General features: G+C 72.9%; 48 protein-coding genes, 2 rRNA genes and 3 pseudogenes (1 of these 53 running past the window's edge). 16 read left to right on the top strand and 37 right to left on the bottom strand.

Features of this window, described 5'->3' with window-relative positions; translation table 11 throughout:
* Window positions 1–1,495, bottom strand: partial view of an MFS transporter gene (locus CW362_RS23515; RefSeq protein ID WP_103551502.1) — the 5' portion only. The gene continues 326 nt to the left of window position 1, outside the view; 1,495 of the gene's 1,821 nt are visible here — the first part of the coding sequence; the start codon lies at window positions 1,493–1,495; its stop codon lies off the left edge, out of view.
* Window positions 1,496–1,752: 257 nt separating this feature from the next.
* On the opposite strand from CW362_RS23515, the gene CW362_RS23510 reads away from it, so the two are divergent.
* Window positions 1,753–2,931 carry a glycosyltransferase family 39 protein gene (locus CW362_RS23510; RefSeq protein ID WP_103551501.1) on the top strand — a complete coding sequence of 393 codons (1,179 nt, stop codon included), beginning with the start codon at window positions 1,753–1,755 and terminating at the stop codon, window positions 2,929–2,931.
* A gap of 251 nt (window positions 2,932–3,182) precedes the next feature.
* The gene (locus CW362_RS23505; protein ID WP_103551500.1) at window positions 3,183–4,217 is read left to right on the top strand and encodes a phosphatase PAP2 family protein; all 1,035 of its coding nucleotides are present in this window, start codon (window positions 3,183–3,185) and stop codon (window positions 4,215–4,217) included.
* A 92-nt stretch (window positions 4,218–4,309) separates the two neighbouring features.
* Here CW362_RS23505 and CW362_RS23500 read toward each other — a convergent pair whose 3' ends face one another.
* From CW362_RS23500 to CW362_RS23485, 4 genes are all read right to left on the bottom strand, one after another.
* Window positions 4,310–4,525, bottom strand: a complete 216-nt coding sequence (locus tag CW362_RS23500) for an I78 family peptidase inhibitor (protein WP_103551499.1) — start codon at window positions 4,523–4,525, stop codon at window positions 4,310–4,312.
* Between the two features lie 363 nt (window positions 4,526–4,888).
* The gene (locus CW362_RS23495; protein ID WP_103551498.1) at window positions 4,889–5,905 is read right to left on the bottom strand and encodes a helix-turn-helix transcriptional regulator; all 1,017 of its coding nucleotides are present in this window, start codon (window positions 5,903–5,905) and stop codon (window positions 4,889–4,891) included.
* Between the two features lie 76 nt (window positions 5,906–5,981).
* A complete protein-coding gene (locus CW362_RS23490) occupies window positions 5,982–7,262 on the bottom strand; it encodes an ABC transporter substrate-binding protein (RefSeq protein ID WP_103551497.1) in 1,281 nt (426 codons plus the stop codon).
* Window positions 7,263–7,268: 6 nt separating this feature from the next.
* Window positions 7,269–7,835, bottom strand: a complete 567-nt coding sequence (locus tag CW362_RS23485; RefSeq protein WP_103551514.1) for an MTB12 C-terminal domain-containing protein — start codon at window positions 7,833–7,835, stop codon at window positions 7,269–7,271.
* 122 nt (window positions 7,836–7,957) lie between these two features.
* Between CW362_RS23485 and CW362_RS23480 the strand changes: the two are divergent.
* The 3 genes and pseudogenes from CW362_RS23480 to CW362_RS23470 all read left to right on the top strand — a co-directional run.
* Window positions 7,958–8,428, top strand: a pseudogene (locus tag CW362_RS23480) (hypothetical protein); the annotation flags it as partial.
* A gap of 137 nt (window positions 8,429–8,565) precedes the next feature.
* A complete protein-coding gene (locus CW362_RS23475; protein ID WP_103551496.1) occupies window positions 8,566–11,436 on the top strand; it encodes an ABC transporter permease subunit in 2,871 nt (956 codons plus the stop codon).
* Window positions 11,433–12,197: an ABC transporter ATP-binding protein gene (locus CW362_RS23470; protein WP_103551495.1), complete on the top strand. Its 765-nt coding sequence runs from the start codon at window positions 11,433–11,435 to the stop codon at window positions 12,195–12,197. The genes CW362_RS23475 and CW362_RS23470 overlap by 4 nt, the downstream gene beginning before the upstream one ends.
* A 229-nt stretch (window positions 12,198–12,426) precedes the next feature.
* Here CW362_RS23470 and CW362_RS45325 read toward each other — a convergent pair.
* Window positions 12,427–12,774: pseudogene (locus CW362_RS45325) on the bottom strand (transglycosylase family protein); the annotation flags it as partial.
* A 128-nt stretch (window positions 12,775–12,902) separates the two neighbouring features.
* Entirely contained in the window at window positions 12,903–13,616 is a 714-nt protein-coding gene (locus tag CW362_RS23460) for a LysM peptidoglycan-binding domain-containing protein (RefSeq protein WP_103551494.1), read from the bottom strand.
* 534 nt (window positions 13,617–14,150) lie between these two features.
* On the opposite strand from CW362_RS23460, the gene CW362_RS23455 reads away from it, so the two are divergent.
* Together CW362_RS23455 and CW362_RS23450 are read left to right on the top strand one after the other, a co-directional pair.
* Window positions 14,151–14,924, top strand: coding sequence for a hypothetical protein (locus CW362_RS23455; protein WP_103551493.1), 774 nt, complete (start codon window positions 14,151–14,153; stop codon window positions 14,922–14,924).
* Between the two features lie 358 nt (window positions 14,925–15,282).
* Window positions 15,283–15,624 carry a hypothetical protein gene (locus tag CW362_RS23450; protein ID WP_103551492.1) on the top strand — a complete coding sequence of 114 codons (342 nt, stop codon included), beginning with the start codon at window positions 15,283–15,285 and terminating at the stop codon, window positions 15,622–15,624.
* A gap of 77 nt (window positions 15,625–15,701) precedes the next feature.
* On the opposite strand, the gene der is transcribed toward CW362_RS23450, so the two are convergent.
* The 5 genes from der to aroH form a co-directional block, all read right to left on the bottom strand.
* A complete protein-coding gene (der, locus tag CW362_RS23445; RefSeq protein ID WP_103551491.1) occupies window positions 15,702–17,180 on the bottom strand; it encodes a ribosome biogenesis GTPase Der in 1,479 nt (492 codons plus the stop codon).
* Window positions 17,181–17,257: 77 nt separating this feature from the next.
* Window positions 17,258–17,875, bottom strand: coding sequence for a lysophospholipid acyltransferase family protein (locus CW362_RS23440; RefSeq protein ID WP_103551513.1), 618 nt, complete (start codon window positions 17,873–17,875; stop codon window positions 17,258–17,260).
* Window positions 17,876–17,928: 53 nt separating this feature from the next.
* Window positions 17,929–18,624 (bottom strand): (d)CMP kinase, encoded by a 696-nt coding sequence (gene cmk, locus CW362_RS23435; RefSeq protein WP_103551490.1) that lies wholly within the window; start codon window positions 18,622–18,624, stop codon window positions 17,929–17,931.
* A gap of 171 nt (window positions 18,625–18,795) precedes the next feature.
* Window positions 18,796–19,881, bottom strand: coding sequence for a prephenate dehydrogenase (locus CW362_RS23430; protein ID WP_103551489.1), 1,086 nt, complete (start codon window positions 19,879–19,881; stop codon window positions 18,796–18,798).
* Window positions 19,878–20,240: a chorismate mutase gene (gene aroH / locus CW362_RS23425; RefSeq protein ID WP_037628600.1), complete on the bottom strand. Its 363-nt coding sequence runs from the start codon at window positions 20,238–20,240 to the stop codon at window positions 19,878–19,880. Before aroH ends, CW362_RS23430 begins: the two co-directional genes overlap by 4 nt.
* A 257-nt stretch (window positions 20,241–20,497) precedes the next feature.
* On the opposite strand from aroH, the gene CW362_RS23420 reads away from it, so the two are divergent.
* From CW362_RS23420 to CW362_RS23405, 4 genes are all read left to right on the top strand, one after another.
* Window positions 20,498–21,175 carry a hypothetical protein gene (locus CW362_RS23420; RefSeq protein WP_103551488.1) on the top strand — a complete coding sequence of 226 codons (678 nt, stop codon included), beginning with the start codon at window positions 20,498–20,500 and terminating at the stop codon, window positions 21,173–21,175.
* Window positions 21,176–21,199: 24 nt separating this feature from the next.
* The gene (locus tag CW362_RS23415; RefSeq protein WP_103551487.1) at window positions 21,200–21,784 is read left to right on the top strand and encodes a DUF6529 family protein; all 585 of its coding nucleotides are present in this window, start codon (window positions 21,200–21,202) and stop codon (window positions 21,782–21,784) included.
* Window positions 21,781–22,191, top strand: coding sequence for a Rieske (2Fe-2S) protein (locus CW362_RS23410; protein WP_103551486.1), 411 nt, complete (start codon window positions 21,781–21,783; stop codon window positions 22,189–22,191). Before CW362_RS23415 ends, CW362_RS23410 begins: the two co-directional genes overlap by 4 nt.
* Before the next feature lie 165 nt (window positions 22,192–22,356).
* The gene (locus CW362_RS23405; RefSeq protein WP_240657986.1) at window positions 22,357–23,010 is read left to right on the top strand and encodes a nucleotidyltransferase domain-containing protein; all 654 of its coding nucleotides are present in this window, start codon (window positions 22,357–22,359) and stop codon (window positions 23,008–23,010) included.
* Window positions 23,011–23,042: 32 nt separating this feature from the next.
* Here CW362_RS23405 and CW362_RS23400 read toward each other — a convergent pair whose 3' ends face one another.
* The 12 genes from CW362_RS23400 to CW362_RS23345 all read right to left on the bottom strand — a co-directional run bounded on the left by CW362_RS23400 (window position 23,043) and on the right by CW362_RS23345 (window position 37,039).
* Window positions 23,043–23,813, bottom strand: a complete 771-nt coding sequence (locus tag CW362_RS23400) for a nucleotidyltransferase domain-containing protein (protein ID WP_103551484.1) — start codon at window positions 23,811–23,813, stop codon at window positions 23,043–23,045.
* Between the two features lie 3 nt (window positions 23,814–23,816).
* Complete coding sequence (locus CW362_RS23395; RefSeq protein ID WP_103551483.1) at window positions 23,817–24,839, bottom strand: ADP-ribosylglycohydrolase family protein; 1,023 nt, start codon at window positions 24,837–24,839, stop codon at window positions 23,817–23,819.
* Between the two features lie 11 nt (window positions 24,840–24,850).
* On the bottom strand, window positions 24,851–25,594 hold the full coding sequence (locus CW362_RS23390; RefSeq protein ID WP_103551482.1) for an NUDIX hydrolase: 744 nt from the start codon (window positions 25,592–25,594) through the stop codon (window positions 24,851–24,853).
* A 170-nt stretch (window positions 25,595–25,764) separates the two neighbouring features.
* Entirely contained in the window at window positions 25,765–26,952 is a 1,188-nt protein-coding gene (locus CW362_RS23385; protein WP_103551481.1) for a pseudouridine synthase, read from the bottom strand.
* Window positions 26,952–27,608, bottom strand: coding sequence for an SMC-Scp complex subunit ScpB (scpB, locus tag CW362_RS23380; RefSeq protein ID WP_103551480.1), 657 nt, complete (start codon window positions 27,606–27,608; stop codon window positions 26,952–26,954). Before scpB ends, CW362_RS23385 begins: the two co-directional genes overlap by 1 nt.
* The gene (locus CW362_RS23375; protein WP_103551479.1) at window positions 27,605–28,915 is read right to left on the bottom strand and encodes a segregation and condensation protein A; all 1,311 of its coding nucleotides are present in this window, start codon (window positions 28,913–28,915) and stop codon (window positions 27,605–27,607) included. Before CW362_RS23375 ends, scpB begins: the two co-directional genes overlap by 4 nt.
* A gap of 18 nt (window positions 28,916–28,933) precedes the next feature.
* Window positions 28,934–29,512 (bottom strand): hypothetical protein, encoded by a 579-nt coding sequence (locus tag CW362_RS23370; protein WP_103551478.1) that lies wholly within the window; start codon window positions 29,510–29,512, stop codon window positions 28,934–28,936.
* On the bottom strand, window positions 29,497–30,624 hold the full coding sequence (locus CW362_RS23365) for a ParA family protein (RefSeq protein ID WP_103551477.1): 1,128 nt from the start codon (window positions 30,622–30,624) through the stop codon (window positions 29,497–29,499). The genes CW362_RS23370 and CW362_RS23365 overlap by 16 nt, the downstream gene beginning before the upstream one ends.
* A gap of 425 nt (window positions 30,625–31,049) precedes the next feature.
* Complete coding sequence (gene ald / locus CW362_RS23360) at window positions 31,050–32,174, bottom strand: alanine dehydrogenase (protein WP_206301029.1); 1,125 nt, start codon at window positions 32,172–32,174, stop codon at window positions 31,050–31,052.
* Between the two features lie 162 nt (window positions 32,175–32,336).
* A complete protein-coding gene (locus tag CW362_RS23355; protein WP_103551476.1) occupies window positions 32,337–34,418 on the bottom strand; it encodes a tetratricopeptide repeat protein in 2,082 nt (693 codons plus the stop codon).
* Window positions 34,419–34,634: 216 nt separating this feature from the next.
* Entirely contained in the window at window positions 34,635–35,261 is a 627-nt protein-coding gene (locus tag CW362_RS23350; protein ID WP_103551475.1) for an NUDIX domain-containing protein, read from the bottom strand.
* A 110-nt stretch (window positions 35,262–35,371) separates the two neighbouring features.
* A complete protein-coding gene (locus tag CW362_RS23345) occupies window positions 35,372–37,039 on the bottom strand; it encodes a CTP synthase (protein ID WP_103551474.1) in 1,668 nt (555 codons plus the stop codon).
* 545 nt (window positions 37,040–37,584) lie between these two features.
* Between CW362_RS23345 and CW362_RS23340 the strand changes: the two genes are divergently transcribed.
* From CW362_RS23340 to CW362_RS23330, 3 genes are all read left to right on the top strand, one after another.
* Window positions 37,585–39,387, top strand: a complete 1,803-nt coding sequence (locus CW362_RS23340) for a glycoside hydrolase family 15 protein (protein ID WP_162684188.1) — start codon at window positions 37,585–37,587, stop codon at window positions 39,385–39,387.
* 106 nt (window positions 39,388–39,493) lie between these two features.
* Window positions 39,494–40,888, top strand: coding sequence for an FAD-binding oxidoreductase (locus tag CW362_RS23335; RefSeq protein WP_103551472.1), 1,395 nt, complete (start codon window positions 39,494–39,496; stop codon window positions 40,886–40,888).
* 97 nt (window positions 40,889–40,985) lie between these two features.
* Window positions 40,986–42,614, top strand: coding sequence for a PucR family transcriptional regulator (locus tag CW362_RS23330; protein ID WP_103551471.1), 1,629 nt, complete (start codon window positions 40,986–40,988; stop codon window positions 42,612–42,614).
* A 20-nt stretch (window positions 42,615–42,634) separates the two neighbouring features.
* Here the strand turns inward: CW362_RS23330 and CW362_RS23325 are convergent, their stop codons facing one another.
* The 5 genes from CW362_RS23325 to CW362_RS23305 form a co-directional block, all read right to left on the bottom strand.
* Window positions 42,635–43,771, bottom strand: a complete 1,137-nt coding sequence (locus tag CW362_RS23325) for a glycosyltransferase family 4 protein (protein ID WP_103551470.1) — start codon at window positions 43,769–43,771, stop codon at window positions 42,635–42,637.
* 639 nt (window positions 43,772–44,410) lie between these two features.
* Entirely contained in the window at window positions 44,411–46,153 is a 1,743-nt protein-coding gene (recN, locus tag CW362_RS23320; protein WP_206301028.1) for a DNA repair protein RecN, read from the bottom strand.
* A 163-nt stretch (window positions 46,154–46,316) separates the two neighbouring features.
* Window positions 46,317–47,222 carry an NAD kinase gene (locus CW362_RS23315; RefSeq protein WP_103551469.1) on the bottom strand — a complete coding sequence of 302 codons (906 nt, stop codon included), beginning with the start codon at window positions 47,220–47,222 and terminating at the stop codon, window positions 46,317–46,319.
* On the bottom strand, window positions 47,219–48,034 hold the full coding sequence (locus tag CW362_RS23310) for a TlyA family RNA methyltransferase (protein WP_103551468.1): 816 nt from the start codon (window positions 48,032–48,034) through the stop codon (window positions 47,219–47,221). The genes CW362_RS23315 and CW362_RS23310 overlap by 4 nt, the downstream gene beginning before the upstream one ends.
* Window positions 48,035–48,109: 75 nt before the next feature.
* Complete coding sequence (locus CW362_RS23305) at window positions 48,110–48,427, bottom strand: hypothetical protein (RefSeq protein WP_240657982.1); 318 nt, start codon at window positions 48,425–48,427, stop codon at window positions 48,110–48,112.
* A 42-nt stretch (window positions 48,428–48,469) separates the two neighbouring features.
* Here CW362_RS23305 and CW362_RS23300 point away from each other — a divergent pair, with 42 nt between their 5' ends.
* Window positions 48,470–48,817: an SCP2 sterol-binding domain-containing protein gene (locus CW362_RS23300; protein WP_103551467.1), complete on the top strand. Its 348-nt coding sequence runs from the start codon at window positions 48,470–48,472 to the stop codon at window positions 48,815–48,817.
* A 33-nt stretch (window positions 48,818–48,850) separates the two neighbouring features.
* On the opposite strand, the gene CW362_RS23295 is transcribed toward CW362_RS23300, so the two are convergent.
* The 4 genes from CW362_RS23295 to CW362_RS23280 all read right to left on the bottom strand — a co-directional run bounded on the left by CW362_RS23295 (window position 48,851) and on the right by CW362_RS23280 (window position 53,218).
* Window positions 48,851–49,786 carry an ABC transporter ATP-binding protein gene (locus tag CW362_RS23295; protein WP_420856876.1) on the bottom strand — a complete coding sequence of 312 codons (936 nt, stop codon included), beginning with the start codon at window positions 49,784–49,786 and terminating at the stop codon, window positions 48,851–48,853.
* Window positions 49,783–50,856 carry a FecCD family ABC transporter permease gene (locus CW362_RS23290; protein ID WP_206301032.1) on the bottom strand — a complete coding sequence of 358 codons (1,074 nt, stop codon included), beginning with the start codon at window positions 50,854–50,856 and terminating at the stop codon, window positions 49,783–49,785. Before CW362_RS23290 ends, CW362_RS23295 begins: the two co-directional genes overlap by 4 nt.
* Window positions 50,857–50,876: 20 nt before the next feature.
* A complete protein-coding gene (locus CW362_RS23285; RefSeq protein ID WP_103551465.1) occupies window positions 50,877–51,920 on the bottom strand; it encodes a FecCD family ABC transporter permease in 1,044 nt (347 codons plus the stop codon).
* 269 nt (window positions 51,921–52,189) lie between these two features.
* Entirely contained in the window at window positions 52,190–53,218 is a 1,029-nt protein-coding gene (locus tag CW362_RS23280) for an HAD hydrolase-like protein (RefSeq protein ID WP_103551464.1), read from the bottom strand.
* Between the two features lie 72 nt (window positions 53,219–53,290).
* On the opposite strand from CW362_RS23280, the gene CW362_RS23275 reads away from it, so the two are divergent.
* Window positions 53,291–54,583 (top strand): DUF1015 domain-containing protein, encoded by a 1,293-nt coding sequence (locus CW362_RS23275; protein ID WP_103551463.1) that lies wholly within the window; start codon window positions 53,291–53,293, stop codon window positions 54,581–54,583.
* Window positions 54,584–54,671: 88 nt separating this feature from the next.
* On the opposite strand, the gene CW362_RS23270 is transcribed toward CW362_RS23275, so the two are convergent.
* The 4 genes and pseudogenes from CW362_RS23270 to CW362_RS23255 form a co-directional block, all read right to left on the bottom strand.
* Window positions 54,672–55,559: a hypothetical protein gene (locus tag CW362_RS23270; protein WP_240657984.1), complete on the bottom strand. Its 888-nt coding sequence runs from the start codon at window positions 55,557–55,559 to the stop codon at window positions 54,672–54,674.
* Window positions 55,560–56,012: 453 nt separating this feature from the next.
* A pseudogene (locus tag CW362_RS45865) lies at window positions 56,013–56,555 on the bottom strand (hypothetical protein); the annotation flags it as partial.
* A 545-nt stretch (window positions 56,556–57,100) separates the two neighbouring features.
* Window positions 57,101–57,217, bottom strand: a 5S ribosomal RNA gene (gene rrf / locus CW362_RS23260).
* Window positions 57,218–57,354: 137 nt separating this feature from the next.
* Window positions 57,355–57,452: ribosomal RNA gene (locus tag CW362_RS23255) — 23S ribosomal RNA — on the bottom strand; the annotation flags it as partial.

Raw genomic sequence — 57,452 nt, 5'->3', positions numbered from 1 at the left:
CCAGCAGCAACAGGCCCGCGCTCACCAGCAGCGTCACGTGCAGCCCGTGCACGAAGGAGTCCCGGGCGGCGTGCCGCAGGGCGCCGCCGGACGCGCCTCCGAGCCGGTCGGCGATCTGGTAGGCCTCGCCCAGCGAGTGCCCCGCTGCCGCCGAGTCGGCCGCCGGGACCCCGGGGACGGACGACAGTCCGGGCGCGTACGCCGCGTTCATCACGCTCCCCAGCAGCGCGATCCCGATCCCCGCGCCCAGCTGGTACGAGGTCTCGCCGATCGCCGCCGCGCCGCCCGACTGCGCCTGCGGCGCCTCGCTCAGCATCGACTCGTACGCCCCGAAGAGCGTGGTCTCCAGACCGAAGCCGAGCAGCACGAAGCCGAAGAGCAGCAGTCCGGCCTTGTCGTTGCCGCCCATCGCGGTCAGCGTGACCACGGCGGCCGCGGTGAGGCAGAACCCGAAGCAGACCATCGCGCGCGGCCCGAACCTGCGCAGCAGCTTCGCCCCCGCGAGACCGGCGGCCATCGCCGCGACGGTCAGCGGCAGCAGCCGCAGCCCGGTCTGCAACGGTGACAGGCCGAGCACGAGTTGCAGGTACTGCGCGGCGATCAGTTCGAGGCCCACCAGGGCGAGCATGGCGAGGACGATGCACCCCACCGACGTGCTGAAGGCCGGACGCGCGAACATGCGCAGGTCGACCAGGGGGTGCGCGCGCCGCCGCTGCCGCCGTACGAAGGCGGTCATCAGCACCGCGCCGACGAGCAGGGAGCCGAGGGTGAGGGGACCGAGGGGCGCCTCGCCGCCGCCGAGGCGTTTCACACCGAGGACGAGCCCGAACAGGCCCGCGGCGGCCATGAGCGCCCCGGCCACGTCCCAGGGACCGTCGCGGTCGCCGTGGGACTCGGGCAGCAGCAGCCGTCCGACCGGCAGGCTGACGAGCATCAGCGGGATGTTGACGAGGAAGACCGACCCCCACCAGAAGTGCTCGAGGAGGAAGCCGCCCAGCAGCGGGCCGACCGCCGCGCCGACCGCGGCGACGGCGCTCCAGATGCCGATGGCGAGCGCCCGCTCGCGCCGGTCGGGGAAGACGTCGCGCAGGATCGACAGCGTGGCGGGCATGATCATCGCGCCGCCGACGCCGAGCAGGGCGCGGGCGCCTATCAGGAGCTGCGCGTTCCCGGAGAAGGCCGCGATGCCGGAGGCGACGCCGAAGAGGGCGTAGCCGAGGAGGAGGACTCTCCGGCGGCCGATCCGGTCGCCGAGCGTGCCGAAGAGGATGAGGAGCGAGGCGCAGACGAGCGGATAGACGTCGACGATCCAGAGCAGCTCTATCGCGCCGGGCCTCAGGTCCTCGGTGACCGCGGGCACCGCGACATGGAGCACGGTGGCGTCGAGGGCGACCAGCAGCAGGCTGACGCACAGGACGACGAGGACGACCCAGCGGTTGGCACCGGCTCCGGCCTCCCGACGGCATCGCGCAGCGGCCGTGGTCGTCCCGGACATGTACGTACCTCCAGAGGTTCCCTCGCGTTCTGCGGATCCGCAGGGTGGGGACTCCCTGGGGCTGCGGCCCGGAGAGCGGAATCCCGGGCCCACGCAACAAAGGCGAGTGAGCCGCCAGCGTACGCGAGTTCTCGCCCGTGACACGTGGCGGACCTCTCACGTTCGCTGACCAGGCATGTGGCGTACGCCACGCCGCCCACACGCCGACACGCCGTACACGGCCCTTCCGGTTCCACGGTCTGCCGATAATCGGGCCCGTGACCGATCCGGAGAGTCCCGCCGCGACGCGCCCCGAGGGCTCCCTGCGCCGAGCCGCACCCGCCCTCCTCGGGTACGCGGCGGTGCGCGCCCTGGGCCTCGCCGCCCTCGGCGCGTGGAGCGCGGCGGACGGCGGGAGCGCCCGCCGGCTGCTGTCGGAGCGCTGGGACTCGCTCTGGTACACCAGGGTCGCCGAGCTCGGCTACGGCTACGAGGTCCGCCTCCCGAACGGCGACGTGCACACGAACCTCGCGTTCTTCCCGCTGCTGCCCTGGCTGGAGCGGATCGTCCACGCGGTGACGCCCCTGTCGTACCCGGACGCCGGTCTGCTGGTCACCGCGGTGGCCTCGCTCGCCGCGGCCTGGGGGATCTTCGCGGTCGCCGACCGTGTCCACGGCCGCCGGACCGGGGTGTGCGCGGTACTGGCGTGGGCGGTGCTGCCCGTCGGCGTCGTGCAGTCGATAGCGTACAGCGAGTCACTGTTCACGGCGCTCGCCGCATGGTCGCTGTACGCGGTGCTGACCGACCGCTGGCCGACCGCGGGGCTGCTCGCCGCGTTCGCCGGACTGACCCGGCCGGTGGGGGTCGCGGTGGTCGCGGCCCTGTGGGCCGCGGCGATTACCTCGTTCGTGGGAGAACACCGGAACACCGGAAGCACGCCCCGGACGGACGGCGCGCGTACGGAGCGGCGCGCCCTCGCCATGATCGTCGCGCCGCTCGGCGCCGTCGGTTACGTGCTGTGGGTCGGGCATCGCACGGGAGGGGGGCCGCTCGGCTATCTCGACGTCCAGGCGGGCTGGCGCAACGGTTTCGACGGCGGTCACACCTTCGTGCGGTTCGTGGCCGAGAAGTTCACCTCACTCCCGTCCGCCCCGGCCGGTGCGGCCCTGGCCGCCGGGGTCGTGCTGGTCCTGTGGCTCTACGCGGCATGCGTACGCCAGGGGCAGCCGCTCGCGCTCCTGGTCTACACGGGGATCGTCGTCGCGCTCGCCCTGTGCGCGTCGGGCTACTTCGGCTCGAAGCCCCGCCTGCTGCTGCCGGCCTTCCCTCTCCTGTTCCCCCTCGCCGGAGCCCTGGCCCGGCTGCGCACCTCCGGGTCGGCGCTGGTCGTCGGGGGCGCCGCGGTGGCCTCGGCGGCGTACGGGGCCCTCTGGCTGAACGGTTCCGGACCCCCCTGACCGGTCCGGCGCCGTCCCGCACCGGGCCGGTGAGCGGACGGAGAATTCCACGCCATCACCCGGTGAACGAATATAAAAGTGCCATAAACTCGAAGCCTCTCGGTGACCAATGGAATTGAAGGCTCCGCAGTGCAGGGATTAGCGATCCATTGGAAATAAACATGATCCTGAGAGGAATCCCACATCACATCGTCATCACAAACCGAGTGAATCGGCCTGGGACGCAGCTCACTCGCTGTAACGTCGATTGAGTGCGTACCGAACGAAACCTCACCCGTCTGGACCGGGTCTTCGCCCGGCTGGACCGTGAGCCGGAACGACCGGCCCACATCGATGTGCCGAAGATGAGTCGGCACAGGGTTGTCCTCTTCGCGGCGACCCTGGCCTTCTATCTGGCGATCGTGTGGGCCGTGGCGATCACGTCCTGGCTGGTCCGGTTCGACTGGCAGGTCATGTTCTTCCGGCCCTACCAGCAGTGGCCCGAGATCCACGCGTTCCTGGACTACTACGTGGTGCTCGGCCAGCGCGGCCCCACCGCGGTGATGGTCGCCGCGTGGCTGGGCTGGCGCTCCTGGCGCCAGCACACGCTGCGCCCGCTGCTCACCCTGGGCGCGTCCCTGCTGCTGCTCAACATCACGGTCGGCGCCGCGAAGCTCGGCATGGGCCGTCTCGGCCCGCACTACGCCATCACCATCGGCTCGAACGAGATGGGCCTGGGCGGCGACATATTCCCCTCGGGTCACACCGCCAACGCCGTTGTGACCTGGGGCATCCTGGCCTATCTGGCGTCGACCCCGAGAGCCAGGCGCTGGCTCTCGGCGCTGTCCGCCGTGACCTCGCTCGGCGTCGGCCTCACCACCGTGTACCTGGGCACGCACTGGCTCAGCGACGTCCTGCTGGGCTGGGCCGCCGGCCTGCTGATCCTGCTGGCGCTGCCCTGGTGCGAGCCGCTCATCGCCCGCTCCGAGGCCGGGATCTTCTCGCTCCGCGACCTGTGGCGCGCCCGCCGCGGCCGTGCGACGACCGCACCGCTCCCCGCGCCGGTCATGTCCCCGCTGACGGCCTCGGTGGCCGGCGAGCCGCCGACCCGCGAGACCGTCACGCCCCGTCCGTCCAGATCCCCCGTCCACCTGACTCCGGGCCCGCACACCGCCCGCTCGGAGCGCACCCCGGTGACACCGGTGGGCAGCCGCCGACCACCGCACCCGGACCGTCCGGCACACCTGGACCGTCCGGGACGCACGGCGGCCGCCGCCGCGAAGGCCCGCCCGCTGACGGGCGGCTGAGAACCGCGGGGCCGGTACGCACAACCCTTCCCCGCGCCGCGAAGGCCCCCGGCTCCTCGAGCCGGGGGCCTTCACACGTCGCGCGGCGGAACTCAGCCCTTCCAGCAGCGCGTCACCGTGCCGTCCGTGACCTCGAAGTTCAGCCGCCCCACCAGGTACTCCATGGTGACGATCGCGCCGGGCGGCAGCGACCGCACCGTCGGCCAGCCGCGCTCCCGCGCACGCTCCTGCGCGCTGCTCACCTCCAGCCCGACATAACTCTCCGGACTGTCCTGCGGCTCTGCGTGAGAGGGGGGAATGGGTGCCATGCCGCCACGTTAGGCGGCGCGCCCCGGCGGTGGAAGGCCGATCGGCGGCCGAGCGGCGTCTGTCCCCCGCCGGTCACGCTTCTGTCACAGGATCACGACATGTGTTTCGCCGAACTCCATCACTCCCGCGAGGGACTCCTTCCGCGTTCCGCACGCCTTCGAACGTAATTCGGAGTCGGCGTCCGGACGCGGCGAATAGACCTGTGAAATGTGCGGAGCGGAGCGTCGGCGCACGCTCGGTGACGCTTTTGCATTCCGGCCCCTCCGATTCCGTCCCGCACCCCGGAAGCTGACGCCGCATAGGAAATACACGCTTCGAGCACAGAACCCCCGCACGGGCGCCGTCGGCACCCGGGACTTCCGCTACGGCACCCGGACCGTGCCCGGCACCCCCTCGGGCCCCGGCCTCTCGGACCCCTGTCTCTCCAGCGCCCGGGACAGCCGGTCCCGGGCCGTCCTGATCACGTCGCCGAGCCCGGCGGGCTCCAGGATCTCGAACTCGAAGCCCAGCATCAGCACGTGGACGACCATGACGTCGAGGCTCGCCGCCCCGGTGCGCAGGAGACAGCTGTCGTCGCCCGAGGCCTCCAGGGTCCCGTCATGGGGCGAGAGCCGCGCGGCGGCCTCCTCCAGCGGCACCAGCAGCCGGACGACGGCGTTCGTGGCGTACGCGCCGGTGGAGACGCCCCGGGAGACGTACTCGGCCAGGTTCTCGGCGGGTGGCGTACGGGGCGTGAAGCGCGGTCCGTGCGGCGGCCGGGGCGTGATGCGGTCGGCTCGGAACGTGCGCCAGTCCCCGCGGTCGACGTCCCAGGCGACCAGGTACCAGCGGCGCTCGGTGCACACCAGCCGGTACGGCTCGACGGTCCGGCGCGTGGTGGAGCCCCCGTGGTCGCGGTACTCGAAACGCAGCCGCTCGCTGTCGCGGCACGCGTTGGCCAGCTCGGTGAGGACGGTGGGGTCGACGGCGGAGGTCTGCCGGCCGCGCAGCATCGGCACGGTGAAGGCGTTGAGCGCGCCGACCCTGCGCCGCAGCCGGTTCGGCAGGACCTGCTCCAGTTTGGCGAGGGCACGTACGGAGGAGTCGCCGATGCCCTCGATGCCCTGCCCGGCCGCCGTGCGCAGTCCCACGGCCACCGCGACGGCCTCGTCGTCGTCCAGGAGCAGCGGCGGCAGCTCGGCCCCCGCGCCGAGCTGGTAACCGCCGCCCGTGCCCGGGCTGGCGTTGACGGGATAGCCCAGCTCGCGCAGCCGCTCCACGTCGCGGCGGATCGTGCGCGCGGTGACGCCCAGCCGCCCGGCGAGGTCCGCGCCCGACCATTCGCGGTGGGCCTGCAACAGCGAGAGCAGGCGCAGCAGTCGTGCGGAGGTCTCCAACATGCCGCCGAGTCTGCCAGCCCTTGCGGACAGTTACTGTCCGCGAGGGAACGGGATCACGCCGGTCTCTTCGCGCTCCTCACGGGCGGTAGGCGATCTGCGGCACGTCGAAGCAGTTCGTGTTCATGTCGCCCTGGGTGACCCAGCCCCTGCCGTCGCGCCAGCGGGCCACCGACAGGCAGGTCCGGCGCGTCTTCGGCGGCTCGGCCAGCCGCTCGTAGGTGACGGGGATCAGCAGCCCGCCCGCGGTGTAGGACTCGCCCCGGTTCATGAACGCGTCGACGCAGGCCCGGGTGACGCCCGACGGGGGGCAGGACTTCGCCGCGTCCGTGAACCACCGTGCCGCGGCCCATCCCTCCAGCTGCCACTGCGAGTGGACCGGCAGCTGTCCGGTCGCGTCGCGGAACTCCCGGACGGCCGGGTCGCCGACGTCCTCGTAGTTGCGGCTCGCCCCCGTGGCCCACAGCGCGTTGCGGCAGCGCGGTGCGTCCTTGTAGTCCTCGGGCACGGTGGACGTCCAGTTCTGGACGTTGGTCACCTTGGCGGTGACCCGGGCGCCGACGTCGTCCATGGCCTTGCAGAGCTGGGCGTTGCCGTGGGTGTCGAGGGCGTCGAAGACCAGGTCGGCGCCCTGCGCCTTCAGATCGGCCGCGGCCGCGCGGAAGTCGGGCAGCGCGAAGTCGACCTGTTCCGGGACGACCCGGTAGCCCTCGGCCTCGAGCCCCTGGACGACGAGGCGGGCGTAGGCGGCGGAGGCGGACTGGTTGTAGGAGACGACGGCGGCCGTCCGGGCGCCCTGGACCCGCTTGAAGTAGCGGTACACCTCGGTGCCTCCGTACAGCTCGCCGTTCCAGCCGGGCGTGCCGTCGCGCGGCGCGAGGCTGCCGTAGATCCCGTACAGGTGCGGATAGGTGTCGTACGCGGCCCCGATGGGCTGGCCACCGATGTCGGGCACGCCCGCGCGGGACACCTGGGGGGCGCCCGCGTAGTCGAGGGCGGTGGTGGCGACGAGGGCGACGACCTCGTCCTCGTCGACGAGCCGGTGCACGCACTCGTTGTTGCCGACGCCGCTGCCTCCGTCGTCGCACGTCCGCACCTCGACCCGCCGTCCGCCGATGCCGCCCCCGGCGTCGAGCCGGTCGAAGAAGGCCTTCGCCCCGTCACGCGGTCCGGTGAAGGCGGAGCCGCCGACGGGGCTGGTGGCGCTGCTGATGACGCCGACGCGGATCGGCGCCGCGGACTGCGGGGGCGTGGGCGTGGCGCGGCCCTCGAAGTCGCTCTCGGGGAGCCGGCTGCCGCAGGCCGTGCCGATCAGGAGCAGCAGGCCCGCGACGGCGGCGCCGGCCGCTGTGCGCCGCACCGCCGGTCAGCAGCCCGGGACGGGGCTCGCCGAGGCGTTGCCGCTCAGCTGGACCAGCGCGCAGAGCGTTTTGGCGGAGACCTTCCAGGTGCCGTTCTGCTCGACGGCCGTGCCGGAGGCGTTCGGCAGGGCGGTGGCGCCCTTCAGGGTCAGCGTGTAGGTCACGTCCGCCTCGGTCGGCGAGGTGAACTCGATCTTCTGCACGTCGGCCTTCACCTGCCGACCGCGCTGGTCGCCGTTGAAGCCCTGCAACACCGGGGCCAGCTGGTCGCCGTTCTCCAGGAGGGCCTGCTTCTCCTGCGCGGAGACGGACGGGTCGAAGAACTTCTCCCAGTTCTGCTCGATCTCCTTCTGGGCCGCCGCCGGGTCGGCCGGAGCCGTGGCGGGCGGCACACTGGTGGAGTGTTCCACCGAGGGTGTGGGCGACGCGGAACTCCCGCCGCCGTTGTCGTCGCTGCACGCCGTGAGGGCCGCCGCGAGGACGAGTACCGCCGCCACGGCCACCCCCCTGACGTGTCCCCGCCCGCGCTCGCTTCTGGCGTTCCCCCGCCTGAGGTCGCTCCCGAGAACCATCTGGCTCACCACCGGGTGTCGGTCCGGGCCAAAAGCGCCCGGTGCTTTCAGGGTCAGCTTCCGGGAGGCATAGTGCAAGCCATCGGCTGACATGGACAGATACCCGACGTGTGGGAGTCCGGATGCGGACAACTCGACCGTGGAGCGCGCGCCCCGTCCTGTGGGCCGGCTGGGCCGCCCTGGCCGCCGGGGCGGTGTTGTGCGTCATCGGCTGGTACGGCATCTCGGGCGAGCGGTACGCGGAACGCCAGCTCCCCTACCTCGCCTCCTGCACGGTGCCCGGTGCCGCGCTGATCATCGCCGGGGCGGTGCTCCTCGCCCACGGCAGGGACGCGTCGGCCGCGGCCCGTGTGGAGGAGCTGTACGGACTGCTGGTGGCCGCCGGGTCCGCCGAGGACGGGGAACCGGGACCCGCGGCGGCCGCGGCGGTGGCCGTGAGCGGCAGCCTCCTCATGGTGCCCGGCGGCACCCTGTACCACCGCGCGGACTGCCCCCTGGTCGCGGGCAAACCGGAGGCCGTGCCGGCCGACTCGCGTGTCCTCGCGAGCGGGGACCTGGGGCCGTGCCCGATCTGCGAACCCGACGCCGGGGACGCCCCCTCCGGCGACGGGCCTCCCTCCCCCTCCCCCGGCGGCCCGCCCCTCGTCGAACGGCCCTCCGCGCCCGACCGCCCGTCGGAGCCCGACGGCCCGCCCTCCCCGGAACGTCCGCCCACCGCCCCGGACGGCTGATGTCCTCGCTGACGTACGACCTCACCCTCGCCGGTCTCTCGATCGGCTCCGCCGCCGCGCTCACCGGGATCGGGCTGATCGTCACCCACCGGGCCACCGGGGTGCTCAACTTCGCGCACGGGGCGATCGCGATGGTGTGCGCGTATCTGCTGCGCCAGTTCACGGTCGAGTGGGGCTGGCCGCTCGCGCTCGGCGCCTCGGTGACCCTGCTGCTGGTGGCCCCGGCGATCGGGCTGGTCCTGGAACGCTTCGTGTTCCGGCCGCTGTCCCTCCTCGGCGGCGACCCGGCGCGGACCCTGGTCGCGAGCATCGGGGTCTTCGTCCTGCTGGTCGGCGGGGCGGCGCTCGTGTGGGGCACGGGCGCGCGGACGGACGCGCCGACGCTGGTGCCGGCCGACCCGTGGCGGCAATTGGCGGTGGCCGTCGCACTGGCCGCGGGCGTGGGCGCGGTGACGCGCCGGACCCGCTTCGGCACGGAGCTGCGGGCGGTCGTCGACGACCGCCCGCTCGCGGTGCTCGGCGGTGTCGACGCGGACCGGGTGGCCGCGGCGGGCTGGGCCTTCGGCTCGTTCACGGCGGGTCTGACGGGCGTGCTCCTCGCGCCGTACGTGCGGCTCGACCCGTACGGCCTGCCGCTGCTCGTCATCGAGGTGATGGCGGTCGCCGTGGCGGCCCGGATGCGCAGTCTGCCCGTCGCCGTCGTGGTCGCGCTCGGCATCGGTGTCGCCCAGAGCCAGCTGACCCGGCTGCACCCCTCGGGCTGGGCGGAGCCGCTGCTCCTGGCGGTCGGCGCCAACCTCTTCGTGGTCGCGCTGCTCGTCGCCGCGCTCGTCCTGCCCGGCATCGGCACCCGTGACGCGCTCCCCCGCCCGGTGACGGTGCGCGCGGCGACGCCGCCCGGGGCCTGGCCGGTGGCCGTCGTGCTGTTCCTGCTGCCCCTCGGGTTCGCGGGCTCGGACCTGCACACGTCGGTGCAGGTGCCCGCGCTCGGTGTCGTCCTGCTGTCGCTGGTCGTGGTCACCGGCCGTGGCGGCCAGATCTCGCTGGGACAGGCCGCGTACGCCGGTCTGGGCGCCCTGTTCACGGCGCTGCTGGCCGCGGGCCGGTTCCCGGGGCTGCCGCGGCTGCCCGAGCTGGCCGCGCTGGCGGTGGCCGTGCTCCTGGTGGCCCCGCTCGGCGTGCTGACCGGGTGGCCGGCCATCGGACGGCACGGCCTGGCGCTCGCGGTGGCCACCTTCGCGGTGGGCGTGGGCGTCAGCCGGTTCGTCTTCGAGCAGCCGTACGCGGTGGCCGGACTGTCCCTGGACCGCCCGGCCGGATTCGGCGGGGACCGCGCGTACTACGTGCTCGAACTCGTCCTGCTGGCCGCCGCCCTGCTCGCCGCGCACACGCTGCGCCGGGGCCGGCCGGGCCGCGCCCTGGCCGCCCTGCGGGACCACGAGGCGGGCGCCTCGGCGGCGGGCGTCCGCGTCCCGGCCCTGAAACTGACCGCGTTCGTCGCGGGGGCCGCGCTGGCCGCGCTGGGCGGCGGCATGCTCGGCATGGGTCTGCGCGCCTTCGACGCCACCGAGTACGACCCGGTCCGGAGTCTGCTCTGGTTCGCGGCGGTCGTCGTGCTCGGCGCCGACAGCGTCCTCGGCGCGCTCGTCGCCGCCGCCCTGCTGGTCGGGCTCGACGCGGGGGCCCGCGGCGGGGTGGCCGCCGCTCTGATCGGCCTCCTCGCCGTCCTCGTCGGCCGCTTTCCCGAGGGCCCGTACGAGGCGCTGCGCGCGGCGGTGTCCCGGCTCCGCCCCGAGCGCCGGGCGACCCTGACCCCCGTGGGGCTCGGCGCCCGCCGACACCTGCGCACCGCCACCGGAGGGCGGCCCGGGCCGCTCGCGCCACCGCCCGCGGTGGAGGCCGTGGCGACGACCGGCACCGGCGGGCGCCCCCGACCGCACCCGGTCCCCGCCGCACCGCCGGGAACCGGCCGGGGAAGCGGACCGCACCCGCGGCCCACCCCGGCGGCCCCGCGCACGGGACCGGACACCGTCCGGGAGACCGGATCGCACCCGGCCCGGTCCCTGCCGACAGGCCCCCGTCCGGAACCCGCCCCACCGGCCGGCGCGGGGAGGCCGCCGGGCACCGGAGGCGGGCCGTCACGGCGGGGGAAGGCCGGAGCCGCTCTCCGCGGCGGCGCGGACGCGGGGACGCTCGTCGCCCGGGGGCTCCGTGTCGCCTACGGGGGATTCACCGCTCTCGACGGGGTGACCCTCGACGTCCCGCCGGGCCGGGTCACCGCGGTCGTGGGACCCAACGGGGCCGGGAAGAGCACCCTCTTCCACTGTCTCGCGGGGACGCTGCGGCCCTCGGGCGGACGGGTGCTGTTCGCGGGCCGGGACGTCACCCGGCTGGCGGCGCACGCGCGGACGCGGCTGGGGATCGCGCGGACCTTCCAGCAGCTGGCGGTCTTCCCGTCGCTGACCGTGGCCGAGAACGTGCGCGTGGGCGCCGAGCAGGGCCGGATCGCCGACCCGGGCGCGGCGGAACGGGCGCTGCGGCTGCTCGGACTGGACGGGCCGGTGCGGTCGCTGCCCGCGGCGGGGCTGCCGACCGGGACGCTCCGCCGCGTGGAACTGGCCCGGGCGCTCGCCGGGAGTCCCCGGGTGCTGCTGCTCGACGAACCCGCGGCCGGTCTCGACACCGGCGAGGTGAGTGCGCTGGCCCGGGTGCTGCGGGCGCTGGCCGCGGACGGCACGGCCCTCCTGGTGGTCGAGCACGATCTCGATCTGGTGGCCGACCTGGCCCACACCGTCCACGTCATGACGGCCGGGCGGATCGTCGCCTCGGGTCCCGCCGACCGCGTCCTGGACCCGGGGAGCGGCGGATGAGCATCGCCCTGCGCGACGCGCGCGTGCGCTACGGCCCCCTGGAGGCCCTGCACGGCGTGAGCCTGGTCGCCCCGGGTCCCGGTCTCACCGTACTGCTGGGCCGCAACGGCTCCGGCCGTACGACCACGCTGCGCGCCCTCGCCGGGGCGGTTCCGCTGTCGGCCGGCGCCCTCGTCTGGGACGGTGTCGACGTGACGCGCCTGCCCGCGTTCGAGCGGGCCCGGCGCGGGCTGTGCCTCGTCCCGGAGCGCCGGGCCGTGTTCGGTTCGCTGACCGTCCGCGAGAACCTGGAGCTCGGCGCGGCCGACCTCCCCGCCGCCCTGGAGGCCTACCCGCAGCTGGCGCCGCTCCTGGCCCGCCGCGCGGGCACCCTCTCCGGCGGCGAGCAGCGCGTGCTGGCCCTGGCCCGCGCCCTGTCCGCCCGCCCGCGCGTGGTGCTCGTCGACGAACCCGCGCAGGGCATGTCCCCGCCGGTCGCGGCCCGGACGTACGCGCTGCTGGGCGCTCTCGACGCGTGTGTGGTGATCGCCGAACAGCGGCTGCCACCGGGGCTGCGCGAGCGGGCGGGCCGGACGACGTACGTCCACGAACTGCGCCGTGGCGCGGTCGTGTTCAGCGGGGAGGCCGCCGAGACGACGGTGCGGAGCGGTGGGCCGCCCGGTTCGAGTGGTGGGCCGCCCGGTTGTGGACCGTCCGGTCCAGGTGTGGACCGGACCGGGCGGGGGCCCCGGCACGGGAGGCGCCCGTGGCCTTCGGGATGACGAGCCGGATGCCCTTGGCCAGCAGGTCCGGGCTGCCGCCGATCTTGTTCCTGTTGACGTTGTAGAGCGTCTGCCAGCCGCCTTGCACCCGGTACTTGCGGGCGATCGACGTGAGGGTCTCGCCGGTCTTCACCACGTGGAAGGGGCCCTGCAGCCCGTACGACCTGGAGCAGGCGGGCCAGGCGCCCCAGCCCTGGGCGGCCAGCACCTTCTCCGCGACCTTGATCTGCTGGGCGCGGGTGGCGAGATCGGCGCGGGGGGCGTAGGCGAGCCCGTCGAACCGGGCCCAGGTGGACTGAAGGAACTGAAGCCCGCCGTAGTAGCCGTTCCCGGTGTTCGCGTGCCAGCGGCCGCCGCTCTCGCACTCGGCGAGACAGGCCCAGGGCCACTCCTCGTTCGCGCAGTCGCGGGCTCCCCTGACCGCCCCGGGACCGGGGAGCGGGGGCGGTGCCGCGGCTCTCGCCTCGCAGGGAACGAGAACGGTCAGCACGGCGGCGGCAGCGGCCGCGTACCGCGCGCGTCCGCTCGGCAGCCCGGACGCGGTGCGTGCGGTCGGCGGAATCCGCCTGATCGGCATGAAGGACATCGCGCCACGCTAAGCAGCGCGGGCCGCCCGCCCGCCCAGCCCGCGCCCGGCACGCCCGGGGCCCCACCCGGTCGGACGACCGGGTGGGGCCTTGTGCCCGGGACGAGGGGGAGCGTGGCTCAGAAGTCGAGCCGCTGCCCGGGCACGATCAGGTCGGGATCACCGCCGATCACGGACTTGTTGGCGGCGTAGATCTTCCGCCAGGTGGTCCCGTGCCGCGCGGCGATGGCACTCAGGGTGTCGCCTTCGCGGACGGTGTAGTCGCCCCGGGACGAGCCGCGGCCGACGTGGTCCGGCGCCCGGGCCGGCGTCTTCGCCGGGACGGACCGCCGGGTCTGCTCGTGCGTCGGCCCGGAAGCGGACCTGGTGGCCGGCTTGGCGGCCGACTTGCCGGCCGTCGATCCCGTGGACGACCCGGCGCCCGAGGAGGCGGGCGCCTTCCCGTAGGCCCCGGCGCGGGCCGAGCAGGTGGGCCAGGCACCCCACCCCTGTGCGCTCTGGACCTTGTTCGCGACGGCTATCTGCGCGCTCCTGGACGCCTTGTCGGCGGTCGGCGCGTACGCCGTGCCCCCGTAGGCGCGCCAGGTGCCGGCGGAGAACTGGAGTCCCCCGTAGTAGCCGTTGCCGGTGTTGATGTGCCAGTTGCCGCCGCTCTCGCACTGGGCGATGCGGTCCCACACTCCACTGTCGGCCGCGGCGGCGTCGCCGGTCGCGGCGAGCAGTCCGAGCGGGGCGAGCAGTGCCGCCCCGGCGAGGACCGCCGTCGTACGTGTCTTGTTCGCCGTACGAGCCTTGTGACCGTTCCCGTGAGTGCTGTCGGCACATGCGGACATGTATTTCCCTCTCGAAACACCCGGGGTCCCCCAGGAAGGGACGCGACGACCTGCGTGTAGGACGCGGCCGTCGCGCTCCGACCCGTCCGCCGACGGCGTGCTGCGATCCGGAGCGGATCGGCCGGCGGACGTACCCGAGCGGTGCTCGTTGCACACGGCGCAGGAATCTATGGAGCCGGGCGCCCCGATATCAACCAACTCCTTGTCATTCGAGGCCAGTTAGCCGTTACCCTGGGTATCGTCGATTTTCGGCCACCCATTTCATTGGGTGATTTCCGGATTTGTCGACCTGCACCCCTTGCGATCTGTGACTCACTTCACCCGTTCAACTTCCCTCGTACTTCTTGAAGTTGACTGGGAGTAACCGATTCCGGGGGTGTCTTCACCCTGGGCGTCGGATGGTTCGATTCCGTTCGCTCTCGGGCGTGACTCCGGCCACAGATCACCCGTTGACATCTTCATGAGCCGGGAACCCCCGGCCCATGGGCCGGGAGCCACCCGGCACCGTCACGCACCGCATCCCGAGGAGCCACCGTGCCGCGCATGCTCGACGTCAGCGACGACGTACGCGCCGAGATCGGCGACGAAGAAGCCGACCGGCTGCTCGCCGGAGAGAACGCCCCCGGCAGTTACGACTGCACGTCGTGCCGCACCCCGGGCGACTCGGAACAGGAGCGCACCAGCACCGTCCTGTTCATCGGCGACGAGACCGCCGTCCTCGCCTTCGCCCACGCCACCTGCCTGCCCTCACAGGTCGTGCAGGTCACCGAGGAACAGCTCCAGGGCGCCGTCCGCTCGATCCACCCCGACGGCGCGCCCGCCGACCTCGCCCCCGAGCAGGCCGTGCTCGGCGTCACCAGCGGACTCGTCCTGATCAACGGTGAACTGCACCCGGCGCTCGTCGTCGAGCCGACCGGGCCGATCGTGCGCCCCGGCTCGACCGACATCGGCGACGACTTCCTGCCCCTGCTGATCGAGCAGGGCTTCATGCCCGCGACCGAACTGAACTCGGTACCGCCCGTCCTGCACGGCTGGTCCGTCCTGCTGGCGGCGGGCCAGCTGCACGCCGTGCTCCAGCCGGGCGCCGGAGGCGGCTCGCCCGTCGCCTGGTGGCAGGCCCACCAGGCGCTCCAGGTCACCGACAGCTGGCGCGCCGCGGCCAACAAGCTCCAGCAGGTGCTCCTGTTCGCGGCGCCGGTCGGCTCGATCGGCCGTCAGCCCCGGGAGGACCTGCTGCGCGACGCGCTCGACAAGGCGGCGGCCAACGGCAAGCTGGTCGCGGCGGCGATGCCGCTCGCCGGCACGTGAGGGCACCCGCCGGGCCGGGGCCCGGCGGGATCCACCGGTGAACCGGAGGCGGACCGACGCCCTGGCGTTCGCCGGAGTTCACCGGGTCCGCGCGGGGGCGTGAGGGCGCGGCGGCGCGTGGGGTGCGGCGGGGGCCGCGGGCGGCCGGGCAGGTGCCCGTGCGGTGCCCCGCGCCCCCGCGCGCGCCGCTCACTCCGGACAACTCATGAAATGACCGTTCCTGCCGCATCCGTTGGGCGGCTGGGTCGTTGGCACGTACGTGCACACCTACGACGTCCCCGGCCACCGGCCCTTCCAGCCGGTCCCTGCCTCTGGCTCCCCCCTCCGTCCGAGCAGAGAGGTGACGGCGTCACGACCGGTGTACGACCCTCATCAGGGCGGCTCATCGGCCACGCCGATCTACGACGCGCTCCACGCCGAGTGGATCAAAGCGTTCAGGACCCTGCCCGGCGACCGGCACGGTGAGGAGAACCTGGGCTTCAAGGCCTTCGGGATCCTCGGGCGCGGTCCGAACTCGTTCAGCTCCTCGGGCACGTACAGCTCGTACAGCGCGGGGGCGCAGACGACCCGGCAGATCGCCGCGCAGCACGGACACACCACGACGACGACGGCCGTCTGGCAGCCGGGCGGGCGCCAGCAGGGCACCGGCATGCACCACGTCCCGGCCGCACTGCCGCCCGCCCCGCGCAGGGGCCTGTGAGCGGCGAGGTCCGTGAGCGCTGACGTGTGAGGGGCGGCTCCCCCAGGGAGCCGCCCCTCACACGTCACGCGTGGGTACTACTTCTTCTTGTTGGCGCCGCGCTTCTCGCGCACCCGCACCGAGATGTGGAGCGGCGTGCCCTCGAAGCCGAACTCCTCGCGCAGCCGGCGCTCGATGAAGCGGCGGTAACCCGCCTCGATGAAGCCGGAGGCGAAGAGCACGAACCGCGGGGGCTTGGTGCCCGCCTGCGTGCCGAACAGGATGCGGGGCTGCTTGCCGCCGCGGACCGGGTGCGGGTGGGCGGCGACCAGCTCGCCGAGGAAGGCGTTCAGGCGGCCGGTCGGGACGCGGGTCTCCCAGCCCTCCAGGGCCGTCTCGATCGCGGGGACGAGCTTCTCCATGTGGCGGCCGGTGCGGGCCGAGACGTTCACCCGGGGCGCCCAGGCCACCTGGAGGAGCTCGGTCTCGATCTCCCGCTCCAGGTAGTAGCGGCGCTCCTCGTCGAGGGTGTCCCACTTGTTGAAGGCGAGGACGACGGCGCGGCCGGCCTCGACGGCCATGGTGACGATGCGCTGGTCCTGCACCGAGATGGTCTCGGAGGCGTCGATCAGGATGACCGCGACCTCGGCCTTCTCGACGGCGGCGGCGGTGCGCAGCGAGGCGTAGTAGTCGGCGCCCTGCTGGAGGTGGACGCGCTTGCGGATGCCCGCCGTGTCGACGAACTTCCAGGTGATGCCGCCGAGGTCGATGAGCTCGTCGACCGGGTCCCGGGTGGTGCCCGCGAGCTCGTTGACGACCACGCGCTCCTCGCCCGCCACCTTGTTCAGCAGCGAGGACTTGCCGACGTTCGGCCGGCCGATGAGGGCGATGCGGCGGGGTCCGCCGACCGCGGTGCCGAAGGTCTGCGCCGGAGCCTCGGGCAGCGCCTCCAGGACGGCGTCGAGCATGTCGCCGGTGCCGCGGCCGTGCAGCGCGGAGACCGGGTGCGGCTCGCCGAGGCCGAGGGACCACAGGTACGCGGCGTCGGACTCGCCGCTCATGCCGTCGACCTTGTTGGCGCACAGGACCACGGGCTTGCCGGCCTTGCGGAGGAGACGTACGACCGCCTCGTCGGTGTCGGTCGCGCCGACCTTGGCGTCGACGACGAAGACGACCGCGTCGGAGGCCTCGATCGCGTACTCCGCCTGGGCGGCGACGGACGCGTCGATGCCGAGGACGTCCTGCTCCCAGCCGCCGGTGTCCACGACCTTGAAGCGGCGGCCCGCCCACTCGGCCTCGTAGGTGACGCGGTCACGGGTGACGCCGGGCTTGTCCTCGACGACCGCCTCGCGGCGGCCGATGATGCGGTTGACCAGGGTCGACTTGCCGACGTTCGGGCGGCCGACGACGGCGAGGACGGGCAGCGGGCCGTGGCCCGCCTCCTCGATCGCGCCCTCGACGTCCTCGATGTCGAAGCCCTCTTCCGCGGCGAGCTCCATGAACTCCGCGTACTCGGCATCGCCAAGCGCCCCGTGGTCGTGCTCTGCCGAGCCGTCGGGCTGGATGTGGTCGTTCATGAAGTCCGTACCTCGTCGTTCATTCGTGGTGATCGGTGGATCGCCCGCAAACCGGGTGATCCACTACTAAGTGTCGCCTAACGCCCGGTGGCGCGCCCGGTGTTTTCCCGGCGTCCGGTCAGGTGTCTGGCATGGTCCAGATGGGCGCTGAGCTGCTTCTGGATGCGGCCGGTGGCCTCGTCCAGTGCCTGTCGCGTACGTCGGCCGCTGCCGTCGCCCGCTTCGAAGGGGTCGCCGAAGACGACGTCGACCCTGCTGCGCAGCGGGGGCAGCGCCTTGGTGAGCCGGCTGGTCCGCTCGGAACTCCCCAGCACCGCCACGGGGACGATCGGGGCCCCGCTGCGCACCGCGAAGTACGCGAGCCCGGCCCGCAGCGAGGCGAAGTCGCCCTCGCCCCGGGTGCCCTCCGGGAAGATCCCGAGGACCCCGCCGGAGGCCAGGACGCCGAGGGCGTCGGTGATGGCGGCGCGGTCGGCGATCTCCCGGTCGACCTTCAGCTGGCCGATGCCCAGCAGGAACGGGTCGAGCGGGCCGACGAACGCCTCCTTCTTGATCAGGAAGTGCGTGGGCCTGGGCGCGACGCCCATGACCATCGGCCCGTCGATGTTGTGCGAGTGGTTCACGGCCAGGATCACCGGGCCGGTCGCCGGGACCTTCCAGGCACCGAGGACGCGCGGCTTCCACAGCCCGTACATCAGGCCGACGCCGATGCGGCGTCCGACCTCGGCGCCTCTCGCGGAGGGTGCGCTCACGCGGCGGCCCGCTTCTCCTCGACGAGGGTGACGACACACTCGATGACCTGCTGGAGCGTGAGGTCGGAGGTGTCCACCTCGACCGCGTCGTCCGCCTTGGCGAGGGGGGAGGTCTTGCGGCTGGAGTCGGCCGCGTCCCGCTTGACCAGCGCCTCACGGGTCGCGTTGATGTCCGCGCCCTTCAGCTCGCCGCTGCGGCGGGCGGCACGCGCCTCCGGGGAGGCGGTGAGGAAGATCTTCAGGTCGGCGTCGGGCAGCACGGTGGTGCCGATGTCGCGGCCCTCGACGACGATGCCGGCCGGCGCGGACGCGGCGAGGGCGCGCTGCAACTCGGTGATCCGGGCACGCACCTCGGGCACGGCGCTGACCGCGCTGACCTTGGAGGTGACCTCCTGCGTACGGATCGGGCCGGCGACGTCGGTCCCGTCGACCGTGATGGTCGGCTCGGCCGGGTCGGTGCCGGAGACGATCTCCGGCTTCCCGGCGACGGCGGCGATCGCGGAGGGGTCCGTGATGTCGATGTCGTTGCTGACCATCCACCACGTGATGGCGCGGTACTGGGCGCCGGTGTCCAGGTAGCTCAGGCCGAGCTTGGCGGCCACGGCCTTCGAGGTGCTCGACTTGCCCGTGCCGGAGGGGCCGTCGATGGCGACAATCACAGCCTGGGCGGTACGGGCGGCGCCGTTTTCCACGGTGGGAACACCTTCCTGGTGCGGGGTGGAGGTCTCTGCGGGGCGCGAGCGCGCCCCGCACAAGGTTACCGGCCTCGCGGACCCCGTATTACTGGCCCTTCCCGGGGGCGGTGCCACCGGCCTCCCGGAGGCGGTGCCACCGGCCTCCCGGGGGCGGTACCGCCGGCGCCCTCACTGGCGCAGCGCCCAGCCCCGTTCCCGCAGCGCGGCGCCGAGCACCGGCACCGCCTTCGGCTCCACCATCAGCTGCACCAGACCGGCCTGCTGACCGGTCGCGTGCTCGATGCGCACGTCCTCGATGTTGACCCCGGCCATCCCGGCGTCGGCGAAGATGCGGGCGAGCTGACCGGGCTGGTCGTCGATGAGGACGGCCACGACCTCGTAGACGCGCGGCGCGGAGCCGTGCTTGCCGGGGACGCGGACCTGGCCCGCGTTGCCGCGGCGCAGGACGTCCTCGATGCCGCCGGCGCCCTCGCGGCGCTTGGCCTCGTCGGAGGACTGGAGGGCGCGCAGGGCCCGGACCGTCTCGTCGAGGTCGGCGGAGACGTCGGCGAGGAGGTCCGCGACGGGGCCCGGGTTCGCGGAGAGGATGTCGATCCACATCCGGGGGTCGGAGGCCGCGATCCGGGTCACGTCGCGGATGCCCTGTCCGCAGAGCCGTACCGCCGTCTCCTCGGCGTGCTCCAGGCGGGCCGCGACCATGCTGGACACCAGGTGCGGCATGTGCGAGACGAGCGCCACGGCGCGGTCGTGGGCGTCCGCGTCCATGACGACGGGCACGGCACGGCAGTGCGACACCAGTTCCAGGGCGAGGTTCAGGACCTCGGTGTCCGTGTCCCGGGTCGGGGTGAGCACCCAGGGCCGGCCCTCGAAGAGGTCGCCGCTCGCGGCCAGCGGGCCGGACTTCTCGCGTCCCGACATGGGGTGCGTGCCGATGTACGGGGTGAGGTCGAGGCCGAGCGCCTCCAGCTCGCGGCGGGGACCGCCCTTGACGCTGGCGACGTCGAGGTAGCCGCGGGCGAGACCGCGGCGCATGGCGTCCGCGAGCGTCGCGGCGACGTGCGCCGGCGGGGCGGCGACGATCGCGAGGTCGACCGGCCCCTCGGGGGCCTCGTCCGTGCCGGCGCCGAGCGCGGCCGCGGTACGGGCCTGCTCCGGGTCGTGGTCGGCGAGGTGGACGACGACACCGCGGGCGGCGAGCGCGAGGGCCGCGGACGTGCCGATCAGCCCGGTTCCGATGACGAGCGCGGTCCTCACTGGGCGATGTCCTTGCGCAGGGCGCCCGCGGCGCCGAGGTAGACGTGCACGACGTCGGCGCGCGGCCGGTCGGACTCGATGTGCGCGAGGACCCGGACCACCCGGGGCATCGCGCCCTCGATGTCCAGCTCCTGCGCGCAGATCAGCGGGACGTCGACGATGCCGAGCTTGCGGGCCGCCGCGGCCGGGAAGTCGCTGTGCAGATCGGGGGTCGCCGTGAACCAGATGCTGATCAGGTCGTCCGTGGTCAGCGCGTTGCGCTCCAGGATGGCGGTGAGCAGCTCGCTGACCTGCTCGTCCATGTGTCCGGCCTCGTCCCGTTCCAGTTGGACGGCGCCCCGGACCGCTCGTACCGCCACGGTGATGCTCCTCGCTGATCTGTGTGAACGTCGTGTCACTCCAGCGTAGTCAGCCCTCCGGGCGCGGGTGCGCGGCGCCCGCCTGACGAGACGGGGGCCGCGCGCCGGATCCGGTCGGCATCGGCCGTCCGGCGGCACCGGTGTCACCCGGATCGCCCCATTCCGCGGCGTCCGGTGAGAACGCGCCCGTGTGGCTCTGGACTCGGGCGCACGCGTCCGCTCTCATGGCAGGAGACCCGCCCCCGGGGGAGGCACGGATGAAGCGACCAGGACCCCTTCTCACCCTCCTCGCGGGGCTCGTGTTCGCCGTGTTCCTGCTGGTGCTCAACGCGACGACGGGGACGAAGAACGCGTCGAACCCGTACCGGCAGGCGTCGCCGGGCGTCTCGGTGTCGGCCACCGCGCCGACGGCCACCGCCTCGCCGTCACCGAGCCCCCCGCCGAGTCCCTCGCCGTCGCGCGGCGCCGTCACCAACGCCGACTACGCGGGCCGCACCGACGACGGCTCCTCGGCGGTCGCGGTCTCCCTGCGGGGCGGCCGGGCGATCGCGTACTTCTGCGACGGGCACGACAAGGAGTCCTGGCTGAAGGGTGATGTCGAGGCCGACGGCACGATGAAGCTCACGGGCGGGAACGGCGACGAGCTGAACGGCACCCTCGAGGACGACAAGCTGATCCGCGGCACGGCCGACGTCGGCGGGCAGCGCTACGCGTTCACCGCCGACAGGGCCGTCAAGCCCTCCGGCCTGTACCGGGCGACGGCCACCGTGCGCGGAGCGAAGATCGACGGCGGCTGGATCGTGCTGCCCGGCGGAAAGCAGGTCGGTGTCGTCGAGCGCGACGGCACGCCTTCGGCGGCACCGGAGATCGATCCGGAGACCGGCGCCGTGACGATCGACGGCCAGAAGATCGTCGCCCGTCCCGTCACCCCCTGACCTCCTCTGCCACAGGAGCCGTTCATGACCGTGGACCCGAACGCCGCCACCCAGGGCTTTCCCACTCCGCCGCCCGGCCACGGCCGCCCGGGCGCGACGCGCTATCTCGTCCCGGCCCTGGTCGCCGCGGCCGTCGCGGTCGGCCTCGGCGTCTACGGCAAGGTCCACGACCCCACGGGAACGGCCTTCAACCTCGCCGGTTTCAGCAGCACGGGCGCCGTGAAGTCCTGGCTGGCGACGACGGCGTTCTTCTTCGCCCTCGTCCAGCTCGTCTCGGCGCTCATGCTGTACGGGAAGCTGCCCGGCCCGGCCTGGGCGGCGGCGCTGCACCGGTGGTCGGGACGGATCGCGTTCCTGGTGGCGGTGCCGGTCGCGGTCCACTGTCTGTACGCGTTGGGCTATCAGACGTACAGCACCCGCGTCATGTGGCACTCGCTCCTGGGGTGCTTCTTCTTCGGTGCCTTCAGTGCCAAGATGCTGCTGCTCCGCTCGGAGCGCCTGCCCGGCTGGCTGCTGCCCGTCATCGGCGGCCTCGTCTTCGCCGTGCTCACCGCCGTCTGGCTGACGTCCGCCTTCTGGTTCTTCCGCACGTTCGGAGTGACGACATGACCCACCGCTCGACGCGGCGCACGGTGATCCTCGCCACGGGGGCGTCCGCGCTGCTCGCGGGATGCAGCACGTACGACAGCGGCAGCGGCTCCTCGGACGCGTCCCCGAAGGCCTCCAGCGGCCAGCAGCTCACCACGACGGGCGCCGTCCCGGTCGGCGGGGGCACGGTCTTCAAGGACCAGAAGGTCGTCGTCACCCAGCCGGCGAAGGGCGACTTCAAGGCCTTCTCGGCGGTCTGCACGCACCAGGGGTGCCTCGTCGACAAGGTCGCGAACGGCACCATCGACTGTCCGTGCCACGGCAGCAGGTTCAGCGTCGAGGACGGGGCGGTGAAGGCCGGTCCCGCGACGCGGCCGCTGCCCGCGGAGAAGATCACCGTGGAGGGAAACTCGATCCGCCTGGCGTGAGCGGGCCCGTACGCTCCCGGCATGCGCTCCGAACCTCCCGCAGACCGGGCAGCCCCGGCACATCCGTCCTCCCCCGCGCCGGCGGCGTCCTCCGGGTCACCCGCCCCGGCGATCTCCGCGGCCGGGCTCTCCCTGGTGCGGGACCACACCGTCTACTCCTGTGTGATGGGGTCACGCGCTTTCGGACTGGCCACGGACACCAGTGACACGGACGTCCGGGGCGTCTTCCTCGCCCCGACCCCGCTGTTCTGGCGCTTCGAGAAACCGCCGACGCACGTCGAGGGCCCGGAGCCGGAGCAGTTCAGCTGGGAGCTGGAGCGGTTCTGTTCGCTCGCGCTGCGTTCCAACCCGAACATCCTGGAGTGCCTGCACTCCCCGCTCGTCGAGCACGTGGACGACACCGGCCGCGAGCTCCTCGCCCTGCGCGGGGCGTTCCTCTCCCGTCAGGCGCACGAGACGTTCGCCCGCTACGCCCTGGGCCAGCGCAAGAAACTGGAGGCCGACGTCCGCACGCACGGCGCCCCGCGCTGGAAGCACGCCATGCACCTGCTGCGCCTGCTGACGAGTTCGCGCGATCTGCTGCGCACCGGGTCCCTGACGATCGACGTCGGGGAGCAGCGCGAGCCGCTGCTCGCGGTGAAGCGGGGCGAGGTGTCCTGGGACGAGGTCGACCGCCGGATGGTCCGGCTGGCGGCGGAGACCGACGAGGCGGCCGCCGGCAGCCCGCTCCCGCCCGAGCCGGACCACGCGCGCGTGGAGGACTTCCTGGTCCGGGTCCGGCGGGCCTCGGCGCTCCGGGACGCCGTCGGGGACCGGTAGCCCTCCGGGGCGCCCGACGGAGTCCCGGAGGACTACCGGCCCTCCCGGACCCCCTCCAGACGGACCCTGACGACGAAGGCGTGCAGGTCGTCGTGGGCGGAGGGGGCGTCCGGCAGCTCGGAGGCGTCCTGCGCCTCGTCGAGGAGGACGTGCAGGCGCTCCACGTCCTCCTCCACCCGGGCGCGCGGAACGTCCGCGGGCCCGTGCTCACGCTCCGCCTTGGCGGCGATCAGGTCCGGGAGGTACGCGGGAGAGGCGATCTGCCCCGCCAGAGTGGGCAGGTCGGCCTGCACCTCGCCGCTGCGCATGAGGTGGATGCCGGTGAGCAGCACGCGGAACGTGTAGAGCAGCGGCTTGAGCTCCCCGCTCTTCTCGAAGAGCCGCCACTGCGTGGCCGCGAACCCCCGGTAGTGGTGGGCGTGGTGGCGGGTGACGACCCCGGGGGCGAACGAGATCAGCTCACGGTGCTCGTCGCCGGTGTGCACGACCAGCGGCGACAGCAGCTGTTCCAGCACATAGCCGTTGCGCCGCAGCATCAGCCGTACGAACTTGCGCAGGTCGTGGGTGACCAGGTCCATCTCGGTCCCGTCCCGGAACCACATGCGGGACCGGGTCTCCTCCGGCTCGGTCAGCCCGACCAGGTCGGCCGTCGGCAGCAGGTGGACACCGCGCAGGTCGACGTCGGAGTCGCGCGAGGGGAAGCCGTACAGGTGCGCCCCCGAGACGGTGGCGAAGAGCACGGGGTCGGGCTGTTCGCCCACCACACTCGCGAGGTCGGGGCCGATGCCGAGGACGTCTGTCATGGCTCAAGCATCCCAGAGCGCCCCCAGGGACATGAGGTCGCTCTGGTACTCGATGCGGTCGGCCCAGTCGCCCGGCCAGGCCTCCGCGCCGTGGTGGGCGCCCGCGAACGCCCCGGTCAGGCAGGCGATGGAGTCGGAGTCGCCCGAGGTGCAGGCGGCCCGGCGCAGCGCGGTGACGGGTTCGTCGACGAACATCAGGAAGCACAGCAGCCCGGTGGCGAACGCCTCCTCGGCGATCCAGCCCGCGCCGGTGGCCAGGCAGGGATCGTCCTCGGGCGAGGCGGTGCGCACGGCCAGGCGGAGGTTCTCCAGGACCGCGATGCACTCGTCCCAGCCGCGGGAGATGTACTGCTCGGGGCCGGCGTCGTGGCAGAAGGTCCACAGGTCGCCGAGCCAGCGCGAGTGGTAGCGGTACCGGTTCTCGTGCGCGTGGGCGAGCAGCAGGCCGATCAGTTCCGCGGGTTCGGCACCCTGCGAGAGCAGCCGGACGGTGTGCGCGGTGAGCTCCGAGGCGGCGAGCGCCGTGGGGTGGCCGTGGGTGAGCGCGGCCTGGAGCTGGGCCGCGCCCGCGCGCTGTTCGTCGCTGAGTCCGCGGGCGAGCCCGACGGGCGCGACGCGCATGTTGGCGCCGCAGCCCTTGGAGCCGGTCTGGCTGGCCTCCTGCCAACGGCGCCCCTCGTCCTTGAGGAGGTTGCAGGCGGTCAGGCAGGTCCGGCCGGGGGCCCGGTTGTTCTCGGGCGACTGGTACCAGTCCACGAACTCCTCGCGCACCGGCCGTTCCATCCGCAGCGGGCCGAGCAGCCCGCGGTCCATGGCGGTGCGCAGCCCTTTGGCGAGCGCCAGGGTCATCTGGGTGTCGTCGGTGACGATCGCGGGCCTGGGCAGCGCCATCTGCCGCCAGGGGCCGCACTTCTCGAGAATGGCGGGCACGGTGTTGAACTCGGTGGGGAACCCGAGCGCGTCGCCGAGGGCCAGACCGATGAGGGAACCGGTGGCGGCGCGCTTGGTCGGGGTCGTGCTGGTCATCGGGGCCGTCCTTACGGGGTGGGACGCAGCAGGGGTGGGTGCAGGACCTTGGCGCCGCCCGCGCGGTAGAGGGCGGCGGGTTTGCCGCGGCCGCCGGTGAGGCGCGCGGCACCGGGGACCTGTTCGACGAATCCGGGCGTGGCGAGGACCTTGCGCCGGAAGTTGGGCCGGTCGAGCGCGGTGCCCCACACCGTCTCGTAGACGTGCTGGAGCTCTCCGAGGGTGAACTCGGGCGGGCAGAAGGAGGTGGCGAGACAGGAGTACTCGAGTTTGGCGCCCACGCGTTCATGGGCGTCGGCGAGGATCCGGTCGTGGTCGAAGGCGAGCGGGCCGAGGCCGTCGAACGGCAGCCACCGGGCCTGTGCCGCGTCGCCGCCGCCGTGCGGTTCCGGAGGGTCGGGCAGCAGGGCGGCGAACGCGACGGAGACGACCCTCATCCGAGGGTCGCGGCCGGGTTCGCTGTAGGTCCGCAGCTGCTCCAGGTGGAGCCCCGTCAGGTCCGACAGGCCGGTCTCCTCGGCGAGTTCGCGCCGGGCCGCCTCCTCGGCGGACTCGCGGGGCAGCACGAAGCCGCCGGGCAGGGCCCAGCGGCCGGCGTACGGTTCCGTGCCCCGCTCGACCAGCAGCACCTGGAGCGCGCCCGCGCGCACGGTCAGGACGGCCAGGTCGACGGTGACGGCGAAGGGTTCGAAGGCGTACCTGTCGTAGCCCTCGGGTGCCGCGCCTCCCGGGACCCGGTTCTCTTCCGCCTCCACCCCCACGCCCCTCCTTCATGGTCACCTTGACCATGGTCAGTACGACCATAAAGGGAGCGCCGGGTGTCAACAAGGCTTTCGGCCGGGGAAGTTGCCGCCGGAGGGACGGAAAACGGACCGGCCGGCCCCGGAGAAGTTCCGGGACCGGCCGTCGCAGGGGTTCGCGGAGGTCAGAGACCGACCTCGGCCATGAGCATGCCGACCTCGGTGTTCGACAGGCGACGCAGCCAGCCCGACTTCTGGTCGCCCAGGGTGATCGGTCCGAAGGCGACACGCACCAGCTTGTCGACCGGGAACCCGGCCTCGGCGAGCATGCGGCGCACGATGTGCTTGCGGCCCTCGTGCAGGGTGACCTCGACGAGGTAGTTCTTGCCGGTCTGCTCGACGACGCGGAAGTGGTCCGCCTTCGCGTACCCGTCCTCCAGCTGGATGCCGTCCTTAAGCCGCTTGCCCAGGTCGCGCGGGATCGGGCCCACGATGTGCGCGAGGTAGACCTTCTTCACGCCGTACTTGGGGTGGGTCAGCCGGTGCGCCAGCTCTCCGTGGTTGGTGAGCAGGATGACGCCCTCGGTCTCGGTGTCGAGCCGGCCCACGTGGAAGAGCCGCGTCTCGCGGTTCGTCACGTAGTCGCCGAGGCACTGGCGGCCCTCGTTGTCCTCCATCGTGGAGACGACGCCGGCCGGCTTGTTCAGCGAGAAGAACTGGTACGACTGCGTGGCGACGGTCAGACCGTCGACCTTGATCTCGTCCTTGTCCGTGTCGACGCGCAGGCCCTGCTCCAGGACGATCTGACCGTTGACCTCGACCCTGGCCTGCTCGACCAGTTCCTCGCAGGCCCGCCGGGATCCGTAGCCCGCGCGCGCGAGCACCTTCTGCAGGCGCTCGCCCTCCTGCTCGGCGCCCGGGAACGTCTTGGGCAGCTTGATCTCCGGCTTGCCCGCGTACCGGTCGCGGTTGCGCTCCTCGGCCCGGGTCTCGTACTCGCGCGAGCGGGCGGGCTCGGTCCGGCCGCCGCGCTGCTGGCTCTGCCGGGGGCCGCCCTTGGCGCCTCCGCGCGCGGAGGCTCCGCGGCCGGACTTGGGGCCGCCCTGCGAGGCGCCGGGGCCTACGTCGTAGAGGCGCTCCTCGGGACGGGGCTTGCTGGGGCGCTTCGGCCGGTCGTCGCGTCCCGCGGCCGAGCTCCTCGGCTGGAAGCCGCCGCCGCTCCCGCGCGAGCCGCTCCCGCCACTGCCGCGCGAGCCACCGCCCCCGCCGGTCCCGCGGGGCGCGCCGCCGCCGCGCGAACCGCCGCTCCCGCCGGTTCCGCGCGGCTTGCCGCTCCCGCTGTTCCTGCCACTGCCGCTGCCACTGCTTCGCATCAAAGTTCCGTCGTCGTCGTGTCGTCTGCGTCTGCATCCGGTGCGTCCGGATCGAACGACGGGACCCCTTCCAGCGTCTCTGCCTCGATCGCGTCCGCCTCGGGGAGGAAGGGCGCGAGCTCCGGGAGCTCGTCCAGGCCGCGCAGGCCCATTCGCTCCAGGAAGTAGTTCGTCGTCGTGTACAGGATCGCACCTGTTTCGGGTTCCGTGCCCGCCTCCTCGACCAGACCGCGCTGGAGGAGGGTGCGCATCACGCCGTCGCAGTTGACTCCGCGGACCGCGGAGACCCTGGACCGGCTGACCGGCTGGCGGTAGGCGACCACGGCGAGCGTCTCCAGGGCCGCCTGGGTGAGCCGGGCCTGCTGGCCGTCCAGGACGAAGCGTTCGACGGCGCTCGCGTACGCGGGACGCGAGTAGAAGCGCCAGCCGCCCGCGATCAGCCTGAGCTCGAAACCGCGGCCCTGGACGGTGTACTCGTCGGCCAGCGCGCGCAGCGCGTCCGCGATCTGCCGCCTGGGCCGCTCCAGGATCCTGGCGAGGTGCTCCTCGGTGGCCGGCTCGTCCACGACCATCAGGACGGCCTCCAGGGCGGCCCCGAGATCGAGGTCGGCGACGGTGGGCGGCCCCGCGGGGGTGCCGGTGGTCTCCTCGCTCACGCCTTCTCCTTCTCGCTCCCGCGCCCCGCCCCGTCCTTCACCGCTTCGGCCGGCCGGTCGAACTCGTCGGTCACGCGCGGCCCCTCGTCGCCCTCCCCGCCGGTCCAGCGCACCATGAGGGCCCCGAGGGCCTCCTCCTGGTCCAGGGCGACGGCCTTCTCCCGGTAGAGCTCCAGCAGGGCCAGGAAGCGCGCGACCACGGTGAGGGCGTCGTCGGTGTCCTCGACGAGCGAGCGGAAGCTGGCCTCGCCGAGTTCCCGCAGCCGTGCCACCACGATCCCGGCCTGTTCCTGCACGCTGACGAGCGGCGCGTGGATGTGGTCGACGTACACCTGCGGCTTGGGTTTCGGCTGCATCGCCTTCACGGCGAGCTTCGCGAGCCCCTCCGCCCCGATGCTGATGACGACCTCGGGCAGCAGTTCGGCGTACTGCGCCTCCAGGCCGACGGTACGGGGATATCGGCGGGACTCCTCCGCCAGCCGCGCGTTGAAGATGTCGGCGATCTGTTTGTACGCGCGGTACTGGAGCAGCCGGGCGAACAGCAGGTCCCGCGCCTCCAGCAGGGCCAGGTCGGCCTCGTCCTCGACCTCCGCGGCCGGCAGCAGCCGGGCCGTCTTCAGATCGAGCAGGGTCGCCGCGACGACGAGGAACTCGGTCGTCCGGTCGAGGTCCCAGTCCGGGCCCATCGCCCGGATGTGCGCCATGAACTCGTCGGTGACCTTGGACAGCGCCACTTCGGTGACGTCGAGCTTGTGCTTGGAGATCAACTGGAGCAGCAGGTCGAAGGGCCCCTCGAAATTCGAGAGCCGCACCGTGAAGACACCGCCGGCCCGGGAGTCCCCGGGACCGCCCTCGAGCCCCTCCCCGGAAGCCCCGGCCGCCTCACCGGCCTCGGTGGTCCCGCCGGGCACCCCGGGCACGGCACGGGCGCCCGAGTCCGGTCCCGGGTCCGTGGACGCCGCAGGACCGCCCTGGGGCGCCTCGGGGGGCTCGACCGGCCCGCTGGGGCGCGCGGGCCCGGCGGGGCCTTCCACGGGCGCCTCGAACGGCTCCGCGGGGGTGCTCGGGGGCTCCACGGTCCGCGCGGACCCCGTACCGGCTTTCCGGGCCGGTCCCGGCGCCCGGGCCCCCTCGTCCGGGCCGGACGGCTCGGCGGCCGTTCCCGGCGGCCGGGCGGGCGCCACCGGCGCCGGGGGGCCGGACGGCTCGGCGGCCCCGGGTGGAGCCGGTGCCGTTCCGGGACCTCGGCCCAGCACACGCCGACGGCCGCCGGAGGCGGCGGACGGGGGCGGGACGTTCGAGGTCATGACCGTCGAAGGCTACCGCTACCGCCCGCGCAGTCGCCGTACGAGAATGCTCGCGTCGCCGCGGGACTCCAGGTCCGCGAGGACCACGGCGACCGCCTCACGGACGATCCGCCCGCGGTCGACGGCGAGACCGTGCTCACCGCGGAGCACCAGACGCGCGTGTTCGAGGTCCATCAGCTCCTCGGCGGACACGTACACCGTGATCTTCTCGTCGTGCCGTTCCCGCCCGCTGGGCCGGCGGTTCGCGGCGCGTCCCCGTTTGCGGGACGACTGCACGGACGTGGAGGAAGCGGCGGATCCCTCCTGCGCCGGCCGACCGCGCCCCGAACGGTCCGGGGCACCCCCCCGGCTGCGCGACTCCCCCGCGCCGGAGGACTGGGCGTCGGCGGCGACGTGTTCGTCGCCCTCGCCGTCACCGCCCTGGACGGGCACCGACTGGGGCGCGTCCTCCCCGGCCGCCGCGTCGCTCTCGCCGGCCGGGGCCGGCACCCGGGTCTCGCCGTTGGTCCGGCGGGTGGGGGTGGACGACTGGAGCGCCATGCCCCCGGTGGTACGGAACAGTTCGTCGGCCCCCGGCAGACTCACTCGGCGTGACACCGGGCGAGCACCTCCCTGGCGAGCTGGCGGTAGGCGGCGGCGCCGACGGAGTTGGAGGCGTACGTGGTGATCGGCTCACCGGCGACCGTGGTCTCCGGGAAGCGGACGGTCCGGCCGATCACCGTGTGGTAGACGTGATCGTCGAAGGCCTCGACGACGCGCGCGAGCACCTCACGGCTGTGCACCGTGCGGGAGTCGTACATCGTGGCGAGGATGCCGTCGAGCTCCAGCTCGGGGTTGAGCCGCTCCTGGACCTTCTCGATCGTCTCGGTGAGCAGCGCGACACCGCGCAGCGCGAAGAACTCGCACTCCAGCGGCACGATCACCTTGTGGGCCGCCGTCAGCGCGTTCACGGTGAGCAGGCCGAGCGAGGGCTGGCAGTCGATCACGATGTAGTCGTAGTCGGCCATCAGCGGCTTCAGGGCGCGCTGGAGCGTGGACTCACGGGCGACCTCGCTCACCAGCTGCACCTCGGCGGCGGACAGGTCGATGTTGCTGGGCAGCAGGTCCATGTTCGGGACCGCCGTCTTCAGGAGCACCTCGTCGGCCGCCATGCCCCGCTCCATGAGCAGGTTGTAGACGGTGAGGTCGAGCTCCATCGGGTTGACGCCGAGTCCCACGGACAGCGCGCCCTGCGGGTCGAAGTCGACGAGCAGCACCCGGCGTCCGTACTCCGCGAGCGCGGCCCCCAGGTTGATGGTCGACGTGGTCTTGCCCACGCCGCCCTTCTGGTTGCACATCGCGATGATCGTCGCGGGGCCGTGACTGGTCAGCGGACCCGGGATCGGGAAGTACGGCAGCGGGCGCCCGGTCGGACCGATGCGCTCACGGCGCTGACGGGCCGCGTCGGGCGCGAGCGTGGCCGCGTACTCCGGATCGGGCTCGTACTCGGCGTCGGGGTCGTAGAAGTGCCCCTCGGGCAGTTCGTCGTAGTCGGCGAAGTGGGTGTGGTTCTCGCCACTTCCGTTGCCGGCCATGGCGTTCACGTGATGGCCATCCATGCTCGGGTGTGCTGTCTGAGTCGTCCGGGGACTCTGGTGGGCTGCGAAGGTGCGGACAGCGACGGAGCCGACAGCCTCGAGCCCCGTGGTGTCCTGGCCCCGCGCCGGCATTCCTGGTTGACCACCCCCGGGAGTAAATGTCGACTCATTCACAAGTCGTCTTACCTCCTTGGTGACCAGGAAACTTCTCGATAGGTCAGCGTGGCACCATGCCGACGGTTGGCGACTCTATGGCGTGTCACCGCTCCGCAGCAACACAATCCGCCGGACCCGACCCGATGTGTCGGCAACCGAACACCCCACTGTCAAGGGCGTAAGGCCGTCGCACGGCAGGTTTCACCGGTGTGCGAATCGGTTGAAGAGTTACGTTCGTGGCGAGTTGAACGAGTGCCCCGAAGTGACCTGACACACACCAGGCCGGACCTTGTCGGGCAAGGTCCGGCCTGGTGCGAGGTGTTGACGACCGTGTTGACGTATCGCCTTTTGCCGGAGCGGAGTCGGCCCCGGAGCGCCGGGCTCCGGGGCCGCCGGAAAACTCAGCCGAGCAGGCTCTCCAGCGCGACGTGCTCCAGCCCGTGGGCCTCGGCGACCTCACGGTAAACAACCTTGCCGTCATGGGTGTTGAGACCCTTGGCCAGTGCGTTGTCCCGGCGCAGCGCCTCGGTCCAGCCGCGGTTCGCGAGCTCGACGATGTACGGCAGCGTGGCGTTGGTCAGCGCGTACGTCGAGGTGTTGGGCACCGCGCCGGGCATGTTGGCGACGCAGTAGAAGACCGAGTTGTGGACCGGGAAGGTCGGCTCGGCGTGCGTGGTGGGACGCGAGTCCTCGAAGCAGCCGCCCTGGTCGATCGCGATGTCGACAAGGACACTCCCCGGCTTCATCCGGGAGACGAGCTCGTTGGTGACCAGCTTCGGCGCCTTGGCGCCGGGGATCAGCACGGCGCCGATCACGAGGTCGGCCTCGAGGCAGGCCTTCTCCAGCTCGAAGGAGTTGGACATGACGGCCTTGATCTTCGTGCCGAAGATCTTGTCGGCCTCGCGCAGCTTGTTGATGTCGCGGTCGAGCAGCGTCACGTCGAAGCCCATGCCGATGGCGATCTGCGCGGCGTTCCAGCCGGAGACACCGCCGCCGATCACGACGGCCTTGGCCGGCAGCACGCCCGGGACACCGCCGGGCAGGACGCCGCGGCCGCCGTTGGCGCGCATCAGGTGGTAGGCGCCGACCTGCGGGGCGAGCCGGCCCGCGACCTCGGACATCGGGGCGAGCAGCGGCAGCGCACGGCTCGGCAGCTCGACGGTCTCGTAGGCGATCGCGGTGGTGCCGGACTCCAGGAGGGCGTCCGTGCACTCCTTGGACGCGGCCAGGTGCAGGTAGGTGAAGAGCGTCTGGTCCTTGCGGAGGCGGTGGTACTCCTCCGCGATGGGCTCCTTGACCTTCAGCAGCAGGTCGGCGACGGCCCAGACCTCGTCGGCGGTGGGCAGGATCTGCGCACCGGCGGAGACGTACTCCTCGTCCGTGATCGAGGAGCCGACACCGGCGTTCTGCTCGACGAAGACCTGGTGGCCGTGGCGCACGAGCTCGTGCACACCGGCGGGGGTGATGGCCACCCGGAACTCGTTGTTCTTGACCTCGCGGGGGATGCCGACCTTCACGTCGATCACGGTCCTTGACTCAGAGGGCTCTGGGGCTATGCGTGCCGAGGCGATGCAAGCCAGGCAATGCATGACATACCCGATGTACGGGGGCACACCGGGATACACCACGAAAGAACGCGGTGGAGCCAGTCTAATGAAGGGATTCTCGGTGTCTAGCCTTTCAATGCATCAATCTTCAGCGGGTGCACTGCGGATTTCGTAGGCGTTAGCGGGGTGTTCCATGACGGATACGTTCTCCGGCAGCTCATCTCCCAGCATGCGCTCGGCCGCCGCGCGGTGCAGCCGGGCGGCGGCCGGGTCGCCGAGCCGCTCCAGGGTGTCGGCCAGCCTGACCTGGAGCGCGGCCTGGAGCCGTACGTCGTCCGCGCGGCGCGCCCACTCGACGGCCTCCTGGCAGGTGCGCAGCGACTCCTCGGGCCGTCCGGCGTACTCCTGGACCCGGGCCATCTCGCTCAACGCCCTTGCCTGGGAGGCGACATCATTGTTCTTGCGGTGCCAGGCGACCGCGGCGCGCCAGTTGACCTGCGCCTCGCCGTAACGGCCCGCGTAGGTGTGGGCGGTGGCGATGCGCCCGTACAGCCGGGCGACGTCCACGCGCTCGTCGCGCGCGAGCCGCTGGGCGAGCGCCCTGCCGTACCAGTCGGCGGCGCGGTCGTGGTCCCCGAGTTCCTGGTGGGCGCCGCCTACGGATTCCATCGCGCGGCCGGTCGCGTAGGGGTCGTTCGCCTCGCGTCCGGCGTCGAGCGCGGCCCGGTAGCGGGCGAGGGCGTCGGCCCCGCGGCCGGTCTGCGCGTCCAGGTCGGCGAGGTTGAGCAGGGCCGCCGCCTTCTCACGGGGCAGGTCCCGGCGTTCGGCGACGTCCAGGACGAGACGGTGGATGCCGTACAGGTCGGGCGCCGCGGCCCGGGTGCCGAAGTGGGCGGCCATCGCCCGCACCAGGGCGGCCATCAGCCGCCGGGCGAGGGTGTCCAGTTCCCCGTCGGCGACCGCCGCCCGGGCCGAGGCGAGCAGCGCGGGCCGGCGGACGCGCAGCCAGTCCTCGGCCGCCCGGGGGCTGGGGAAGCGCAGGGCCCGCGGCATCGCCGCGAGCTTCTCCCGGGCGGGCGAGCTGTCGGTCTCGGTGATGGCGCGGCAGGACACCAGGAGCCGTACGGTCCGCTCCAGCATCCGGGCGCGGGCCAGCTGGACCTCGGCGGGCCGGTCGTGGGTGTCGACGAGCGCCCGGAGCAGGGGATGGAGGCAGCCGGGCACCTCGTACTGCGGCAGCGGCGAGGGGACGGCGCGCAGCAGGCCGAGGCCGGTGAACTCGTCCAGCGTGGTGTGCGCCTCCTGGACCGAGCAGCCGGCCAGCGCGGAGGCCGTGTGCGGGTCGACGAGGCCCGCGGGGGCCAGCGAGAGCAGTCGCAGCATCCGCGCGGCGGCGCCCGGCAAGGATGCGTACGAGAGCCGGAAGACGCGGTCCAGCGGTGTGCCGTCCTCGCCCTCGGTGCGCAGGTGCTTGGCGAGGTCGGCGACGGCGGCGGCGGGACGCGCGGCGAGCCAGCCGCCGGCCAGCACCAGGGCGGTCGGCTGGCCCGCGCACAGTTCGACCAGCCCTTCGGCGGCGAGCGGGTCGACGGTGATGCGCACCGAGCCGGTGAAGTGGCCGAGGAGTTCGAGGGCGGACTTGGTGTCCAGGCCGCCCAGCGTGCAGGGGCGGACGTCCGCGATGCCGGTCAGCGGCCCGCCGGAGACGGCGACGACCAGGCAGTCCGGGGAGTCCGGCAGCAGCGCGTCGACCTGCTCGGCGTCGGCCGCGTCGTCGAGCAGGAGCACCGCCCGGCGGATCGCGAAGGCCTCGCGCAACCGTTCGCCGAGGTCGTCGGCCCCGGCTCCGGGGGGCGCGGACAGCCCGAGGGCGGTGAGCAGGTCCCGCGCGGTGGCCTCGGTGGGCACCGGTGTGCCGTCGGGTTCGGTGAGCCGGGCGCGCAGTATGCCGTCGGGGTAACTCTCGGCGACCTGCGCGGCGAGCCGGTCGGCGAGCGCGGTGCGGCCGGATCCGGGCCTGCCCGCGATGAGCAGCACCCGCGCGCGGGGGGCCTTGCGGCCGGCGATGGTGTCGAGTCCCGCACGCTCGATGTCCGCCCGGAGTTCCTTCAACTCTCTTGCACGGCCCAGGAAGTGACTGCCCGCAGGAGGGGACCCGGCAGCCGGGCGCTGCCCCTTGGGCGACACCTTGGTGCCGCCGCCGTCCACCGCCTGATCCGCCACGGGCCACGCTCCCGTTCCACTGCACGCGCAAGCCCGCCGGGACTCCGGTACGGGCGCTTCCAGAGCCTAGTTCACGCTCTGCGACGATCCGGGCGGAGCGCGACGGCGACGTCCCCCGATCGGATCAGCTGATCGTAGGACCGGCCTCCCCTGATGGGCGTACACGGCCCGTCCGGAACGGGGCGGCCGGACGGCACGGCCGCCCCGGGGGCGGGGTCAGGCCTCGAAGGGACGTGCGGGCCAGGCCGCCTCGGCCGGGCGCAGGGCGTCGAGTCCGGCGCCCTGCTGCGCGGCGACGAGCGAGAGGACGCCCACGACCAGGCAGTTGTTGTGCAGGTCTCCGGCGAGCACCCCGCTGACGAGTTCGTCGAGGGGGACGCGGGCCAGCTCCATGTCGGCCTCCTCGTCCTCCACCTCGAACCGCTCGCCCTCCACCGGGGAGAGGTCGCGGGCCAGGAAGATCCGGACGGCCTCGTCGCAGCCGCCGGGCGTGGTGTAGACGTCGGTCAGCACGCGCCAGGTCTCCGCCCTGACGTGCGCCTCCTCGTAGAGCTCGCGCTGGGCGGCGTGCAGCGGGTTCTCGCCGGGGACGTCGAGCAGGCCGGCCGGGATCTCCCACAGCTTGTGGCGCACGGGGTGGCGGTACTGGCGCAGGACCAGGACACGGCCCTCCTCGTCCAGGGCGAGCACGGCCACGGAGCCCGGGTGGACCTGGTAGTCGCGGCGGACGACGGATCCGCCGGGCATGACCACGTCGTCGGTGCGCACCGAGGTCTTGTTGCCCTTGAAGGGGGTCTCGGTCGCCCGGACCTCCCACTCCTCGGGGGTGTCCTTGAACGTCATGGCCTGTCCTCCCACACGTGCGAAAAGAAGCCGGTCCGGTGACGGGACCGGGGTGCGCACCCGGCGGGAACACCCGCGGACCCGCACCCCGGTCACCGTACAGCCCTGTGCTACTTGCCCGTCTTGCGTGCCACCGCGGCCTTGACCAGGCCCGCGAAGAGCGGGTGCGGCCGGGTCGGACGGGAGCGCAGCTCGGGGTGCGCCTGGGTCGCGACCAGGTACGGGTGGACGTCGCGCGGGTACTCGACGTACTCGACGAGCTTGCCGTCCGGGGAAGTGCCGGAGAACTGCAGACCGGCCTTCTTCTCCAGCTCGGCGCGGTAGGCGTTGTTCACCTCGTAGCGGTGGCGGTGGCGCTCCTCGACGTACTCCTTGCCGTCGTACACCTCGCGCACGATCGAGCCCTCGGCGAGCTTGGCCGGGTACATGCCCAGACGCATGGTGCCGCCCATGTCGCCCTCGCCCGCCACGATGTCGAGCTGCTCGGCCATCGTGGAGATGACCGGGTGACCGGTGCCGGAGTCGAACTCGGTGGAGTTGGCGTCGGGGATGTCGGCCAGGTTCCGCGCGGCCTCGATCACGATGCACTGCAGGCCCAGGCACAGGCCGAGCAGCGGGACGCGGTTCTCGCGGGCGTACTGGATCGCGCCGACCTTGCCGGACACGCCCCGGTCGCCGAAGCCGCCGGGGATGCAGATCGCGTCGACGTCGCCGAGCTGCTTGGCCGCGCCCGCCGGGGTCTTGCAGTCGTCCGAGGTGACCCACTTGATCTTGACGCGGGCCTTGTTGGCGAAACCGCCGGCGCGCAGCGCCTCGGTGACCGAGAGGTAGGCGTCGGGCAGGTCGATGTACTTGCCGACGAGCGCCATGGTGATCTCGTGGACCGGGTTGTGGACGCGGTCGAGCAGGTCGTCCCAGGTCGCCCAGTCCACGTCACGGAACGGCAGGTCCAGCTTGCGGACGACGTAGGCGTCCAGGCCCTCGGTGTGCAGGACCTTCGGGATGTCGTAGATCGACTTGGCGTCGATCGCCGCGACCACGGCGGCCTCGTCGACGTCGCACATCAGCGAGATCTTGCGCTTGATGGCGGTGGGGACCTCGCGGTCGGCCCGCAGCACGATCGCGTCCGGCTGGATACCGATGTTGCGCAGCGCCGCGACCGAGTGCTGCGTGGGCTTGGTCTTCAGCTCGCCGGACGGACCGATGTAGGGCAGGAGCGAGATGTGCACGACGAAGACGTTGTCGCGGCCGACCTCGTGCCGGACCTGGCGGACCGTCTCCAGGAAGGGCAGCGACTCGATGTCGCCGACCGTGCCGCCGACCTCGGTGATGACCACGTCGACGTCGTCGGTGGCCATGCGGCGGATGCGGTGCTTGATCTCGTTGGTGATGTGCGGGATGACCTGCACGGTGTCACCGAGGTACTCGCCGCGCCGCTCCTTGGCGATGACGGTGGAGTACACCTGACCGGTGGTCACGTTGGCCGAGCCGTCCAGGTCCACGTCGAGGAAGCGCTCGTAGTGCCCGATGTCCAGGTCCGTCTCCGCGCCGTCGTTGGTGACGAACACCTCGCCGTGCTGGAACGGGTTCATGGTGCCCGGGTCGACGTTCAGGTACGGGTCGAGCTTCTGCATGGTGACGCGCAGACCCCGTGCCTTGAGCAGCGCGCCCAGGCTGGAGGCGGTCAGGCCCTTGCCGAGGGAAGAGGCGACACCCCCGGTGACGAAGATGTGCTTGGTCGTCGTGGCTGTGCTGTTTCGAAAAGCACTGGGCGGCATGGCCAAGAGGGGGCTCCCGTGGTCGGTCTGGGGGTGCGTGCCGGCGTGGGGCCCGGAGATTTCCGGGGGTGCCGTCGCTGCGGTTCGGGGGTTTCTCGCCCACCGGTCCACGGGCTACCAGGGTATCAGCGACCGGAGGAGGCCGCTTCCGGCCACGCTCCGCACACACCCGGGCACTCCGCCCGGCGCGCGCCGCCCACCGCTCACCCGATCGGCCCAGCCGGGTTGTCCGGAGCGGCACGCGGATCTTCCACGTGCGTCGTATCCTGCTCGGACACTCGCTGCCGAGCCCCTCCGGCACACGGCATCATCCCGCACGCAACCGGAACAAAGAGGGCCTGTCAGTTCGTTCGAAACGACAATCGCATCGCCCATCGCACCCACAACCGGCGTTTTGCAGCGACGTACGGCGGACGTCCCCCATCATCGACGTTCCGCAGTGACCGACTCCCATTGCTTACTGTTTTGCAGTACCTACGTTCCCTTTGACCGCAAGAGCGACCGCCCCGCGAAGGGGCGACGTGGCCGTTCGACTGGAGATGCACGTGGCCGGGCGCATCGAAGACTACGCACTCATCGGAGACATGCAGACAGCCGCGCTGGTCTGCCGGGACGGCACAGTCGACTGGCTGTGCCTGCCCCGCTTCGACTCCCATGCCATCTTCGCGGGACTGCTCGGCACGGAGGATCACGGATTCTGGCGGCTCGGTCCCGCGCACGCGCCCGAGGAGCAGCCGCCCGCGGCGTCGCGCCGCCGGTACCGCGGCGACTCGCTGATCCTCGAATCCGAGTGGGACACCCCGCGCGGCACGGTCCGGGTCACCGATTTCATGCCCCCGCGCGACGGCGCGCCGCAGCTGATCCGGATCGTCGAGGGCGTGAGCGGCCGGGTGCAGATGACCTCCGCGCTGCGCATGCGGTTCTCGTACGGCCGCGTCGTGCCCTGGGTGCGCCGGCACGAGGGGCGCACGGTCGCCGTCGCCGGACCCGACTCGGTCTGGTTCGACACCGACTGTCAGACGTACGGCAAGGACCTGACCACGTACGCCGACTTCACCGTGGCGCCGGGCGAGCGCATCGCCTTCACCGTGTCGTGGGAGCCCTCGCACAAGCAGCCGCCGGCACTGCCCGAGCCGGAGCAGTCCCTGGAGGCGACCGAGGAGTTCTGGCGCGACTGGGTCGACCAGTGCACGTACCACGGCCCCTACCGCGAGGCCGTCGTCCGCTCCCTGATCACGCTGAAGGCCCTGACCTACGCGCCCACGGGCGGCATCGTCGCCGCGCCCACCACCTCCCTGCCGGAGGAGATCGGCGGCGTGCGCAACTGGGACTACCGCTACACCTGGCTGCGCGACGCGGCCATCACCCTCTCCTCGCTGCTGCGCACCGGCTACCGCGAGGAGGCCCGCGCCTGGCGCGAGTGGCTGCTGCGCGCGGTCGCCGGCGACCCGGAGAACCTCCAGATCATGTACGGCATCGCGGGGGAACGGGAGTTGGGCGAGGCCGAACTCGACTGGCTTCCCGGGTACGAGAATTCGGCGCCCGTCCGGGTCGGCAACGGTGCCGCGCACCAGCTCCAGCTCGACGTCTACGGCGAGGTCACCGAGGCCCTGCACCTGGCCCACATGACGGGCCTGTCCCGCAACGACTACGCCTCGCTGCTCCAGCTGAAGCTGATCCGCTACCTGGAGACCCACTGGAACCAGCCGGACGAGGGGATCTGGGAAGTCCGGGGCCCTCGGCGGCACTTCGTGCACTCCAAGGTGATGGCCTGGGTCGCCGTCGACCGCACCATCAAGCTCATCGAGTCCGGGGACGCGGACGGCCCGCTGGAGAAGTGGCGCGAGCTGCGCGACGACATCCACCGGGACGTGTGCGAGAAGGGCTACGACCAGGAGCGGAACACCTTCACGCAGTCCTACGGCTCGAAGGAGCTCGACGCCTCGCTGCTGCTCATCCCGCAGATGGGCTTCCTGCCGCCGGACGACAAGCGCGTGATCGGCACCATCGAGGCGATCCAGCGCGAGCTGTCCACCTCCGACGGCTTCATCCTGCGCTACCCGACCTCCGGCGAACACGCGGGCGTGGACGGTCTCGAGGGCGACGAGGGCGCGTTCCTCGCCTGCTCGTTCTGGATGGCCGACGACCTCGCGATGATCGGCCGGGTCGACGAGGCCCGCAAGCTCTTCGAGCGCCTGCTGGCCCTGCGCAACGACCTCGGTCTGCTGGCCGAGGAGTGGGACCCGCGCCTCCAGCGCCAGGTCGGGAACTTCCCGCAGGCCTTCAGCCACGTCCCGCTGATCGACACGGCCCTCAGGCTGACGGCGAGCGGGGCCTACGGCGGCTGAGCCGCCGCGCGCCGGGCGCGTGGGGGACCTTCCCCGACGCGCCCGATGCGCCGTGCCCGCCTAGCCTGGAAGGAGTCCTGTCCCCTCATGGAAGGGGGCGGCTTCCATGGCTCCCCTTTCGAAGGCCGGCGCGGCACTGGCCGCGCTCCGCGCGGGTCTGTCCGGCGACGCGCTCACCCCGGACGACCCCGGGTACGACGAGGCCCGGACGGTCTTCAACGCGATGATCGACCGGCGGCCCGCCGTCATCGCGCGGTGCGAGAGCGAGGCCGACGTGACCCGCGCGGTGCGCTTCGCGCGTGAGCTGGACCTGCCGATCGCCGTCCGCGGCGGCGGTCACAGCGTCGCCGGCATGGCGCTCAACGACGGCGGGCTCGTCGTCGACCTCAGCCGCATGCACGCGGTCACCGTCCACCCCGGGTCCGAGACGGTCCGGGTCGAGGGCGGAGCGCTGATGAGCCACCTCGACCGGGCCACCCAGCCCTACGGCCTCGCGACCACCGGCGGCCGCGCCTCCACGACCGGGGTCGGCGGCTTCGTCCTCGGCGGCGGCAGCGGCTGGCTGGACCGGTCCTGCGGCCTCGCCGTCGACAATCTGCTCGGCGTCGAACTGGTGACCGCCGACGGTTCGCCGGTACTCGCCACCGAGCAGGAGAACCCGGAGCTGTTCTGGGCCCTGCACGGCGGCGGCGGGAACTTCGGGGTCGCCACCGCGCTGACCCTCAAGCTGCACCCGCTGCCCGAGTTCTCCATCGCCCTGCTGATGTACCTGCCGGAACACGGCCCCGAGGTGATCCGCGTCTACCGCGAGATCATCGCGACCGGACCGCCGGAGGCGAGCGGTGGCATCCTCTACCTCACCGGCCCGCCCGAGGAGTTCGTGCCCCCGGAGCTGGTGGGCAAGCTGCTCTGCGGTGCCCTGGTCGCGTACGCGGGCGGCGAGGAGGACATGCGCAAGACCGCCCAGCCGCTGCTGGCGCTGCCGCACGAGGTCGAGATCGTCACGGCCCTGCCCTACGCCGACTTCCAGTGCATGATCGACGACCCGCCCGGCATGCGGAACTACTGGTCGGCGGAGTACCTGACCGGCGCGCCCGACGACTTCGTGGACGTCTTCTGCGCCCTCGGCGACGCCATGCCGGTCCCCACCGGCACCCAGCACGTGCTGTTCCCGCAGGGCGGCGCCATCGCCTCGGGACCGTCCCGCTTCCCCGTCCCGTACCGCGACGCGTCCTGGGCCGTGCACCCCTTCGGGATCTGGGAGGACGCGGCCGACGACGAGCGGTGCGTCGAGTGGGTCAGGAAGGTCCGCGAGGACGTCCGGCCGTGGAGCACCGGCGCGGTCTACCTGAACTTCATCGGGGACGAGGGCACGGACCGCGTGGCGGCCGGCCTCGGTGAGGACAACATGCGGCGGCTGGCCGCGGTGAAGGCCGAGTACGACCCGGACAACGTCTTCCGCTTCAACCACAACATCACCCCGGTACCGGCCGGCGCCTGACCCCGGCGCTCGCCGGACACCGCCCGCGGCGGCCCCGGCGTCGCACGCGGACGGCCCGGGATGCCTCCCCGAACCGTCCGCGGGTAGCGTCCGCTGCATGGACAGCCGTTACGACACCCAAGGCGCCGGAATCACCGTGCAGCGGGCCCTCGAACTGCCCGGACTGCGCAGCGGGCTGCCGGAGATCGTCGCGGGGGCCGACCGGCTGCACCGGACCGTGCGCTGGGTGCACGCGGGCGAGGTGCCGAACATCGCCTCGCTGCTCAAGGGCGGCGAACTGCTGCTGACCACGGGGTACGGTCTCGGCACCCGCCCGGCCGACCAGCGCGCGTTCGTCCGCACCCTCGCCGAGCGCGGGATCGCGGCGCTCGTCGTGGAGCTCGGCCCGCGCTTCGCCCGGCTTCCCGCCGCGCTCGTGGAGACGGCCCGTTCCACCGGTCTGCCGCTGGTGCAGCTGCACCGCGAGGTGCCCTTCGTGACGGTCACCGAGGAGATCCACACCGAGATCGTCAACGGCCACTACGCACTGCTCCAGCAGGCCGAGGAGGTGCACCGGCGCTGCACCGAGGCCCTGCTCGGCGGCGGCGGGGTGCCCCAGGTCCTGCGCATCCTCGCGGACTTCAGCGGCAACCCGGTCTTCCTGGAGACGGCCGACGGACAGCTGCTGTACGCCGCCGGGGCCGGCTCCGCCGGCGCCGATCCGCTCCAGGTCTGGGAGGGGCTGCGCGGCCAGCACAAGGAGGAGCCGCCCACGGGGACGACCCTGGTGGACGTGCCCGGCGGCGGTCCCGGCACCGGCTCCGTACGCGCCCGCCTGGTGCTGCTGCCCGTCGGCGCGCCGGTCGCCCCGGTGCACCGGATCGCCGCCGAGCGGGCCGCGGGCATCCTGGCCGTCGTGCTGATGCAGGCCCGCCAGGAGGAGGAACTGGCCGCGCGGGGGCGCGGCGACTTCCTGACCGACCTCGCCGAGGGCCGTATCGAGGCCGAGGACGCGCCGGCGCAGGCCCGTGTGCTCGGCTTCAAGCCCGGCTCCGGCCCGCTCCTGCCGGTCGTGATGCGACTGGCCGACGGCCTCGCCCCCGGTGGCGGCTGGGCCGTCCTGGCCCGTGCCGTGGCCGAGGAACTGGCCTCGGTGGGCGTCCCGGTCCTGCTGGGCGTACGTCCCGTCGAGGGCCGGGTACCGCTGCTGCTCGGCCTGCGCTCGGAGTCGGAACGGGCGGCCGTCGCGGACCGCGTCGCGGCGGCGCTGCGCGCCGGGGTGGAACGTGCGGGCATGCAGCGGCCCGGGGCACAGCCGCCGGTGGTGGTGGTCGGGGTGGCCGGCGGCTGGGCGGCCGCGTCGGCGGGACTGCGGCACGCGGCGGAGACGGCGACGGCCGCGCAGGGCCTGTCGGACCGGCCCTGGTACGACGCCCGCCGTCTGGACATCGACCTGCTGCTGTGGCGACTGCGCGAGCACCCCGACCTGGCCGCCTTCGTGGAGCGGGCGATCGGCCCGCTCCGCGACCACGACGTCCGCTCCAAGCCGCCCCTGCTGCCCACCCTGCAGACCTACTTGGCGCACGCGGGCCGCAAGGCGGAGACCGCCCGCGAACTGCACCTCAACCGGCAGACCCTCTACAACCGCCTCGCCCGGATCGGCGAGCTGCTGGGCATGGACCTGGACGACCCGCAGACGGTACTGGCGTTGAGCCTGGCGCTACGGGCACGCAGACACGTTCCGTGAGGGCCGCCGGCCGACCGGTGTCAGATCAACGGCCTGAACCGCGTGAACTCGTCGTAGACGCTGAGCACCTGGGCGACCGTCTCGTCCTCGGTCGGCCACGTGGCGGCCTGCCGGACGCCTTTCTCCCGCAGGACCTCCTGGCGCGCCGGATCGGCGAGCAGCCGCACGACGGCGTCGGCGATCGCCTTCGCGTTCCCGTACGGGACGAGTTCGGCCGCGTCGCCGACCATCTCGGGGACGCCCCCGACCGCGGTGGCGACGAGCGGGACGCGCGCGTGGAGGGCCTCGTGCGCCAGCACCGGGCGCGACTCCCATCTGCTGGGCAGCAGGACGAGGTCGGCCGCGGCGAGCAGTTCCGTGACGTCCTCGCGCCGCCCGACGAGCCGGACCGGCAGCTCCTCGTCCTCGATCCGGCGCTGGAGGACGGGGCGCAGCGGCCCCTCCCCCGCGACGACCAGCAGGGGCACCGGATCGAGTCGGCACCACGCGCGCGAGGCGTCCAGGAGGGTGTGGTAGCCGCGGTGCCGGTCGAGCGATCCGACCGCGATGAGCAACGCCCGGTCGGTCGCGCCGAGTTCGGCCCGTGCCTTGTGCCGGAACCGGTCGGGTTCCACGGGGTCGGCGGGCGGGCGCGGAGCCGCGAGCGCGACGGCGGCGAGCCGCGCGTCCCGCGCTCCCCTCCTGCGGGCCCGGTCCACCAGGTCGGACGAGGTCCCGAGCACCACGGCGGCGGCCCTGGCGACCCGGCGCTCCAGGAGCCGCAGTACGTGGACCCGGGCGCCGTCGGCCTCCGGACGGGTGTGCCAGGTGACGACGAGGGGAACGCTTCGCCCGCTGAGCGCCAGCATCGCCCGCAGCGCCGCGTGGAGCCCGTGCGCGTGCACGAGATCGGCGTCCGCGCAGGCCGCCCGCAACGCGGACACCGAGGCGGGGTCGCTGCTGCGGGGCACGGGAACGTGGTGCGCGCCGACACTGCTGAACCCGTACACGCGGTCCGTCTCGGCGGGAGCGCAGACGGTGACCCGTACCCCGCGGGCGACCAGACCCGCGGCCAGCGACCGCACGTGCGTGCTGCTGCCCGCGCTTCCGCCGCCGAGCACCTGCACGGTGTGCAGCGGCGACTGGCCGTGCGGCGGGTGGCTGCTCACGTGGCTCACGTGGCCGGGGCTCCTGGTTCGGCGTCGGACGGTCACGGGGAAACGTACAGAGGGGTCGTGCGGAGGAGGGGGTACCGCACGTCGTGCACCGCGTACTACGCCAAGGATGCCAGGCCGTCCGGGCCTTCCGGCACCGCCATCACGACGAGGGCACGTCAGACAGGGCAACCCGGCGACGACGGTCACCCGCACGAGTGATGAATGGCCCGTTCCGGGGAGGGTGGGACCACACGGAACCCGTGCGGCGCCCGTGACTCCCCGCGCCCTGCGGGCCGCCCCGAGGCCAACGGGCTCCCACCGTGTCGTTCGCCACCCCGTGCCGAGGGTGCACCCGCGCACCGAACGGCGCGCACCACCCCCGCACGGCGCGTCCGAGAGGCCGCGCCCCGGCCCGTCTTCCGGACATGGGCCAGGGCCCCGGCCCTCCGCCCCGTCCTTCGGGTGCGGGGAAAGTTTCGGCCCCTCCGGCGTTCGAGGAGCGGGGTCCGGGGCGGAGCCCCAGAGGTGGGAAGGGCAGGGACGGAGGGGGCGAAAAGAGCAGGCCCAACGGCCACGGAGCCCGGGTGGACTCCCTGGCTGGGGGGCGGAACCGCCCCCGCCAGGGGCAGGACCACCCCCGCCGGGGGGGCAGGACTGCCGTTAGGCGTCCGCCCGGGCCGCCGCCAGCAGTTCCTCCGCATGGGCCCGGGCCGTCTCGGAGTCCTCCTGGCCGGCGAGCATCCGGGACAGTTCGCGGATCCGCTCCTCGCCCTCCAGCACCTTCACGCCCGAGCGGGTCACCGAGCCGTCGTTCGTCTTCTCGACCAGCAGCTGCCGGTCGGCGAAGGCGGCCACCTGCGGCAGGTGCGTGACGACGACGACCTGCGCGGTCCGGGCGAGCTTCGCCAGCCGTCGCCCGATCTCGACCGCGGCCTTGCCGCCGACACCCGCGTCGACCTCGTCGAAGAGATACGTCGGCACGGGGTCGGTCCCCGCGAACACGACCTCCACCGCGAGCATCACGCGCGAGAGCTCACCGCCGGACGCCCCCTTGGCGATGGGCCGCGGCGGCGCCCCGGGGTGCGGGGCGAGCAGGAGCTCCACCTCGTCGGCGCCGGCCGGGCCGTAGGCCACCGGGCGCCCGCCGACCTCGACCCCCTCCGGGTCGTCGGTCTGCCGGATGTCGAAGGACACGCGCGCGTGCGGCATCGCCAGCGAGGCCAGTTCGGCGGTGACGGCGGCGGCGAACCGCTCGGCGGCCTCCGTACGGGCGTCCGTCAGCGCCTGGGCGAGACCGCCCAGTTCACCGCGCAGCGCGTCCCGCTCGGCGGTCAGCTCCTCGATCCGGTCGTCGTCGCCGTCGAGTTCGGTGAGCCGCTCGGCGCTCCGCTCGGCCCAGGCGATCACGGCGTCGATGTCCTCGCCGTACTTGCGGGTCAGCTGGGTGAGCGCGGCCCTGCGCTCCTCGACCGCCGCCAGCCGCAGCGGGTCGGCGTCGAGATCGTCGGCGTAGCCCGCGAGTTCGCCCGCGACGTCGCCGAGCAGGATGTTGATCTCCCCGATCCGCCCGGACAGCGTGGCGAGGGCCGAGTCGTGCGACCGCACGGCCTCCAGCGCCCGGTGGGCGCCCGCGACGAGCGTGGCCGCGTCGATGCCCTCCGGGTCCTCGGGATTGCCCGCCAGCGCGGCGTGCGCGGCCGTGGCGGCCGACGCCAGCGCCTCCGCGTGACCGAGCCGCTCCGCCTCCGCCGCCAGCTCCGCGTCCTCGCCCGCCCGCGGCTCCACGGCCGCGATCTCGTCGAGTCCGAAGCGCAGCATGTCGGCTTCCTGGGCCCGTTCCCGCGCGCGCGTCGTGATCTCGTCCAGTTCGGCCGAGACGGCCCGCAGCCGGCGGTAGGCGCCCGCGTACTTGGCCAGCGGCACGGCGACCGCGTCACCCGCGTACCGGTCCAGGGCCCCCCGCTGCCGGGACAGCTTGAGCAGCCCCTGCTGGTCGGTCTGGCCGTGCACCGCGACGAGTTCGTCGGCGAGTTCGGCGAGCACGCCCACCGGCACCGAGCGTCCGCCCAGATGCGCGCGGGAACGCCCCTCGGCCGAAACGGTACGGCTGATCAGCAGCACGCCCTCGTCGAGCTCGGCGCCGGCCTCCTCGGCCCGTACGACGGCCGTCCCGTCCGCCGGTACGCTGATCCGCCCTTCCACGACCGCGCTCTTGGCGCCGATCCGCACGAGGGCCGGGTCCGCGCGCCCGCCCAGCAGCAGCCCGAGGCTGGTGACCACCATCGTCTTGCCCGCACCGGTCTCACCGGTCACGGCGGTGAAGCCGGGTGACAGCTCGACGACCGCGTCGTCGATGACTCCGAGCGACCGTATCCGCATCTCCTCCAACACGTCCCCGACCATACGAGGTTTTCCCGGCGCCGTGCGACGCCGCCCCCCGCAAAGAGAACCGAGCGTTACTTTCGGGAGGCGTCCTCGTTCGCCGACGCCTCGTGCGGAGGCGGCCCGGCACCCGGACGGAAGCCGGGTGCCGGGCATGCCCCGAAGGGGCTGCCCCGGTGCTGCCCTAGTGCGGTGCCCCGCGCCACCCTGCGACCGGGAGTGCGAACTTGGCGACGAGCCGGTCGGTGAAGGACGCGTGGTGCAGCCGGGCGAGCCGCACGGGCACGGCCCCGCGCCGCACCTCGACCCGCGCGCCCGGCGGCAGCTCCACCGTGCGCCGCCCGTCGCACCACAGCACGCCCGGCGGAATGTGCGGCAGCACCTCCACCGCGAGCACCGAGTCCGGCGAGGTGACCAGCGGCTTGGCGAACAGGGCGTGCGCGCTGATCGGCACCATCAGCAGCGCCTCGACCTCGGGCCAGACCACGGGACCGCCCGCGGAGAAGGCGTACGCCGTCGACCCGGTCGGGGTCGCGCAGACGATCCCGTCGCAGCCGAAGCCGGTGACGGGCCGCCCGTCGATCTCCAGCACCACTTCGAGGAGCTTCTCGGCGGACACCTTCTGCACGGCCGCCTCGTTCAGCGCCCAGTCGGTGTGCACGATGTCGCCGTTGCGGTGCACGACCACGTCGACCGTCATGCGTTCCTCGACCTCGTAGGCCTTGGTGACGACCCGGTCGACGACCTTGTCCAGGTCGTCGCGCTCGGCCTCGGCGAGGAAGCCGACCCTTCCGAGGTTGACGCCGAGCATCGGCACGCCGGAGGCGCGGGCGAACTCGGCGCCGCGCAGCAGCGTTCCGTCACCGCCCAGGACGATGAGCAGCTCGCAGCCGTCCAGGCACTGCGGAGTCGCCTCCTGGACCAGCTCCACCTCGTCCGGCAGCGGCAGGTCGGCGGCCTCGGCCGCGAGGACCCGTACGCCGATCCCGGAACGCAGCAGCCCCTGGACGACCAGTTCGGCGCTGCGGATGGCTGCCGGCCGCCCGGTGTGGGCCAGCAGGAAAACAGTACGAGCTCGGGTCTGTGTCAACGCGGCCCCTCCGCCACTGCACGGTCAACGTCGGCCGGGTCGAGTTCGGGCGCCCCGGCACGCAGCCACAGAAAGTACTCGACGTTGCCCGACGGTCCGGGCAACGGGCTCGCTGTCACGCCCTTCACTCCGAGCCCCAGCTCCTGGGCTCGCGCCGCCACGCCGCGCACGCTCTCGGCGCGCAGCTCCGGACTGCGCACGACGCCGCCGCTGCCCAGCCGGTCCTTCCCCACCTCGAACTGCGGCTTGACCATCATCACCAGATCGGCATCCGGCGCCGTGCACCGCGCGAGGGCGGGCAGCACCAGTCCGAGCGGGATGAAGGACAGATCCCCGACAACAAGGTCCACGGGCTCCCCATCGATCGCCTCCAACGTCAACTCGCGTACGTTCGTACGGTCCTTGACGGTGACGCGTTCATCGCTCTGGAGAGACCACGCGAGTTGTCCGTATCCGACGTCCACGGCGACGACATGGGCGGCGCCCGCGCGCAGCAGCACGTCGGTGAAGCCTCCGGTGGACGCGCCGGCGTCCAGCGCCCGCCGTCCCCCGACCTTCAGGCCCTGCGGCCCGAAGACGGCGAGCGCGCCGGCGAGCTTGTGACCGCCGCGCGAGACGTAGTCGGGGTCGCTGTCGTCCTTGCTGACCACGATCGCCGCGGCGGTCTCGACCTGTGTGGCGGGCTTGGTCGCGAGGGTCTTGCCCACACTGACCCTGCCCGCGGCGATCAGCTGTCCGGCGTGCTCGCGCGAGCGGGCGAGCTTCCTGCGGACCAGCTCGGCGTCGAGGCGGCGGCGTGCCACTCCTGCCACGTTCGGTTCAGCTCCTGCGGTCGTACGGCGATGGGAAAGGCTGCCCGGAAGGTTCTCCGGACGCCCCGAAGGATCTCATTGGGCGGCGGCGGGCGGGCGACCGGCGGGAGCCGGAGCCCCCGGGCGGACGTCGAGCGCGGTGAGCGCGTCGCGCAACCCCCGGTGGACATCCTCGTACACCTCGAGGTGTCCGTCCGTGGCCAGGTGGTCGGCGTCGGCCAGTCGGCCGAGCCCCGCGTCGACGTCCCCGTCGCCCGTCGGGACCCGCGGGACGTTCAGCGGGGCCGGTGCGGCGGGGTCGTGCGCGGGTTCCGGTTCCGCCTCCGCGGGCGGGCCGGGCTCCCCCGCGGTCATGGCCTCGGGGAGCTCTTCCTCGGGGACTGAGTCGTTCATGCCCCGACGCTACCGCGAAGGGCTGCGGTACCGTCGATCACGATGGCGACGACTGAGGAGTGCCGCGCCGCACTCGACAAGCTTTCCGACAACATGGCGGGCGCCGACGGGAACGTACGGGCCGCCGCGGCCCTGGACCGCTCGCTGAGCTGCCGTATCACCGACCTGGACATCACCTTCGTCGGCCGGCTCAAGGACGGCCGGATCGAGGTGCTCGACACGCTCCAGGGCCCGCCCCCCGAGCGGGCCCAGATCCGTCTGACCATGAAGGGCGACGACCTCGTGTCGATGGTCGACGGCGAGCTGAACTTCGCCAGGGCCTGGGGCTCGGGCCGGGTGAAGCTGGAGGCGGGCCTGCGCGACCTGCTGCGGCTCAGGACCCTCCTGTAGGAGGCGGACCCTTCCGCGACGGCCTGCCGCGGCTCAGGACCCCTCCACGGCCGCCGCGGCGGCACGCACCCTGGCCTTGCGTGCCGCCGGCACCACGAGCGGTGTCCCGGTCTCGGGGTCCTCGATGACCTGGCAGCGCAGCCCGAAGACCTCCTCCACCAGCTCGGCCGTGACGATGTCGTTCGGGGCTCCCTCCGCGATGACCTCGCCGCCGCGCAGGGCGATCAGATGAGTGGCGTAGCGGGCCGCGTGGTTGAGGTCGTGCAGTACGGCGACCAGGGTGCGGCCCTGCGTCTCGTGGAGTTCGGCGCACAGGTCGAGGACGTCGATCTGGTGCTGGATGTCGAGGTAGGTCGTCGGCTCGTCCAGCAGGAGCAGCGGGGTCTGCTGCGCGAGCGCCATCGCGATCCACACGCGCTGACGCTGGCCGCCCGACAGTTCGTCGACGTAGCGGTCGGCGAGTTCGGCGACCCCGGTGGAGGCCATCGACTCCCGGACCACCCGCTCGTCCTCCGCCGACCACTGGCGCAGCAGTCCCTGGTGCGGGTAGCGGCCCCGGCCGACGAGGTCGCCGACCGTGATCCCGTCCGGTGCGATCGACGACTGCGGCAGCAGCCCGAGGGCGCGCGCCACCTTCTTCGCCGGCATCGACTGGATCGTCTGCCCGTCGAGCAGCACCCGTCCGGCCGAGGGCTTCAGCATGCGGGAGAGGGCGCGCAGCAGGGTGGACTTGCCGCAGGCGTTCGGACCGACGATCACCGTGAAGGAGTGGTCGGGAATCTCCACCGACAGCTTCTCCGCGATGACGCGCTGGTCGTAGCCGAGGGTGACGTTGTCGGCGGACAGGCGGTTCACAGTGCTCCTTGGGGTGTTCTCGTGCGCCTGGTCGTTCGCACGCGCCGCGTTCTTCGGGCCCGGCGCGGCCGGCTTCACCGGGCCGCTCACGGCCGCGTCCGCCGGGCCGCTCATATCCGGCCCGCCTTGCGCTCGGTGACCAGCAGCCACAGCAGGTAGACGCCGCCGAGGACGCCGGTCACGACGCCGACGGGCAGCTGGTCGGCACCGAAGGCGCGCTGCGAGGCCCAGTCCGCGACGATGAGCAGGGTCGCGCCCATGCACATCGACGGCACCAGGTTCGGTCCGGGCGACCGGGTGAGCCGCCGGGCCAGCTGCGGGGCGGTGAGCGCCACGAAACCGACCGGGCCCGCGGCGGCGGTGGCACCCGCGGTGAGCAGGACGGCGGCCACCATCAGCAGCAGCCGCGTCCGCTCGACGCTCACTCCGAGGGCGTACGACACGTCGTCGCCCATCTCCATCATCCGCAGCCCGCGCGCGTTGCCGAGGACGAGGGGGACGAGGACGGCGCACATGATCAGCAGGGGCCAGACCTGCGCCCAGTCCCGGCCGTTGAGGGAACCGGTCATCCAGACGACGGCGCGGGCCGCGTCGACGAGGTCGGCCTTGGTGAGGAGATAGCCGTTGACCGCCGTGACGATCGCGGAGACACCGATGCCGACCAGGACCAGCCGATAGCCGTGCACGCCCCGCTTCCAGGCGAGCAGGTAGATGGCGAGCCCGGTCAGGAGTCCGCCGACGAGCGCCCCGAGAGCGACCTCGGTCGCGCTGCCCGAGAACAGCACGATCATGATGAGCGCGCCGGCCGTGGCCCCCTGCCCGAGCCCGAGCACGTCGGGGCTGCCCAGCGGATTGCGGGAGACGGACTGGAAGAGCGCTCCGGCCAGCCCGAGCGAGGCCCCCACCAGCAGTCCGACGAGAACGCGCGGGAGCCGGAGGTCGTTGACGATGAACTCCTGGCTGGGGCTTCCGTCGCCGGCCAGGGTCCTGAGCACGTCCCCGGCCGGGATCGGGAAGTCGCCGGTGCCGATGAGCACCACGCTCGCCGCGGCCGCGGCCACCAGCAGCAGGACGGTCACGGTGAACGCGCGGACGTCGAGGCGGACGGACAGCCCGCCGGTGCGGACGGCCCGGACGCGGCGCGCGGGAAGCGCCGGGGCGCCTCGGCCGCGGGCGGTTCGGATGCTTCGGACACGTGGGGTCGTCACAGCTGCGCCGTCCTCCGTCGCCGTACGAGAAAGATGAAGACCGGGCCGCCCAGCACCGCGGTGACGATGCCGACCTGGAGCTCCGCCGGCCGGGCGACCATCCGCCCGAGGACGTCGGCGCCGAGCAGCAGCACGGGCGACAGGACGGTGGCGTACGGCAGGATCCAGCGCAGGTCGGGCCCGGTGAAGGAGCGGACGGCGTGCGGGACCATCAGCCCGACGAACACGATCGGCCCGCAGGCGGCGGTCGCGGCGCCGCACAGCACGGTCGCGGCGGCCATGGACAGCGCGCGGGTCCGGTTCAGGTTCGCGCCGAGCGCGCGGGCGGTGTCGTCGCCCATGGCCACCGCGTTCAGCGGCCGGGCGAGGGCCAGCGCGAGAACGGTGCCGACCGCGAGGAACGGCGCCACCTGCTCGATCGTCGAGTCGGTCGCCGAAGCGAGCGAACCGACCGTCCAGAAGCGCATCTTGCCGAGCGCCGCGTCGTCCATGATCATCACGGCCTGCAGATAGCCGTACAGCGCGGCGCTGATGGCGGTCCCGGCGAGCGCGAGCCGCACCGGGGTCGCGCCCCGGCTGCCGCCCAGGAACCAGACGAGCGCCCCGACCGCGGCCGCGCCGAAGAAGGCGAACCAGACGTAGCCGCTCAGTGAGGTGACACCGAAGTAGGTGATCGCGGTGACGACCGCGGCGGACGCGCCCGCGTTGATCCCGAGCAGACCGGGATCGGCCAGCGGATTGCGGGTGAGCGCCTGGAGGACGGCGCCGGACAGCCCGAGCGCGGCGCCCACCAGCAGCCCGAGCACGGTGCGCGAGATCCGGTCGCCGATCACGACGTCCGCGTACGTCCCCGAGTCGTGGAAGAGGCCGTGCCACACCTGGGCCGGCGGCAGCGCCTTCGCGCCGATCGCGACGCTCGCCAGCGCGACCAGCAGCAGGACGCCCACGGAGATGAGCAGTCCAAGGGTCCGTATCGCCCGGCGGGTTGGGAGCGCGGGGGCGGTTTCCGCGCACTGTTCAGGAGGACTGTCGACCAACACGAGGTTAGGTTAGCCTACCCTCGCGTTGTCTTTCGATGTGTCCGCGCGCCCGGGCCCGCGCCGAAGCCCTGGTCAGCCACCCCCGGCCCGCCCTCGTCGCCGAGCACCGCCCCGGCTCCCCCGCCCCGGCGGGAGGGAGCCTTCGTCGGCACCCGCACCCGCTCGGGACGAGGCCGCCACCGCCACCGGCGCCACCTCCGACGAAGGCCGGACGCCGGACGCCGGTACCGGCGTCCGGCGTTCGCACACCCCTCTCGCCCGCCCGAGCGCTAGAGGCCCAGCCGCGCCAGCGCCTTCCCCCCGTCCAGCTCGCACGTGCCCCCGCCCGCGGCCGTCCAGGCCGCCGCGCACAGGGCCCGCAGTCCGTCGAGGGCCTCGCCCTCGCCGGTCAGTTCCAGCTCCTCGCCGCCCGCCGTCGCCGTCCAGCCGCCGCAGCGGAACCCGTCGCCCGCCTCGACGACCTCGGGCTGCCCGGTGAGCATGCCGCGCAGGTCGGCGTCGACGTACGTCGGCCGGTGCTGCGGCGGCGCGGCGAGGAGCTGCGCGCCGTCGGTCACCCCGGTGAGGACGAGCAGCGAGTCCACCTCTCCGTTGAACGCGCCCTCGATGTCCGTGTCCAGCCGGTCCCCGACCACCAGCGGCCGCTCGGCCCCGGTCCGCAGGATCGTCTCGCGGTGCATCGGGGGCAGCGGCTTGCCCGCGACCTGCGGCTCGGCACCCGTGGCGATGCGGACGACCTCCACCGCCGCGCCGTTGCCGGGCGCGATCCCGCGCGCGCCCGGAATCGTCAGGTCCGTGTTGGACGCGAACCAGGGGACCCCGCGCGCGATGGCGTAGCACGCCTCCGCGAAACGGGACCAGGTCAGATCGGGACCGCCGTACCCCTGGACGACCGCGACGGGCTCGTCCTCCGCCGAGTCGACCGGCTCCAGACCGCGCTCGCGCAGCGCGACCCGCAGCCCCTCGCCGCCGACGACCAGGATCCGCGCGCCCGTCGGCACCTGCTCGCTGATGAGCCGGGCCACGGCCTGCGCCGAGGTGATGACGTCCGACGCCACCGTCGGTATGCCCAGCTCCGTGAGGTGCCCGGCGACCGCGTCCGGGGTGCGCAGCGCGTTGTTGGTGACGTACGCGAGGTGCATTCCGCCCGCGCGGGCCGTCGCCAGCGAGTCCACCGCGTGGGCGATGGCGTCCCCGCCCGCGTACACCACACCGTCCAGGTCCAGCAGCGCGGTGTCGTACGCCTCGCTCAGTGCCTGCCCACTGCCCTCGGGCCGCGTCCTGACGGTCTGGCTCATTGCGCATCGCTCCTCGTTCGATCCCTTTCCCCCGATCATCGCGCATGCCGCCGACGCACTTACGATGCCCCAATGAACTATGCAGGTCCCGAGGCGGAGACCCCGGCTGGGAGCGGCCTCGAACTCACCCCGTTCCGAGGCCTGCGCTACGACCCCGACCGGGTCGGCAGTCTGGCCGCCGTGACGTCCCCGCCGTACGACGTGATCGTCCGGCCCGACGGACTGCTCGAACTCGAATCGGCCGACCCGTACAACATCGTCCGGCTGATCCTCCCGCAGGACGGCAGCCCCGAGGCGCGCAACCGGCAGGCCGCCGACACCCTGGACCGCTGGCTGTCCGAAGGCGTGCTGGCCACCGATCCCGAGCCGGGCCTGTACGTGTACGAGCAGCGCGACGGCGACCTGCTACAGCGGGGCGTGATCGGCAATCTGCGCCTGTCCGATCCGGCCGACGGTGTCGTGCTCCCGCACGAGGACGTGATGCCGCACGTCATCGCGGACCGCGCGGCCCTGATGCGCGCCACGTCCGCCAACCTCGAACCCCTGCTGCTGACCTACCGCGGCAACGGTTCCGGGTACGGCGCCGCCGCCGTCATCGAACGCACCGTCGGCCTGCCGCCGCTGCTGTCCACCACCACCGAGGACGGCATCAGCCATCGTCTGTGGGCGGTCACGGACCCGGCGGAACTCTCCGAGATCCGCACGGACCTCGGCCGGCACCAGGCCCTGATCGCCGACGGTCACCACCGGTGGGCGACATATCTGCGTCTACGCGCGGAGCACCCTTCTCCGAGCCCCTGGGACTACGGCCTGGTCCTCCTGGTGGACACCGTCCGTTACCCGCTGCGCGTCCGGGCCATCCACCGCCTGCTGCACCGCCTCCCGATCGCCGAGGCGCTGGCCGCCCTCGAGGACTCCTTCCGCGTACGCCACCTCGCCGTGCCCCTCGCAGAGGCACTGGAGGCCCTCGCCTCGGCGGCGGCCGAGGGGAACGCCTTCCTCCTCGCCGGCGACGGCGCCTTCCATCTGGTCGACCGCCCCGCTCCGGACCTCCTGGCCCGCACGGTCCCGGCCGGGCATCCGGAGGCCTGGCGCGCGCTGGACGCCACGGTCCTGCACGCCACGCTCCTGGAGCACGTGTGGGGCATCCCGGAGGACTCCCCCGCGCACATCGCGTACATCCACGACGCGGGCGCCACGGTCGAGAAGGCGGAGCGCGACGGAGGCACGGCCGTCCTGATGCACCCGGTCCACGAGGAAGTCGTACGCGATCTCGCGCGCCAAGGGGTCACGATGCCGCGCAAGTCGACCTCCTTCGGGCCGAAGCCGGCGTCCGGGCTGGTCCTGCGGGCGCTCACTCCCTGAAGGGGCACGGTCCCCGCGAACGCCACGTGGGCGGCGGCACACCTTCCGGTGTCCCGCCGCCCACGTGTTTGCGCCGTGGTGACCGGCGTCAGTCCTGCGGACGGTGAGGAGCGCCGTCCTCGTCCTTGTCCTCGTTGCCGAGGTCGTCGACGTCGTCCGCGATCCCGTCCGTGGAGCCGGACTCGGTCCCGTCCTCGTCGTCGTCGTCCTCGTCCTGGTGCTCGTCCTCGGCGCGGATGTCCGTCTCGGTCTTGGCCTCGGCCGCGGTCGTGTCCTCGCTGCCGGCCTCGTCGTCCTCGACGAGGGCGTCGACGAACTCGACGCCGTCCATCTCGGCGAGCCGGTCGGAGGCGTCCGTGCTGCCGTCCTTGTCGGACTCGACGGTCTTGGCGAACCACTCGCGCGCCTCGCCCTCACGCCCGGCGGCGAGGAGCGCGTCGGCGTAGGCGTACCTCAGCCGCGCGGTCCAGGGCTGGACGGAGTTCGAGGCGAGCTCCGGGCTCTGGAGGGTGACGATGGCGGCGTCGAGCTGGTCCATGTCACGCCGGGCACCGGCCGCCACGAGACGCATCTCGACCTGGCCGGCCTTGTCCAGCTTCTGCACCTCGGGCGCCCCGGCCATCTCGAGCGCCTTCTCGGGCCGACCGAGACCGCGCTCGCAGTCGGCCATCACGGGCCACAGCTCCACGCTGCCGGTCATCCGGCGCGCGGCGCGGAACTCGGCGAGCGCCTCGCTGTACTTCTGGTTCGCGTACGCGGCGAAACCGGCCGCCTCGCGCACGGCGGCGACACGGGACGCGAGCCGCAGGGCGATCCTCGAGTACGCGTAGGCGCCCTCGGGGTCCTCGTCGATGAGACGGGCGACCATCACCAGGTTGCGGGAGACGTCCTCGGCGAGGCCCTTGGGCAGGCTCAGGAGTTCCTGGCGCACGTCCTGGTCGATCTCCTCGCCCGTGACGTCGTCCGGGATCGGCAGCCGCTTGATCGGCTCGCGGTCCCGGTCCCGCTCGTCGCGGTAGCGGCCGCCACCGCGCCGGTCGTCGCCCCCGCGGTCGTCGCGGCCGCGGAAGCCGCCGGGGCGCCCGCCCCGGTCGTCACGGCGCGGTCCACCACGGCCTCGGTCGTCGCGTCCCCGGTCGTCACGGCCACGGAAGCCGCCGCCGCTGCCGCCACGGCTGTCGTCACGGCGGAAACCACCACGGTCGTCGTCACGACGCGGGCTGTGCGGCCGCTCGTCACGGCGGTCGTCGCGCCGGAAGTCGCCACGGTCGTCGCGCCGGAAGGGCGGACGGTCGCTGTCCCTGCGCTCGTCACGGCGGAAGTCACCGCCGCCACGGCTGTCGTCACGACGGAAACCACCACGGTCGTCATCACGACGCGGGCTGTGGGACCGCTCGTCACGACGGAACCCGCCACGGTCGTCGCCCCGACGCTCGTCACGACGGAAGTCACCGCCGCCACGGCTGTCGTCACGGCGGAAACCACCACGGTCGTCGTCACGACGCGGGCTGTGCGGCCGCTCGTCACGACGGTCGTCGCGCCGGAAGTCGCCACGGTCGTCGCGGCCGCGGTAGCCACCGCGGTCGTCGTCACGACGCGGGCTGCTGGGCCGATCGTCACGGCGGAAGGACGGACGGTCCGCGTCACGGCGGAACCCGCCACGGTCGTCGCCCCGACGCTCATCACGACGGAAGTCACCACGGTCGTCGCGGCGGAAGCCGCCACCGCTGCCGCTGCGGCTGTCGTCGCGACGGAAACCACCACGGTCACCGCTGCCGCCGCGGTCGTCGCGGCCACGGTAGCCACCGCCACCGCTGCCACCACGGTCGTCACGACGGAAGCCGCCGCCACCACTGCCACCACTGCCACCACGGTCGTCACGGCCACGGTAGCCACCGCCACCGCTGCCGCCACGGCTGTCGTCGCGACGGAAACCACCACGGTCACCGCCGCCGCCACGCTCGTCACGGCGGTACCCGCCGCGGTCGTCGTCACGGCGCGGGCTGCTGGGCCGATCGTCGCGGTTGAAGGCAGGACGGTCTCCGTCCCTACGGAATCCGCCGCCGCTGCCACCGCGGTCGTCGCGACGCGGGCCGCCCTGGCGGTCGTCACGACGGAACGGCGGCCGGCCACCCCGGTCGCCCTCACGACGGTCGTCGCGGCCACGGTCGTCGCGGCCACGGTAGCCACCGCCACCGCTGCCGCCACGACTGTCGTCACGACGGAAACCACCACGGTCGCCGCCGCGGTCACCGTCACGGCGATCGTCACGCCGGCCGGAGCCACCACGGTCGTTGTCTCGGCGTGGGCCGCCGCGGTAGTCACCGCGGTCACCACTGTCACGACGGCGCTGGTCGCGCTCCGGTCGCTCGTCGGGAGAGTTGGTGGACATGGGTGACTCCTGTCTTCGGTACCGCAAGTCATTCTCGCGCAGCCGGGTACCCGGCGCGCTTCGGAAAAACAAAAAAGGACCCTTGGTCCCAGCGAGTCGCTGGGACCAAGGGTCCTCCAAAATTAGTTCGGCGGCGTCCTACTCTCCCACAGGGTCCCCCCTGCAGTACCATCGGCGCTGTGAGGCTTAGCTTCCGGGTTCGGAATGTAACCGGGCGTTTCCCTCACGCTATGACCACCGAAACCCTGTCAGACACCTCGTGGTGAAACGAGGTCTCGAACGGGCAGCGAACAAGCACACTTTTCAATTGATTAAGTGGAACTGTTCAGCCAGCACAACCGTTCGTTGTCTGGGAACTACACAGTGGACGCGAGCAACTGAGGACAAGCCCTCGGCCTATTAGTACCAGTCACCTCCACCCGTTACCGGGCTTCCAGATCTGGCCTATCAACCCAGTCGTCTACTGGGAGCCTTAAC

The organism is Streptomyces populi (assembly GCF_002911015.1).
GTDB classification, from domain to species: Bacteria; Actinomycetota; Actinomycetes; order Streptomycetales; family Streptomycetaceae; genus Streptomyces; species Streptomyces populi.
Note: the sequence above shows the minus strand (reverse complement) of the source record. Positions and strands in the feature narration are given on the sequence as shown.

Excerpts from the sequence above, each read along its gene's own strand:
- CW362_RS23500 (WP_103551499.1), bottom strand. The coding sequence starts at position 4,525 with ATGGCACCCATTCCCCCCTCTCACGCAGAGCCGCAGGACAGTCCGGAG.
- CW362_RS23495 (WP_103551498.1), bottom strand. The coding sequence starts at position 5,905 with ATGTTGGAGACCTCCGCACGACTGCTGCGCCTGCTCTCGCTGTTGCAG.
- CW362_RS23485 (WP_103551514.1), bottom strand. The coding sequence starts at position 7,835 with ATGGTTCTCGGGAGCGACCTCAGGCGGGGGAACGCCAGAAGCGAGCGC.
- CW362_RS23475 (WP_103551496.1), top strand. The coding sequence starts at position 8,566 with ATGTCCTCGCTGACGTACGACCTCACCCTCGCCGGTCTCTCGATCGGC.
- CW362_RS23470 (WP_103551495.1), top strand. The coding sequence starts at position 11,433 with ATGAGCATCGCCCTGCGCGACGCGCGCGTGCGCTACGGCCCCCTGGAG.
- CW362_RS23460 (WP_103551494.1), bottom strand. The coding sequence starts at position 13,616 with ATGTCCGCATGTGCCGACAGCACTCACGGGAACGGTCACAAGGCTCGT.
- der (WP_103551491.1), bottom strand. The coding sequence starts at position 17,180 with ATGAACGACCACATCCAGCCCGACGGCTCGGCAGAGCACGACCACGGG.
- CW362_RS23440 (WP_103551513.1), bottom strand. The coding sequence starts at position 17,875 with ATGTACGGGCTGTGGAAGCCGCGCGTCCTCGGTGCCTGGAAGGTCCCG.
- CW362_RS23420 (WP_103551488.1), top strand. The coding sequence starts at position 20,498 with ATGAAGCGACCAGGACCCCTTCTCACCCTCCTCGCGGGGCTCGTGTTC.
- CW362_RS23415 (WP_103551487.1), top strand. The coding sequence starts at position 21,200 with ATGACCGTGGACCCGAACGCCGCCACCCAGGGCTTTCCCACTCCGCCG.
- CW362_RS23410 (WP_103551486.1), top strand. The coding sequence starts at position 21,781 with ATGACCCACCGCTCGACGCGGCGCACGGTGATCCTCGCCACGGGGGCG.
- CW362_RS23405 (WP_240657986.1), top strand. The coding sequence starts at position 22,357 with ATGGGGTCACGCGCTTTCGGACTGGCCACGGACACCAGTGACACGGAC.
- CW362_RS23400 (WP_103551484.1), bottom strand. The coding sequence starts at position 23,813 with ATGACAGACGTCCTCGGCATCGGCCCCGACCTCGCGAGTGTGGTGGGC.
- CW362_RS23395 (WP_103551483.1), bottom strand. The coding sequence starts at position 24,839 with ATGACCAGCACGACCCCGACCAAGCGCGCCGCCACCGGTTCCCTCATC.
- CW362_RS23385 (WP_103551481.1), bottom strand. The coding sequence starts at position 26,952 with ATGCGAAGCAGTGGCAGCGGCAGTGGCAGGAACAGCGGGAGCGGCAAG.
- CW362_RS23375 (WP_103551479.1), bottom strand. The coding sequence starts at position 28,915 with ATGACCTCGAACGTCCCGCCCCCGTCCGCCGCCTCCGGCGGCCGTCGG.
- CW362_RS23365 (WP_103551477.1), bottom strand. The coding sequence starts at position 30,624 with ATGCCGGCGCGGGGCCAGGACACCACGGGGCTCGAGGCTGTCGGCTCC.
- CW362_RS23350 (WP_103551475.1), bottom strand. The coding sequence starts at position 35,261 with ATGACGTTCAAGGACACCCCCGAGGAGTGGGAGGTCCGGGCGACCGAG.
- CW362_RS23345 (WP_103551474.1), bottom strand. The coding sequence starts at position 37,039 with ATGCCGCCCAGTGCTTTTCGAAACAGCACAGCCACGACGACCAAGCAC.
- CW362_RS23335 (WP_103551472.1), top strand. The coding sequence starts at position 39,494 with ATGGCTCCCCTTTCGAAGGCCGGCGCGGCACTGGCCGCGCTCCGCGCG.
- CW362_RS23330 (WP_103551471.1), top strand. The coding sequence starts at position 40,986 with ATGGACAGCCGTTACGACACCCAAGGCGCCGGAATCACCGTGCAGCGG.
- recN (WP_206301028.1), bottom strand. The coding sequence starts at position 46,153 with ATGGTCGGGGACGTGTTGGAGGAGATGCGGATACGGTCGCTCGGAGTC.
- CW362_RS23305 (WP_240657982.1), bottom strand. The coding sequence starts at position 48,427 with ATGAACGACTCAGTCCCCGAGGAAGAGCTCCCCGAGGCCATGACCGCG.
- CW362_RS23300 (WP_103551467.1), top strand. The coding sequence starts at position 48,470 with ATGGCGACGACTGAGGAGTGCCGCGCCGCACTCGACAAGCTTTCCGAC.
- CW362_RS23295 (WP_420856876.1), bottom strand. The coding sequence starts at position 49,786 with ATGAGCGGCCCGGCGGACGCGGCCGTGAGCGGCCCGGTGAAGCCGGCC.
- CW362_RS23280 (WP_103551464.1), bottom strand. The coding sequence starts at position 53,218 with ATGAGCCAGACCGTCAGGACGCGGCCCGAGGGCAGTGGGCAGGCACTG.
- CW362_RS23275 (WP_103551463.1), top strand. The coding sequence starts at position 53,291 with ATGAACTATGCAGGTCCCGAGGCGGAGACCCCGGCTGGGAGCGGCCTC.